Here is a 57,671-nt window from a genome sequence, read left to right on the forward strand (position 1 = left end):
GTCGTTATCCCGGAACCGAGGACACTTCCGGGCGACATGCATTAGGCGGCCCGGCACACCGGTTGGGGGCAGTGGGGCCGGGCCTAACCGGCGGGGCTTCGCGGGGCGGCCGCCGGCTTCGTCGTACAGGAAAACAAATCTGTCGATTGTTTGCCAAAACTCTTCAAATCATCATGTCAGGATAATTCAGCCGCTTTCTGTTTTTTGGACCTAAGCAGATATAACATTCCCAAACGGAATGCGCCCTCGTCCTTCGAAGACCTCCCCACCGCCAGAGCGCTAAGTGCTCGGCAACATCGGCAACGTTGCTGGAAGCATCGCTCCATTCGGACCTGAAATGCTTGCAGGCTCAAGCCCTCGTTGGATTTCGGCGTTGGCCGCGTGGCGGGTGCACTGGGGGTTTGTTCAGCGCCTCGAACAACGTGCCCAGCTTGCTCGCAATGGGAGTGCCGATACCGGTGCACGGGTCAGGACCGACGCGAGCCCGGAAATAGCCGTTGTCGCCGTGGATAATGTCGTTGAAGCATGTGTGGTTGAGCCAGAGCTGCGGCGTCACAAGCCCGAGCTTGCGGCCGAAGGCGGCAAACAGGCCGGCATAGAGCGGTGCCACGGCGCTGGTGCCGCCGATCGCTTCTTGTCGGCCGTGGACGAAGACATTGTAGCCCGTATATGGGTCCGCATTGGCCGAGACGTCAGGCACCATGCGGCCCGGTCCGTGCGGCGCCCCGGCCTGCCAGGCCGGCATCGGGTGGAACAGCTCTGAGAAACCACCGCCCGTCCCCGACCCATTCGGGTTACCGGGGTCGTCGTTCCAGACGGTCTCTTCGGCATTGCCGTCGTGAGGCTTCATGGTGCCGCCGCAGCCAACCACGAACGGACAGGAGGACGGCAGATCGACATTGGCCGGGTCTGTCCCGCCGTCAGAGGAATCATTGTCGCCCGAAGCCGCGAAGATGATTATGCCCGCCTTGGCGGCGGCCTCCGCCGCCGTGCTCAGCCTGCCGGGATAGTCGACGCCCGCCATCGCGGCCGCCGCCTTCCAGTTGGTCTCATCGGAGCCCCAGGAGATCGAACAGACGTCGCAGCCGTCGGCCGCGGCGGCGGTGATGGCGGTCGCCATCGCGCCCCAGTCGGTGGCGTCCGCCCAGTAGATCCGGATATTTGCAGCTTCGCCTGTGGCCACTGAATAGGCTGCGGCGGCGACTTCGATGTCGAGCGCAACCTCACGGTCGGGGTCGGCGGCAGGGTTGCCCTAGTGCTTGTTGGGATCGTTGCGGCCGGATCCGATCGGCACGTCGACAATGGTCGGCACTGGCAGGCCCGTCGAGCGGAAATAGGCGTCGATGTCCTTTAGCACCCACCCGCCGCTGAACTCGATGATGGCGATCACGCCGCCGCCGGCGAGGCCGGTCGGCCAGGAATAGGCCCGACACAGATCCGGCACGTTCCAGGGCTCCGCCCCTGCCGCAGCCGGGCGAAAGGCGACATTGCCGATGCCAGGCAGCTTGAAATAGGGCCGGACGATGTTGGGCACCAAATGCGACAGCTCTGCCCTGGCGCGCAGGCGCGCGCGGCGTGTGCCAACGGCACGGTCATACATGGCCGCGAGATCGGCTTTCATCGCCATTCGCGAAGCGCCGTCTAGATAGATCATATGCCCCGAGGGGTAGTTCCTGATCGTCAGATTACCGCGCGCCTGGGCGTTCTTGAGCGGCCGCACGCATCTTCATCGGGAGCTTCGGAACCGGGGCTTGAGCTGCCTGTCAAATATAACAATCTGGCAGGCCTGGAGGGACTCGAACCCCCAACCAAACGGTTGTGAGTTGACGGCTCAGGGTCCGACTATCGCCAAACCAAACATACCCCGGCCCCACAAGTTCACGGTCGACGCAAATGCAGTTGACGTCGGGCCCGGATCTGGGCACCAGTGGCGATGCCCAAACGCGAACTAGGACCGAAATCCGGTGCGACTTCAACGGCTTGTGAAAGCGCGAATTCATGCTGGCTGGGGATCCAGGTTCCCCAGCCAAGTTTCCACAGCGCTGGTCACTCCAACCCTCGGTATTATTCAATGGTCGCGGGTGCGTTTCACTGGCTAAGCTCTCTGTGAAGTTTCCTGCATTAGGCCGCCTGATGGTCACTGACACCGAGTTCATTGTCGAAAGCATCAAGCAGGGATGCGTGGTGCTTGCCGATGGCGAGTTCTTCATCGACAGACTGGTGAAGTATGTCGGCAACGGCAGGGTCCGATGGCATATCGAATTTCGTGGACATCGAATCGAACTGACGACCGGTCAGCTCAAGAAGGAGCCTACCTTCCGTAGGAAGATGCTCGAGCAGGCCGGCGTGCTGCCGCCCCAGCGTCCCGGGGCCAACTACAGGCGGTGGGCCATCGATCTGCGGAAGAACGCCATCGCGCTTCCCTGGCGGGACAGACCGGTCGATGCCGGTTTCGCCATCGACAGGCTTGTCAGTCATGGGGGCGACCGCTGGACCGTTGAATACCAAGGCAAGGCAATCAAGTTCACGACGACCAAACTGCGCAGGCAAACCAGCTTCCGCAAGAGGATGCTGCTCAAGGCCAAGGTGCTGCCGCCCCAGACGGACCCGGTTGCCTATCGGAAGTGGGTGGACTGGCTGATTCAAAATGCCACGGAGACCGCACCGCAGGCCAGCGATGCCTTGATCACCGAGAAAAGTTGGCTTGACGACCTGCCGGAGCTAGCCGGCTGGCAAAACGAAGTGGCACCTGATGCGACCGACTAGGATGGCGCGCCGCCGCACTTTACATCCACGCCAAAGCTCATCGCGTTTGCCATGCCTACAGATTTCGGCACCCCCTCCAAAACGCTTTTTTGTTGCACCATCGCAACACGCTTCGGGAAACTGTGCACTCCGACTACTCAATTGCATTCCGTTAGTGAATCCATCTGATACATAGGGCGTTGGTTGAGCACAGTTCAACGTGGCGGGAATACCCAATGAAGTACATTTTGGCTGCAGCAGTTCTGGGCGCCACTCTTACCTCTGCCATGGCGGCTGATGTTGTGAACGAGCTCCCGGTCGCTTCCACTTATGATTGGACAGGTGCCTATATCGGCGGCCAGATCGGTTACGCCTGGGGCAAAGATCATATCCAGGACGAAAACGTCCTCGGCGGCGGATAGCTTCAGGGTCCATGGAGTCACCGGCGGTGTTTTTGCCGGCTATAATATGCAATGGGGCAACATTGTCGCCGGCATCGAAGGCGATATCGAGGCCTCCGGAGCTGTCGGTCACAATCCAGACTGGCTGTTCGGCACTGATGACAATACCCATATCTACGCCCAAGGCTCATTGCGCGGGCGCTTGGGCTATGCCTTCGACAATTGGCTGCCCTATGTCACCGGTGGTCTGGCCCTCGGGGATATTCACACGAAGTTCGAAGATGGCGCGGCAACGGATTCCAAGTCGGAAGTGAAGGCTGGCTGGACGATCGGCGCTGGCCTCGCTTACGCCTTCAACAAAAATTGGGTTGGTCAGGCCGAATATCGTTATACAGATTTCGGCAAGGTTACGACTGTCACCGACAACACCGATCCGGGATGGGAAGAGCACGAACACATCAAGACCAACGAAGTCAGAATCGGGATCGCCTATAAATTCTGATTTGCAGATTTGCTTCCTAGGCTAATTGAGAAAGCGCCGCGAGAAGGCCCCTCAGGCCTCCATTTTTCAAAAGTCGCCCTTGCTTAGATGAGCCGGGCGGCTTTTCTTGTGAGAGGAACCCGCCTTGTCCTCTCAAAAGTGGCGATGGAACCCATGACGTTTGCCATGCCCGCAGATTTCGGCACACATTGATGGCAAAGGAATCCGGCTTGGCTCACGGCCGACCAGACTTTGAATGAGACCACATGGACCGCTTCAATCTCGGCGCCTACCGCCGCCCCATCTCCACCCGCTCGGCAGAAACCCAGCGCTGGTTCGATATCGGCCTGAACTGGTGCTACGGCTTCAACCACGAGGAAGGCATCAAGTGCTTCGAGAAGGCGCTGGAGACGGATTCCCGCTGCGCCATGGTGCATTGGGCATCGCCTATGCCGCCGGGCCTTTCTACAATCTGACCTGGAAGGAGCATGGCGAGGCCGAGGCAAACACCGCGACCAAGCGCTGTTTCGAGCATGTCCAGCTCGCGCGCGCCAATGCGGCATCAGCCAGCGAGGTCGAAAGGAAGTTGATCGAGGCGTTGGCCTGCCGTTTCCAGAAACCGCAGCGCGTGAGCCTCCAGGAATTCGAACAATGGAATGATGCCTATGCCGCCGCGATGCGGCGGGTCTACGAAACCTTTCCCGACGACCATGATGTGATGGCGCCGTTCGTCGAGGCCCTGATGATGCGCACGGTGCGGCGGCTTTGGAACCTCAAGACCGGTGCACCGGCGCCGAATTCTGATGTCGTCGAAGCGCTGGAGGTGTGCGAGCGGTCGATCCGGCTCGCGGACGAAGCCGGCATCGCCCAGCACCCGGCGATCGTCCATCTGCACATCCACCTCCTGGAAATGTCCACCATGCCGGAACGCGGCATGCGCTCGGCCGATCTGCTCGGCGAGATGTGCCCCGATGCCGGGCACATGAACCATATGCCGGGGCATATTTATGTGCTGTGCGGCGACTATGAAAAAGCGAAGCTCGCCAGCGAGAAGGCGGTTCGGGCCAACGACCTCTATCTCGCCTATGCGGATGAGCCGACCTACTATCTGCTCGGCTGCTGCCACGATCTGCACCTGATGATGTTCACCTGCATGTTCCTTGGCCAGTACCAGCCGGCGCTATGGGCCGCCGACAAGGTGCGCAGCCTGGTGACGCGTGACGTGGTCGCCATCCTGGATCGGCCAAAACTCACCCAGACGGTGGAGGGCTATCATGCGATGAAATCGCATGTGTCGGTGCGCTTCGGGCGCTGGCAGGAGATCATCGACGAACCGGTGACCGAGGAGCCCGGCCTCTATGTGCTGACGGCGGCCATGCAGCACTACGCCAAGGGCGTCGCGCATGCGACGTTGAGGCAATTCGCCGAAGCCGAGCGCGAGCGCGAGCTGTTTCGCCAGCACCTCGAAGGCATTGCGCCCGAGCGGCGGTTCCTCAGCAACCCCACCCGCGCCTCGCTTGCCGTCGGTGCCGCCTTGCTCGATGGCGAGCTTGCCTACCACCAGCGCCGGCACGAGGAGGCCTATAGCCATCTCAGGCACGCGGTCGAGCTGGACGACAATCTGTTCTACACCGAACCTTGGGCGTGGATGCACCCGCCGCGCCATGCGCTGGCGGCGCTGCTTCTCGATCAGGGACACGCCGAGGAAGCCGAGCAGGTCTATCGCGACGATCTCGGCCTGAGCGGCAAGGTGCAGCGTTGCGCCCAGCACCCGAACAATGTCTGGGCGCTGCACGGACTGGTGGAATGTTTGAGGCGGCGCGGCGAGAGCGAAGAGCTGCCGGGACTACAGGCCGCGCTCACCGCGGCCCTGGCCAGGACAGACGTGCCGATCAGCTCATCCTGCCTGTGCCGGACGAGCGTGCAATCGGCACTCAGCTGTTGTCATTGAGTCTATCGCGCTCTTCCCGGGCAGTTCATTCCCATCAGGGGATGCTGAAGGGCACCGAGTCCGCAACCGTTCCATCGATGGCCAAATCAACACGATAGGTACCCGCCGGCCATCCCGCCGTGGGTTTGCTGAGTTGTGAATCAGCCTCGGTGTTGGCTCCAACGTCGAGGTCGACCTTGTCGATGGTGTAGTTTGCCGGTGCGGCGCCGTGGGAATCAACCGAGACCCAGGAGAATGTGATTTTCGATGTGGGCGCGATATCCACCAACTCAGCCGACACGTAAATCACCGGTGTGTCGGCAGGGAAGTTGCTCTGAGGCGTTCCCCCGTCCTTTGTCGCGGAAAGGACAATGTTATCGAAACCGGCTGCCTGGGCCGGCATACCGAAGCTGAGGGCCGCCAAGGCGGCAATGGCTAGGACTAGAGCTGCTTTCAAGATTTTACTCCTTGTCGGACTTGGTTGCTGGCCCTGCAAATCAGGGAGCGGATCGGTGCTGAGGGCGGAATGCCCTCAGCCCAGCCATTTGTCGTAATCGGCCACCAAAAGGTGCAATGGCGGCGTGTCTTCCTCGATATCGGCGAAACGGCCGATCGGCTCACGGAAGACGTTGTCGGTGCGATCGTCATTGACGGTCGACACCTCGCCGATCAGCACATCCTTGCCCTCGGCCCAGAAGGCGTGCCACACGCCGGGCAGCAGCGTGACGCTCTGGCCGGGATCGAGCTTCAGCAGCCCGCCCGCCGGCAGCCGGTGGATGGTTCCATCGACCGGCACCGACACCTCGGCCTTGGGGTCGATACCGCCGTCGCGATCATGCATGAACAGTTCCAGCACCAGCTTGCCGCCGCCGCGGTTGATGATGTCCTCGGCCTTGATGTTGTGGCGGTGCATCGGCGACATCTGGTCCTTGCGCGAGATCATGATCTTCTCGGCATAGAGCATGCCCATGCCCTTCTTCATGTCTTCGTAGCGACCGTTGCGAACGGTGAACAGGAACAGGCCGAGATCGTCGAACTTGCCCTGGCCGTAGTCGGTGATGTCCCAGCCGAGCCGTGAGGTAAAGATGGCAGAGGAATCGACCTGGCGCGCCTTCATCTCCTCGGGCGACCAGTAGGCGAAGGGTGGCATGATGTAGCCGAACGAGCGGATGAAAGCGTCGGCTTCGCGGATGATTTCGTTGATGGCGGAGCGTTTCATGATCGCAACCCTTCGTGTCGAGTCTTCCGACAAATCGCATAGCCGAACGCCGGTGCGGTGTCGATCCATCTTGCCTGTTCGAGCCTTGCACGCTCCCGCTCATGGCCCACCGATCGGGCCCGCTGGCCGCGTGACATCACGCGCTTTCGGGCTCATAACCCCTGCGAATTGCACAGGATATAACCGATGCCGACCATCCATGACCTCGATACGCCGTCGATCCTCATCGATGCCGCGCGCGCCGAAGCCAATATCGCCCGCGCGCAGGCTCACGCCGACAAGAACGGGCTGAAGCTCAGGCCGCACATCAAGACGCACAAGCTGCCTTATTGGGCGAAGAAGCAGATGGCGGCGGGCGCCGTCGGCATCACTTGCCAGAAGATCGGCGAGGCCGAGGTAATGGCCGATGCCGGGCTGACGGATATCTTTCTCCCCTACAACATTCTTGGCCGCGCCAAGCTCGAACGGCTGAAGGCGCTGCATGGCCGCGTGACGCTGTCGGTGACGGCCGACAGCGCACAGACGCTGGAAGGGCTCGCCGCCACCTTCACCGATGCCGGGCATCCGCTATCGGTATTGGTCGAATGCGACACCGGCATGGGGCGCTGCGGCGTGCAGACGGCCAATGAAGCGGTTGCGCTGGCGCGGGTGATCGACAAGGCAGGCGGCGTTGCATTTGGCGGGCTGATGACCTATCCCGCCGCCGGCCGGGCAGTGGAGGCCGAAGCCTGGCTTGCCGACGCCAAACAGGCGCTGGCGGCTTCAGGGCTCGCCTGTGAGCGCATCTCCAGCGGCGGCACGCCTGACATGTGGCGTTCCGCCGATGCCTCCGTCGTCACCGAGTATCGGCCCGGGACCTATATCTATCTCGATCGCTACCAGGTCGCGAAAGGCGTCGGCAGCCTCGACGATTGCGCGCTGACGGTGCTGTCGACGGTGGTCAGCCACCCGACGGCGAGCCGCGCCATCCTCGATGCCGGCAGCAAGGCCTTGTCCAGCGACACGCTGGGACTAAAGGATTTCGGCGAGTTGATGGGCGTGACGGGAGCGCTGGTGACGGGCCTGAGCGAGGAGCACGGCACGGTCACGCTTTCCGGCGATGGCAAGCTGCGCATCGGCGAGCGCGTGCGCGTGGTGCCGGACCATTGCTGCGTCGTCACCAACCTGTTCAACGAGGTCAATCTGATCGATGGAGAGACGGTGCTGGAAACGCTGCCGGTGACGGCGCGCGGGCTGATGGGGTGAATTTCTAGGCCGGTCGCTCCGCCTGCCGCGCCGCCACCCGCCGCATGGCAATGACGCGGCGGCGCCGGATTTCGGTGCGCATCGCCATCAGGTGCAGCGTGAAGAACAGCACGGTGAAGCCGACGGCCATCACCAGCAGCGGCCAGAGCAGGCTGGGGTCGATGGTCGGACCACCGAGCCTGAACACGGAAGCCGGCTGGTGCAGCGTGTTCCACCAGTCGACCGAGAATTTGATGATCGGGATATTGATGAAGCCGACCAGCGTGATGATGGCGGCGGCCCAGGCGGCGCGGCTGGCATCGTCTAGCGCACGGGTCAGCGCGATGATGCCGAGATACATCAGGAACAGCACGAAGACCGAGGTCAGCCTTGCGTCCCAAACCCACCAGGTGCCCCACATCGGCTTGCCCCAGATCGAACCGGTGATCAGCGCCAGCGCGGTGAAGACCGCACCTATGGGGGCGGCCGATTTCAGGGCGACATCGGCCAGCGGATGGCGCCAGACCAGCGTGCCGAGGGCGGAGACCGCCATCAGCGTGTAGCACATCATGGCGAGCCAGGCGAAAGGCACATGGATGTACATGATGCGCACCGTGATGCCTTGCTGGAAATCCTCGGGCGCGGTGAAGCTCATATAGAGGCCAGCCACGAGGACGAGCGCGGCGAACGCCGCCAGCCACGGCACAACCCTGTCGGCCAGCCCGACGAACCGCGTCGGATTGGCAAGATCGGTCCAGCCGCTCAGGCGTGAGGTGGTGTCACTCATGCGACTTTACATAGACCGCCGACGCGTTTGGGGCAATCGAGCGGGGGTGTCGCAGTGCTTGCCTTCTCCCGTTCGCGAGAAGGAAGAACCATTGACTGCTCAGGCGGCTTCGCCCTGTACGGAGCGGCTGAGGCGGCGGACTTCCTCGTCGTTGAGCAGCCCGCCGGCGCGCAGCAGGCTGGCGAAACGGCCGTTGCGCAGCGACAGTTCGGCGAAGCCACCCATCTCGACCACCTTGCCCTTGTCCATGAACACTACCAGATCGGCGTCGCGAACGGTGGTCAGGCGGTGGGCGATGATGAAGGTGGTGCGGTCGCGGCGCAATTCGTCGATCGCTTCCTTGACGCGATCCTCGGTTTCGACGTCCAGCGCGCTGGTCGCCTCGTCGAGCACCAGGATCGGAGCATCCTTCAGCACGGCACGGGCAATGGCGATGCGCTGGCGCTCGCCGCCGGACAGCTGGCCGCCACGTTCACCGACCACCGTGTCGTAGCCATTGCTCTTGGCCAGGATGAAATCCTGCGCCGCGGCCGCGGCGGCGGCGGCATGGATCTCGTCGTTGGTCGCGTCGGCACGACCGACCCGGATGTTGTCCTCGATCGAGCGGTTGAGAAGCCCGGCATCCTGGAACACGGTGGCGATCGAATGGCGCAGCGACTTGCGGGTCACGGTGCGGGTATCGATGCCGTCGATCAGGATACGACCGCTGGACGGCGAGTAGACGCGCTGCAGCAAGTTGATGAGCGTGGTCTTGCCCGCACCCGTCGGCCCGACGATGGCGACGGTCTGGCCAGCCTGGACCTCGAAGGATACATCGCTGACGCCCTGCCCCGAATTGGCGAACTCGAAGCTGACATCCTCGAAACGGACATGACCGGTGACGTTGGCAAGGTCGCGCAGGCCGTCCGGCTCGGCAGTGTCGGCTGCCGAGTCTTCAAGGCGGTAGAAGTCCTCGAGCTTGGCGCGCGCCTCGGAAATCTGGGTGGTGAAGGCCGACATCTGGTCGAGACGGGCGATCAGCATTCCGGCAAAGCCGGTGAAGGCGACCACGTCGCCGACGCGGAGCTGGCCACGGGTGACGAGATAAGCGCCGATCGACAGCACGATCATCATCGAGATGGTCGACGACAGGCGGTTCAGCGCGTTGGCGATCGCCCACCAGTCGAGCACGGGATTCTGCGCGTCGAGCAGGCCCTTGACGTAACGCTTCAACGTCGCGGTCTCATGGCCGATGCGGTTGTAGCTTTGCAGCACGGCGACATTGCTGACGCTATCGGTCACATGGGCAAACACAGTATGGTAGTGACGCTCGACGGCGGTCTGCCCCGACTTGGTGCGGCGCATGACGATACGGCCGATGCCAACGTAAAGCACGCCGAGGCCAAGCAACACAATGGACATGCGGACGTCCATGGCAAGCGCGGTTGGCACCAGCAGTACCAGCGCGATGGCCGTCGAGAGATGCACGCGCATGAATTCGAGCCACAGGCTGAAAAGGGTTTCAACGGCGCGCAGCAGCGTGTGAAGCGAATTGGAAGTGCCGCGCTGGTGATGCCAGGCGAGTGGCATGGTGATTACGCGCTCGAAGGACTGGCACAACACTTCCGAACGGCGGGCGTGGGCGAAGCGGTCGGCGCCACGCGCCACCAGCACAAAGGCTATGACATTGAAGACACCGAGAGCTGCCCAGACCGCGAGCGTCGAAAACACCGGACCTTTTTCGGAAATAGCGCCGATCACCCGGCCTAAAAGGATGGGCTCAAGGATCGCGATGGCTGCAAGCGCGACGTTGGCCGCACAGATCAGCGCGACGCGCTTCTTGTCGGCAGCCAGATACCCCAGCGCTCTCCAATAGATCTGCAGAAGTGACACTTCAGCTACTCCGCCAACTTTCTATTGTGCCCAATACCAATATTGTGCACTGCACCATCTCCCGACACGTAACGGTTGATGCGTCGCAAAACAATGCCCGTCTATCGCTTCCGTTCCCATTTAGCGAACAAAAGATGACGACGATACGAAATCTGACGTGATCACCTAACGGTTTGAGATAAAAGGTGAAATGTCAGCCTTGCGGCAAAATCATGGCAGTAGCCGAGCAGTGCCACATTTTTAATCACCGCAGGCTTGCACGGTCGGCTTCGGGCGTGTTTGGCGGACACCCCACAGACAGCGCGCAAGTAAACGGGGCGCAGCGGCGCGCGTCCTGGAAGGCGCGCGCGCTTCTGACCTAAAGCTCTGATTTTACGCCGGTATCTTGACCACGACCTCGGTCTGGCCTCCAGCTTTGGGTTCAAAGGACGCCGATTTTGTCTTCGATCCGTTGACTTCGAGCGCGATCGTCTTGGTCTTTTTGTCGCGAACGACCTGGACCTTGATGTCAGCGCCCAGCATCTTGAGCGAGGCTTGGTAGCCATCCCAGTGGCTGGGTAGCTTCGGCCGGAACGTGATCTGCTTGCCGCGCCGCTCGATGCCCAGGATGCCTTCGACCGCAGCCCGGTAAAGCCAACCCGCCGAGCCAGTGTACCAAGTCCAGCCGCCGCGCCCACCCTTGTCGTCCTCGGCATAGATATCGGCCGCCACCACATAGGGTTCGACGCGGTAGTGCTCGGTCGAGGCCTCGTCGAACGCATGGTTGACCGGGTTCAGCATCGAAAAGCAGCGATAGGCCTCATCGGTTTGCCCCATCTCGGCGAGCGCAATGACGAACCAGGTGGCGGCGTGGGTATACTGACCGCCATTCTCGCGAACGCCAGGTGGATAGCTCTTGATGTAGCCGGGATCCTTCTGCGTCGTCGAGAAGGGTGGCGTGAACAGTTTTACGATCTTGAGACGGTCGTCGACGAGCAGCTTCGTCGCCTGCTGCATCGCCGTCGTCGATCGCGCCGGGTCGCCCTCACCTGAAAGCACGCTCCAGGACTGGGCGATGGAGTCGATCTTGCACTCCTCGGATGTACGCGACCCCAAAGGCGAGCCGTCATCGAAACTGCCGCGCCGGTACCATTCGCCGTCCCATGCCGTGCTTTCAAGCGCCCGCTTCAGCGCGTCGGCATGCTTTGCCCAGGCCTGTGCGCGCTTGGTGTCGCCCTCGGTCTTGGCGACCGCGGCGAAGTCGCCCAGCGTCTTCAGCAGGAACCAGCCCAGCCACACGCTCTCGCCCTTGCCGTGCTCGCCGACACGGTTCATGCCGTCGTTCCAGTCGCCGCCGAGGATCAACGGCAGGCCGGCTGGACTGCTGCGCTTGATGGCAAGGTCGAGCGCACGCGCGCAGTGGTCGTAGAGCGAAACTGTCTTCTTGGAGATTTCCGGGGTGAAGAAGGCGTCGTGCTCGCCTTCGCCCAGCGCCTGTCCGTCGAGGAAAGGCAGTTGCTCCTTCAGGATGGTGGCGTCGCCCGTCACCATGAGATAGCGGGCCGTGGCGTGGGCGAGCCACACCACGTCGTCCGAGATCAGGGTGCGCACGCCGGCCCCGGTGCGCGGCAGCCACCAATGCTGCACGTCGCCTTCCGGGAACTGCCGCCGCGCGGCGTTGAGGATCTGGTCGCGCGCCAGCGTCGGATCATGCGCCAGCAAGGCGAGCGTGTCCTGCAACTGGTCGCGGAAGCCGAAGGCGCCGCTTGCCTGATAGAAGGCCGAGCGGGCGCGGATGCGGCAGGCAAGGCTCTGATAGGGCAGCCAGTGATTGACCATGGCATCGAGTGCCTTGTCCGGCGTCTCGACCTGGATGGTGTCGAGGAAGGCGCGCCATTCGCGCTCGTTGTCGGCCAGGCGCTGGTCGAAATCCTTGCCGCGGTGCTGCTGCACCAGCGCGCTTGCTTGCGCAGCAGACTCGGCATCGCCGAGCAGCCAGATGAGCGTGACGTCGCCGCCAGCCTGAATCTCGATGTCGCGGGCGATCGCCGCGCAAGGATCATCGCCAGCCTCAACGCGACCCGACAGCGCCGCGCCACTCAGCACCGCCTGCGGCAACTCGCTGGATCCGTGCCGGCCGAGGAACTCGGCGCGGTCTGATGTCACCGAGTGGACGCCGGCGTCGGCGGCGAGGAAGGCCACCCGCTCGCTGAAATCGAGCCCGTAGGGATTTTGCGCCAGCAGCGCGCCGGTGGCACCGTCGCGAGACGGCACTATGGTTGCCGCGGTGCGCGACCGATGCCCGCCAAGTACCCATTCGGCATAGGCGTAGACGCGCAGCCGGGCCGGTACGGAGCCGGAATTCTGGATGCGCAGCCGCGTGATCTTCACCGGATCGATGGGATCGACGACGTGGGTCAGATCCATCGACAACGGTCCGCGCTTCGAGCGGAAGGTCGAGAAGCCCTGGCCATGCCAGGCTTCGTAGGTCATCGAGGGATCGCGCACCACCGCGGCGATCGGCGAGAACGCCTTGCCGCTGGCCTGGTCGTAAATATAGATGCCCTCGCCCGGCCGGTTCGAAACCGGGTCGTTCGACCATGGCGTCAACTGGTAGTCGCGGCTGTTGCGGCTCCAGGTGAAGGCAGCACCCTCGGCCGAGGTGTGGAAGCCGAACGAGGCATTGGAGACGACGTTGATCCAGGGCTGCGGCGTGGTGCGCCGGCCAGCCAGCCGTACCACATAGTGCCGCCCGTCGCCGTCGAAGCCGCCGAAGCCGTTCCACTGGCTGAGGCCGGTGCCATCGGCGCTGACATCGGCCTGCGAGGCAATTGCATGCATCTGCGGTGCGGGCGCCGGAATTTCGCGCGGGCCTGGCAATCCTGCCGGCTGCAAGCCATCGCGTGCCTGCAGTGCGGCCGCCTCGGCCCGTTCGATCTGGTCGAAGATGGTGCCATTGCGCGTATGCAGCACAACCCGGGCGACGGCGAGCAGCGTCTTGTAGGTGGTTTCCTCCATCAGGTCGCGGCGAACCGCGAAGATGTGCTGGCGGGGTCCTAGTTCCTTGCCGCGCAGACGGCTGTTTTCGCACAGCGTCTCGACCGCGCGCTGCAGATCCTGGACATAGGACGAAGCCTGCTCGTTGACGACGACGAAGTCGATCATCATGCCGCGGGTGCGCATATATTCCTGGAAACGCAATGCCTGGGCAACGATCTCCAGATCGGCGACGTCGCCGATCCTGACCAGGAAGATCGGGAAATCGCCCGAAATGCTGGTCGGCCACAGGCTCGACTGCTTGCCCAGCCCGGAAGCGATGGACTCGGCGGGCAACCGCAGGAACGGATCGGGATAGATCAGATAGCGCGCTAGTTTCTGCACATTGGCCGCATCGGTCAGGCTGAGGCCCATATGGCGGGTCTGCACCTGGCTGCGCGTCCAGGCAAGCATGGCCTGGCGGGCAAAGCTCTCCTGATGGTCGAGCCGGTTTATCGCGTCCTCCAGCTCGGCGCGATTGGCCCCGACGACGGTCCAGAAGGTCAGCGATATCTTCTTGTTGGCGGGCACGCGCACCTGTCGGCGCAGCGAGGCGATGGGATCGAGCGTGAAGCCGGAATGGCCACCAAGCCTGGCACCCGGATCGAAGGCCGCGGCATCGACGATGGTGCGGCCACGGCCGATGAAGGCGCGCCTGTCGGTCTCGGCCTCGGCATCACGCGCCGGTCCCGACGGATCGGTAACGAAATGCACCAGGGTGACATTGGGCTCGCTGGTCTCGCGCTTGCGGCGCGTGGCGAAGATCGCGCCATTGTTGGGAGCGATTTCCGTTTCCACGAACATCTTCGAGAAAGCCGGATGCGCGTTGTCGGAAGCCTCCGAACCCAGCACCAGTTCGGCAAAGGACGTCACTTCAATGTGACGGTCGGATGTGCTCTCATTGTAGAGCGTGATCCGGCGGCCCTCGCCATTGCCCTCGGAAATGACGATGCATTCCACCTCGGAGCGCAGCGTGCCGGCGGTTTTGACAAAGCTCGCCTTGTCGTCGGAAAACAGGGTCTGCGTCCTTTCCTCGGCCGCGCGCTTGGGCTCCGCCGTTGCCGACCACCAGTCTCCGGTGCTGACGTCGCGCAGGAAGATGTAGGAGCCAAGCCGGTCCTCGACCGGATCCGGCTGCCAGCGGGTGACGGAAAGATCGCCCCAGCGGCTGTAGCCGGAGCCCGTCGCGGTCACCATCACCGAATAGCGGCCATTCGACATCACATTGGTCGAACGCAACGCCCGCACGGGATCGAGCACGATGCGGGTGTCGGGGCTCTCGGTTTCGGTCTCGTCCTTGGAGCGCTCGTCGGCCTCGGTGCGGACGGTGGCGGTCGGAATGTCGCGCGGCGCCCTCTCCTGCAGCAGCAGTTCGGCCGACTCAATGACCGGATCGCTGTGGAAGCGATCGCGCAGGCGACCCTCGAAAATGGCGTCGGCGACGGCGGCGATCGACATGCCCGAATGGTGGGCATAGTAATTCAGCACGACCGCGTGGTTGGTGCCTTCCGGCACGCGCTGCGGCGTGAAGTCTACCGCATCATAATAACCGTGACGGCCAAGCGCGCCGATCTCGCGCAGCCGGGCCAGATTCTGCACCGCTTCGCGCGGGTTGAATTGTGCCGCCATGATAGTCGCGTAAGGCGCAATCACCGTGTTCTGGCCAAGGCCGCGCTTCAGCCCAAGGCCCGGCACGCCGAAATTGGTGTACTGATAGGTCAGTTCCCGGTCGCGGGCGTTGTAGGCGGCTTCCGAGATGCCCCACGGCACGTTCTTCTGGCGGCCGTACTGCATCTGGCGCTTGATGATCAGTTTGCTGGTCTGGTTTAGGATGGAGCCTTGCGGCTCCTTCATTACCAGCGGCGGCATCAGATACTCGAACATCGAGCCCGACCACGACATCAGCGCGCCCTGGAAGCCGATCTCGACGATCGGGCGGCCAAGCCTGAACCAGTGTTCGGTCGGCAAATCGCCCTTGGCGATGGCGAACAGGCTGGTCAGCCGCGCCTCGGAGGCGAGAAGGTCGTAGCAGCTTTCGTCGAGTTGATGTTCCTCGACCCGGTAGCCGATCGACAAAAGCTTGCGCTCCGGCCGCATCAGGAAGGCGAATTCCATCTCGAAGGCGAAACGACGGGTGCGCTCGCGCAAGGTGAGCAGCTTGGCACGCAGAGCCTCGACCGCGTTTTCGTCGCTGTGGGCGTCATGGACGTGCGCCTCACAGGTGGCTTCGAGCCTTGCCGCCCAGTCGACGATGACGTCACTCTGCGGCGATGCGGCCTCGGTGTGAATGGCGGTGGCGAGCTTGCGGATTTCGCCGGCCAGGACCGCCAGGTTGATGGTGCGGATCGAGGCCATTTCGGGTTGCGCCTTGATCGTCTCGACGGCGCGCCTCATGCCATCGAGGCGATCGACAAGGCGTTGGCGCAACGGACGCAACTGACGGCGGTCATCCGGCAGTTCATCGAGGCTTTCGCTCAGAATGGTCACCGTGTCGAGAATGCCTTCGAAATCGCCCTGGAGGTGAACGGAAGGCGCTTCCGCCCATTCGGCGCAGGCAGCCGCCACCGCCACTAGATGGCCGGCGAGATTGCCGCTGTCGACGGCTGAGATATAGAGCGGATAGAGCGGCTTCAACGTCGTGGTGTCGTACCAGTTGAAGAGATGGCCACGATGGCGCGGCATGCTCTCGATGGTTGTCATGGTGGCATCGATGCGGGTGATGGCATCGGAAAGGCTGATCCACCCGAAATCGCGCGCCGAAACGACAGAGAGCAGGTAGACGCCGATATTGGTCGGCGAGGTACGCGGCGCCACGACGGGCGCGGGGCTCTCCTGGAAATTGTCCGGCGGCAGATTGTGATGTTCCGCCGTCACGAAGCTTTCGAAATAGTGCCAGGTGCGCCGCGCCACGGTGCGCAAGGTGTGAATATCGGCCTGCGATATACGCAGCCGGTCCTCGGTTTCGGCGGAGCGGCTGATCCAACTGGCGATCGCCGGCGAGCCGATCCAGAACAAGGCGAAGAAGAAGGCGACGAAGGCACCGGTGGAATCGGCCAGCACCGGAATGGCGAGGCCGACAAAGCCGATGATCACGGCGCCATACATCATGCCATAATAGGAGCCGACATCGTTGTCGCCGGCCTTGTGCGCCTGCGAAGCGGTGCGCCATTCCAGTAGGTTCTGCCGGCTGACGAACAGCCGGTAGAGCGTGCGCACGATGGCGTCGCCCATCATCCAGGCGTTGTGTGCCATCAACACGATCTTCAACGCCACCATGGCCGTGCCGAAGGCGACGTCGCGCGCCAGCGCCGAGAAATGGCCGCGCGGCGTCTGGTCGCCGCTCTTGGGCAGGATGGCGTTGACCACGTCGAAGGTCGGCGCCATGAACAGGCTGAGGATCAGCAAGGCCTGCCACTGCGCGGCCTGCGTGAAGGGCAGCAAGGTCCAGCCGGCGATCGCCGCCATCACCCAGAAGATCGGCGTCAGCGAGCGGCGCAGATTGTCGACCATCTTCCAGCGCGACAAGGCTGGAACACCAGAGCGGGGGTTGAAGATGTATCCCAAAAGCTGCCAGTCGCCGCGCGCCCAGCGATGGTGCCGCGAGGCGTCGACCGAGTAGCGGGTCGGGTAATCCTCGACCAGTTCGACGTCGGTGACCAGTGCTGCGCGCGCCAGGGCGCCTTCGAGCAGATCGTGGCTGAGGATGGTGTTTTCCTCGATGCGGCCCTGCAAGGCAGCCTCGAAGGCATCGACATGATAGAGGCCCTTGCCGGTGAAGGATCCGTCGCTGAAGACGTCCTGATAGAGGTCCGAAACTGCGAAGACATAGGGATCAAGGCCACGGTTGGCCGAGAACACGCGCTGAAAGAACGAGGCTTCGTCGCCGCTGGTGAGTGAAGCGGTGATGCGCGGCTGCAGGATGGTGTAACCGGCGGTGACGACGCGCCTGGTGGCGTCGAAATGCGGTCGGTTGAGCGGATGGCAAAGCTTGCCGACAAGGCTCGATACAGCATCGCGGGTGGTGCGGGTATCGGCGTCGAGCGTCATCACATGGACGACCTTCTCCGGCAGCGGCACTTCGAGCGGCAAGAAGGTGGTATCGCTGTCGCCACGCAGCAAGAGGTCGAGCTCGTGCAGCTTGCCGCGCTTGCGCTCCCAGCCCATCCAGCATCCTTGAGCGGCATTGTAGAGCCGGCGGCGGTGCAGGATGTAGAAGCGGGGCGCGCCTTCGGAGGGATAGCGCGCGTTGAGGCGGGCGATTTCGGCGCGGGCGAAGTCGAGGATCTCGGTGTCCGCCGCATCGACCTCGATCTTGCTGTCGGGCCAATCCGAAAGCAGGGCGAAATGGATCTCGTCCGCCAGATTGGCAAGGTAATGCACTTCGATGTTGCGGATGTTTTCCTCGACATCGTCACGCGAGCCGATCAGCGACGGCACCACCACCAGAGTACGCGCCTCGGGCGGCACACCGTGCCTGTAGTCGTAACCGATCAGGCGTGTCGGCTTGAGGAACAGTGAGACCACGGTGTTGAAGAAAGCGAGCGCGCCTTCGCTGGCCGGCACGGCAAACAGAGCCAGCATCATCACGATCGACGGCACCGACAGGCCGAGATTGGAAAGGGCGTTGCCGGACAGAACGAGCAGCAGGACGGTCAGCGCGAAGACGGGCAGGACGATGCCGAGCCAGCCTGTCTTGGCGAAGGTCCGTTTGACCGTCTGGCTGATCGTGGGCCGGTAGCCGATCGCCTTTTCCAGCTCCAGCCGGCGCGGGCCAACGACATAGAAACCGACATCGGTGTGAGCGGATGCGGCCTGGGCATCGAGCCCTTCACCGCTTTCCGGGACGGTTTCACCGACGGCGTGGCCGGCCAGTTCGATGGCTTTTTCGGCGACACGGTACTCCGACAGGTTCGAGCGGCGTGCCAGTTCCTCGATCGCGGTGCGGTATTGATCGCGCGAGAAGAAGTCGAGCGCGGCGAAATCGGTGCGCTCGCGCAGCACAGTATCGATGCGGCTGACGCCTTCGAACCACACCGTCCAGTCGACGTCGTTGATGAGGCGCAGGCCGCGGACGATGTTGCCGGTGGTGACATTGCCGCTGGACAGCGTCTGGTGCTCGGAAATGATGATTTCCTCGGCATCCGAACCGGTCTTCTCGAGTTCGCCTTCCAGCCATTCCAGCGCCTTGCCGGCATTCTGCGATCCGTCGCGTAGGCGATAAAGCAGTTGCGTGGCAAAGGTGGTGTCCTGCGCGTGGGCGCTGAACTTGGCGAGGATTGCCTGCCGATCCGGATTGTCGTCGGTCGCCAGCACCTTGTCGGCCACGTCGTTGGCAATCTGGCGCATCTGGCGGGTGCGGTTGACCCTGACCGCCAGGCGGCGGAGGTTCTCGATCAGCACGAAGCGCAGCAGTGACGGCAGTGCCCAGAGTTCGCCGATCTTCAGCGGCTCTACCGACTGGAAGCCCTGGACGATGGCCTTGAACATGGTCGCAGAGACGGAACTGTCAGAATGCGCGACATAGGTCCAGGCCAGTGCCAATGCGCGTGGCTCGGTGCCGCCATCGGGCAGTTTCAGGGTCGGCAATTGTCGGTAGAAGCGGCGCGGCAGGTCGCGTTTGACCTGGAAAATGGTTTCTTCGATCAGATAGTTGTTGTCGAGCAGCCATTGCGCGGCCGGCGTGATGGTTTCGCCTCTCGCCTGCGCGGCATTGGTCGACCGGTAGACTTCGAGGATCTTCTTGGCGCTGTCACGGATACGGGCCTGAAAGTCGAACGGGATCAGGCCGAACAGATCCGTCAGATCGCCCTTGGCCAGGCTTTCGCCGAGCAGCCGGAGCCGTTCCTCCGGCAGGAATGTCGATCTTATCGGCTCTTCCGTGACAGCTGGAAAGCTCGCGCTTGTCTTCTCGATCTGGGCTGGGTTCGTCTGAATATTCATTGAAAATTCCGTAAGCGGGCACTCAGCGGCATCACCGCCACGGCAATGGCCCTAAAACCGGTTAAAATGCAATTGGTTGCATCAACCCCTATGCCGAAAGTTTGTTTCCGCACCACGACAGGGCGTCATCTTTCGACCAAACTCAAAGACGAGCGCCCCTCGCTCCCGTCAGGACCGATCGACGGGGAGGATTCGGGCTTTTTCGTGATGCCGCCGCCAGCCTACGCTATATTTCGCCGGCGTCGCGATCATGTTTGGAAACAGGCGGTAACCGTTGGCGCGAAACGCGTCAGGCGGCAGCGATCATCCGGATCACGAAAAGGGTCGCATCCGGTGCGGGCTGAACCCGCAAGGCAGAGGCATCCGGCCCGAGCAGCAGTGTGTCGAGCGGCCCAAGACGCATAGGCGCGGCGCCGGGAAAAATGGCATTGCCTCTGTGACAGAGGATCAGGGTGGGACCGGCCTCGGTCGGGATTTCCACAGGCATCGATATCGCCAGGCGCTCGACCTGATGCAGCATGCGGCCGCGGCGGGTCATGACGTTGAGATCGGTGATCGGGCCGTCGATCAGCGCGGCACTCGTCGGCTGGTCGGCTGGAAAGGAAAATGGCTTGGAAGCCGCTGTCATCCGCTCCGGCGGCTGGCCGGCGACATCAAGCACGATCCCCTCGCCTTCCAGCACCGACAGCGTGCGGTCGATGCCGGCAAAGCTGGAGAACGGCCCGCTGCTTTGGACCCGGGCCATCGAGACGCGCCAGTCGAAATCGTCGAGCCCGGCGCAATCGGGCGAGACGGCGATCTCGGTCGTCGTACCGCCGCCGTTCTTCCACGGCATGACGCGGTAATCGGTGGCACGAAGGATGCGCATGACGCCAGCCGCTATCCGAGAATGCCCGGCAGGTTTAGCTGATGCTCCTTGGCGCATTCGATCGCGATGTCATAGCCGGCATCGGCGTGGCGCATGACGCCGGTCGCCGGGTCGTTCCACAACACCCGCTCCAAGCGCCTTGCGGCATCCGGCGTGCCGTCGGCGACGATGACCATGCCGGCGTGCTGGGAGAAGCCCATGCCGACACCGCCACCATGGTGCAGCGACACCCAGGTGGCGCCGGACGCGGTGTTGAGCAGTGCATTGAGCAGCGGCCAGTCGGATACGGCGTCCGAGCCGTCCTTCATCGATTCCGTCTCGCGGTTGGGCGAAGCGACCGAACCCGAATCGAGGTGATCGCGGCCGATGACGACCGGCGCCTTGAGCTCGCCCTTGGCCACCATCTCGTTGAAGGCGAGGCCCAGCCTGTGCCGATCGCCGAGACCGACCCAGCAGATGCGCGCCGGCAGGCCCTGGAAGGAAATGCGCTCGCGCGCCATGTCGAGCCAATTGTGCAGATGGGTGTTGCCGGGGGTGAGCTCACGCACCTTGGCGTCGGTCTTGTAGATATCCTCGGGATCGCCGGAAAGTGCGGCCCAACGGAACGGACCGATGCCGCGGCAAAACAGCGGGCGGATATAGGCAGGCACAAAACCGGGAAAGGCGAAGGCGTTCTCAAACCCTTCATCCAGCGCGACCTGGCGGATGTTGTTGCCATAGTCGAGTGTCGGCACCCCGGCGTTCCAGAACGCCACCATCGCCTCGACATGCTCGCGCATCGAAGCTCGGGCCGCCTTCTCGACCGCCTTCGGGTCGCTGACACGCTTCTCGCGCCACTCGGCCATCGTCCAGCCCTTCGGCAGATAGCCGTTGATGGGATCGTGGGCCGAGGTCTGGTCGGTGACCATATCGGGGCGGATGCCGCGCCGGAACATTTCGGGCACGATCTCGGCCGCATTGCCGAGCAGGCCGACGGACTTCGCCTCGCCGGCCTTGGTCCAGCGCTCGATCATTTCCATGGCCTCGTCCAGCGTCTCGGCCTTTTCGTCGACGTAGCGTGTGCGGAGGCGGAAATCGATGGAGTCCGGGTTGCATTCGATGGCGAGGCAGCAGGCGCCGGCCATGACGGCGGCCAATGGCTGGGCGCCGCCCATGCCGCCGAGGCCGCCGGTGAGGATCCATTTTCCCTTGAGATCACCGCCATAATGCTGGCGGCCGGCTTCGACGAAGGTCTCGTAGGTGCCCTGCACGATGCCTTGCGTGCCGATGTAGATCCATGAGCCGGCCGTCATTTGGCCGTACATCATCAGGCCCTTTTTATCGAGCTCGTTGAATTTCTCCCAGGTCGCCCAGTGTGGCACCAGGTTGGAGTTGGCGATCAGTACACGCGGCGCATCCGGGTGGGTGCGGAACACGCCGGCCGGCTTGCCGGACTGCACCAGCAGCGTCTCGTCCTCGCCAAGCGTCTTCAGCGAGGCAACGATCTGGTCGAAATCGTTCCAGGTACGCGCCGCCCGACCAATGCCGCCATAGACGACCAGTTCATTGGGGTTCTCGGCAACATCAGGGTCGAGATTGTTCATCAGCATGCGCAGCGGCGCTTCGGTCGTCCAATACCGGGCGTTGAGCTTGTCGCCGCGGGGGCTGCGCACTTCGCGGATGTTGTGGCGAGGGTCGGTCATCATTGTCCCTTTCGGATGAGGCGGCGCATCAGCGCCCGGCCCAGTCAATGGCGGTTTGGAGAATCTGCGTCAGCGTGGCGCGGATCGGCGCGGCGAACGCGGCATCGTAGGGTACCGGCCAATTGTCCGGCGTGCCCTTCCCTTCGGGCTCGCGCATATAGCCGCGGTTGGAGAGTTCCATTTGCAGCGCGTGCACGCCCTGATGCGGCTGGCCGAAATGGCGCGTGATCCAGCCACCCTTGAAGCGTCCGTCGACGACAAAGGTCTCGCCGGTTTCGGCCATGATCTGGTTGATCATGGTCTGCAGCGCCGGATCGGCACTCTTGCCGTCATTGGTGCCGAGGTTGAACACCGGCAGCGTGCCTTCGAACAGGCGCGGCAGCACCGAGCGGATCGAATGGCAGTCGTAGAGGACAATCTTCTCGTGCAGGCCGCGCAAGCGGTCGATCTCTGCCTGTAAGGCTGCATGGTAAGGCACGAAATATTTCTCGCGCCGCTCGTCGATCTCCGACGGCCCTGGCTCTTCACCTTCACTGTAGAGCGGATCGCCATCGAAGGTTTCGGTCGGACACAAACCTGTCGTTGCCTGTCCGGGATAGAGCGAGGCGCCGGACGGATCGCGGTTGACGTCGATAACGGTGCGCGAGATCGCGGTGTGCACGACGGTGGCGCCGAGGCTGTCGGCGAAGCCATAGAGATTGTCGATCCACCAGTCGCAATCGCGACGGCCGAGCCATGGCGACACCAGCCGGTTTTCGAGACCGGCGAGGTCGATGCCGGTGTGCGGGATCGACACCAGCAGCGGCGCCGTACCTTGCCTGACGGTGAGCCAGGGGGTCGCAGTCATCACGCCGCTCCCGAGATCGAAGGCAGCGCCACAGCGCTCGCTGCCTTCACGGTCGCACCGCTGCGCACCATGGCGATCGCCTTTTCCATGTCGGGGTGGAAATGCCGGTCATTGTCGAGATGCGGCACCTCGGCGCGAACCAGCTTGCGCACGGCTTCCAGCGCATCGCTCGAGGCCAGGGGCGCATGGAAATCACACCCTTGCGCGGCAGCCAAAAGTTCGATGCCGATCACGGCCGTTGCATTCTCGACCATGCCGATCAACCGCCGGGCTCCATGCGCGGCCATCGAGACGTGGTCTTCCTGGTTGGCCGAGGTCGGGATGGAATCGACGCTGGCCGGATAGGCCTTCTGCTTGTTTTCGGAAACGAGTGCCGCCGCCGTCACCTGCGGGATCATGAAGCCGGAGTTCAGGCCGGGCTTGGGCGTCAGGAAAGCAGGCATGCCCGACAGCGCAGGGTCGACCAGCATGGCGATGCGGCGTTCCGACAGCGAGCCGATCTCGCAGACGGCAAGCGCGATCATGTCGGCGGCGAAGGCCACCGGCTCGGCGTGGAAGTTACCGCCGGAGAGCGCCATGTCGTCCTCGGCGAAGATCAGCGGATTGTCGGTGACGCCATTGGCTTCGGTTTCCAATGTATCGGCGGCCTTGCGCAGGACATCGAGCGCGGCACCCATGACTTGCGGCTGGCAACGCAGGCAGTAGGGATCCTGCACGCGCTCGTCGCCGACCCGGTGCGACTCGCGGATGGCGCTGCCGGCCATCAGATTGCGCAGCGCATCCGCCGTCTCGATCTGGCCACGGTGCTTTCTCAACAGATGAATGCGCGGGTCGAATGGGGCGTCGGAACCCTTGGCCGCGTCGGTCGACAGCGCGCCGGCGACCAGCGCCGACTGGTAGAGCACCTCGGCATCGAACAAGGCGGCCAGCGCATAAGCGGTCGAAAACTGCGTGCCGTTGAGCAGTGCCAGACCTTCCTTGGCGCCCAATGTCACAGGCTCCAGCCCATGCGAGACGAACGCGACCTTGGCCGGGAAGCGGCCATGCGGGGTAAAGCATTCGCCGACGCCGATCATCACCGCCGTCATGTGCGACAGCGGGGCAAGGTCGCCGGAGGCGCCGACGGAACCTTGCGCCGGCACCACCGGGATGACGTCGTTGGCCAGCATCGCTTCGAGCAACCGAATGGTCTCGGGCCGGACGCCGGAGGCGCCCTGCGCCAGGCTTGCAAGCTTCAGCGCCATCATCAGGCGGGCGACGGCAACCGGCATCGGCTCGCCGACGCCAGCGGCGTGCGACAGCACGATGTTGCGTTGCAAGGTCTCGAGATCGCTAGCGGGAATGCGCACGCTGGCCAGTTTGCCGAAGCCGGTGTTGATGCCATAGACCGGCTCGCCCTTGGCGACGATCCTGGCGACGGCCTCGGCGCTTGCTTTGATCTTCGGGCGGCACGCATCATCGAGTTTCGGCACGGCGCCACGGTAGATGGCGCGCCAGTCGGCCAGCGTCGCATTGCCGGGCTTCAGGGTCAGTTCGGTCATTGTCCTCTCCAGATGCGGGCATGCAGCGGGTTGAAGCCCATGCGGTAGACGAGTTCGGCGGGGCGCTCGATGTCCCAGATCGCCAGATCGGCGGATTTGCCAGCTTCCAGCGTGCCGGTTTCCGCCTGCAGGCCAAGCGCGCGCGCGGCCTCGCGGGTGACCCCGGCAAGACATTCGACGACCGTCATGCCGAACAGGGTCGCCGCCATGTTCATGGTCAAAAGCAGCGAGGTCAGGGGCGAGGTGCCGGGATTGTTGTCGGTGGCCACAGCCATTCTGACGCCATGCTGGCGGAACAGGCCGATCGGCGGCTTCTTGGTCTCGCGGATGAAGTAGTAGGCGCCCGGCAGGATCGTCGCCACGGTCCCCGCCTTGGCCAAAGCCATGGCGCCGGCCTCGTCGGTATATTCGAGATGGTCGGCCGACAGGGCACCATAGCGGGCGGCGAGTTCAGCGCCGTGCAGGTTGGACAGTTGGTCGGCGTGGAGTTTTACGGGCAGGCCGAGCGCCCTGGCCTCGTCGAACACGCGAGACATCTGCTCGGGCGAAAAGGCGATGCCTTCGCAGAACCCGTCGACGGCATCGGCCAAGCCTCCGGCGGCGACGCCAGGAAGGATCGTTTTGGCGACGAGATCGATGAAAGCATCCTTGTCGCCCTTGGCTTCGGGCGGCAGCGCGTGGGCCGCGAGGCATGTGGTGCGGACGGTCACCGGGCGTTCATTGCCCAACCGTCGCGCGGCGCGCAGCGACTTCTTCTCATTGTCGAGGTCGAGACCATAGCCCGACTTTATTTCAACGGTGGTGACGCCTTCCGCCATCAGCGCGTCAAGGCGCGGCAGCGTCTGGGCCACCAGCTCGTCCTCGCTGGCGGCACGCAAGGATTTGACCGACGAGACGATACCGCCGCCGGCCCTGGCGACTTCCTCATAGGTGGCGCCGGCCAGCCGCATCTCGAACTCGTTGGCGCGGTTGCCGGCATGGACGAGATGGGTGTGGCAGTCGATCAGGCCAGGCGTGATCCAGCGCCCCTCGCAATCGACGGTCTCGGCGCGCTGCCCAACGGAAGCCGGCATGTCCGCTTCGGCACCGGCATAGACGATAAGCCCGTCGCGGGCAGCAATGGCGCCTTTCTCGACGACGCCGAAGCCAGCCGCGCCATCGGCCATGGTCGCCAGCCGCGCATTGCGCCACAGACGAAGACCGCTCTTCTCGTTTGCTCCAACCATCACCTTTTCCATTTGAAAGGATGGCGATTATGTATATACATATTGAAACGCACTGCAAGTGGTATTGTCATCCCTGGGCAGGATTCGGAGACGGACGTGACGGCAATCTTCGCGGAACAGGCGCTTCTACCCAATGGCTGGCACAGCAATGTGCGGATCATTTTCGCAAATGGGCGCATCACCGCCGTGGAGCCTGGGAGCACCACGACGGCTGGCGACGAGCGCCATGCCATTCTCCTGCCCGGCATGCCCAACCTGCACAGCCATGCGTTCCAGCGCGGCATGGCCGGGCTTGCCGAGTTGCGCGGCCCCTCCGCCGACAGTTTCTGGAGCTGGCGCGAGGTGATGTACCGCTTCGCGCTATCGATGACGCCGGACCAGGTCGAGGCGGTGGCGGCGCAACTCTACGTCGAAATGCTGGAGGCCGGTTTTTCGCGCGTCGGCGAATTTCACTATCTACACCATGACCGCGACGGACAACCCTACGCCAACCCAGCCGAAATGGCCGAGCGCATCGCTGCCGCGGCCGGCGAAACGGGTATCGGCCTGACGCTGCTGCCGGTGTTTTACGCGCACTCCTCTTTCGGTGGTGCTGCCCCAAACGAAGGTCAGCGCCGATTCATCAACGATGTGAATCGGTTCGCCCGGCTTGTTGAGAAGAGCCACGAATCTGTTCGCTCTTTGAATCAAGCAATTGTCGGCGTTGCCCCGCACAGTCTGCGGGCCGCGACGCCGGAGGAACTCACGGCGGTTGCAGCGATGGCGCCAAACGGGCCGATCCACATCCATGTCGCCGAACAGGTCAGGGAAGTCGAGGATTGCCTTGCCTGGTCCGGCGCGCGCCCGGTCGAATTTCTGCTTGGGGCCGCCGCTGTCGACCAGCGCTGGTGCCTGATCCACGCCACCCACATGACGGAAGCCGAAACCATCGCCATGGCCAAAAGCGGCGCCATCGCCGGCCTTTGCCCGATCACGGAGGCCAATCTCGGCGACGGCACGTTTGCCGCACCATTGTTCGGAGAGCATGGCGGCCGCTTCGGTGTCGGCTCCGATTCCAACGTGCTGATCGGCCTGCCCGACGAATTGCGCCAGCTCGAATATTCGCAGCGCCTCGCGCACCGCGCCCGCAATGTGCTGGCCGTTGCCGGCGGTTCGACCGGGCGAGCCCTGTTCGACGCCGCGCTCGATGGCGGCAGCGTCGCGCTCGGTGCCGGCCCCTCGCTGATCGTCGCCGGCGTATCCGCCGATCTCGTCTCGCTGGACGCCGGCAATCCCTCGCTGGCGGGCAAGACCGGCGATGCGATCCTCGACGCCTGGATCTTCGCCAATGGCAGCAAGGTCGACTGCGTCTGGGTGCATGGCAAGAAACAGGTCAGCGGCGGCAGGCATGCCAAGCGCGAGGCTATCGCCGAACGGTTTCGCAGCGTGATGACGGCGCTTTCCGAGGGCTGACCGAGATGAGCATGGCCGAACCGACTGACATAGACGACAGCGAGACCGTCTCGCTGCATCAGCGCATCCTTTCCGATATCCGCGAAAAAATCCTGTCCGGCACCTGGGCGCCCGGGCACCGTATCCCGTTCGAACATGAGCTGACCGCCGAATACAAATGCTCGCGCATGACGGTGAACAAGGCACTGTCGCAGCTCGCCAAAGCCGGGTTGATCGAACGCCGTCGCCGCTCGGGCAGTTTCGTCCGCCAACCGCAATCGCAGGCAGCCGTGCTGGAACTTCACGACATCAGGATCGAGGTCGAGGCGCTCGGCCTGCCCTACCGCTACGAGCGACTGGATCGCCTGAAGCGGCGCAGCAACGTGGAGGACAGGGGGTTGCTCGGACTGGCCGCTGCAGGTTCGGTGCTATGGCTCGAGGGCCTGCATTTTGCCGGCGAACGGCCATTCGCACTCGAGCAACGTCTGATCAATCTTTCGGCGGTTTCGGAAGCCGCGAACGAAGAGTTTCTGGAGATCGCCGCCGGGCCTTGGCTGATCGGCCGCGTGCCGTGGAGCGAGGCCGAGCACCGGATACGAGCGGTCGCGGCCGATGAGACTGTCGCCGACGCGCTCGACATCGATCCCGGCGCACCCTGCCTGGTGGTCGAGCGCCGCACCTGGAGCGCCGAGCACCCGGTCACCCATGTGCGCTTCATCTATCCGGCGGGAAGCCACACGCTGGTGGCAAGGTTCACGCCGTCGCAGGGGTGAGTAATCTCCCCCACGAGGGGGGAGATCGATAGCTTCACCGCCGGCTCAAACCGCTGCGGTGATAATAATCTCGACCAGGTATTCCGGGCCGGCGAGCTTTGCTTCGCCGGTGGCGCGGGCGGGCGTGTGGCCCTGCGGCACCCACTTGTCCCACTCGGAATTCATTTCGGCGAAGGTGCCCATATCGGCCAGCCAGATGATCGCCTGGACGATCTTGGTCTTGTCGGTGCCGGCCTTGGCCAGCAATTCGTCGATGGTGGCCAGGATATCACGGGTCTGCGAGGCGACGTTGCCGCCGGGTTCGCCGACCTGGCCGGCCAGATAGACGGTGTTGCCGTGGATGACGATCTGGCTCATGCGCGGGCCAACATCGATGCGACGAATGCTCATTACGAGGTTCCTTCCGTTGTGGTCGCGCCTCTTTAGAGTCGGCATCCGCCTCGGGCAAGGCCGCCTGAACCGAAACCGGTTGAGCCAATTGCTCAATCCAGGACCCGGGGTCTATACGGCGAGTTGACCACTGCGCCGCAATTCGGCCGGATGAGCTTGTTGACTAATGTAATAACATCACATATCCAAGCCGCCGCACCCTAGCCGATTGGCTTCCCACGGAACGATATGACCCAGACCTGCCTGACATTCCGTGACCTGACATTGGGCTATAACAGCCATCCCGCGATCCATCACCTCGACGGCGCGATCCGCAAGGGTTCGCTGACGGCCGTGGTCGGCGCCAATGGTTCGGGCAAGTCGACGCTGATGAAGGGTATTGTCGGGGTGCTGAAGCCGATGGCCGGCGGGATCATCCGCGCGCCGGCCTTGCGGGCGGCTTACCTGCCGCAGCAATCGGAACTTGATCGCTCTTTTCCCGCCCGCGTCGTCGATCTGGTCTCGCTCGGCCTGTGGCCGAAGCGCGGCATGCTTGGCCGCTACACCAAGGACGATCGCGACGCCGTCAGCCAGGCTTTGATGGCCGTCGGCCTCGGTGGATTCGAGAAGCGGCCGATCGACACGCTGTCGGGCGGCCAGTTACAGCGCACGCTGTTTGCCCGCGTGCTGTTGCAGGATGCCGACCTCATCCTGCTCGACGAACCGTTCAACGCCGTCGACGCCAAGACGGTCGGTGACCTCATTGCCCTGATCAAGCATTGGCACGGGGAAGAGCGCACCATCATGGTGGTCGTCCATGATCTGGATCTGGTGCGCCAGAATTTTCCCGAAACACTGCTGCTTGCCCGCCAGCCTGTTGCCTGGGGCGAAACCCGGGAGACGCTGAAGCCGGAGAACCTGCTGCGCGCGCGCCGCTTCCACGAAGCCTGGGAAGAGAACGCGCCCTGGTGCGAGCCTGACGAGCACGCTCGTGGCCATGACCATAATCATCATGGCCACGATCACGACCATCACCATGGCGCCGGACCGAGGGCTGCCTGATGGATTTCCTCTACGGTCTTTTCATCGCCCCCTTCGCCGATTTCGGCTTCATGCAGCGGGCGCTGTTCGGCTCGCTGATGCTGTCGCTCGGCGCCTGCCCGATAGGCGTCTTCCTGATGCTGCGGCGCATGAGCCTGTCGGGCGACGCGATGGCCCATGCCATCCTGCCGGGGGCTGCCGCCGGTTTCCTGTTCTATGGTCTTGAAATCCTGCCGATGACCATTGGCGGGCTGATCGCCGGTGTCATCGTGGCGCTCGGCGCCGGTGCCGTCTCGCGCTTCACCATCCAGCGCGAAGACGCCTCGATGGCGGCCTTCTACCTGATTTCGCTCGCCATCGGCGTGCTTATGGTGTCGATCCGCGGCTCCAGCGTCGATCTCATGCATGTGCTGTTCGGCACGGTGCTGGCACTCAACGACGAGGCATTGACGCTGATTGGCGGTATCGTCGCGGTGACGCTGGTCAGCCTCGCCATCTTCTGGCGGGCGCTCGTCGCGGAATGCCTCGACCCGCTGTTCCTGCGTTCGGTCAGCCGCATGGGCAGCCCGGTGCACTTCATCTTCCTCGGCCTAGTCGTGCTCAACCTCGTCGGCGGCTTCCAGGCGCTCGGCACTTTGCTTTCCGTCGGACTGATGATGCTGCCGGCGGCAGCCGCGCGGTTCTGGACGGCGCGTGTCGAGCCGATGTGCGTGCTGGCGGTGCTGATCGGCTCTGCCTCGTGCATTGCCGGACTGCTCTTGTCCTATCATGCGTCGTTGCCATCCGGCCCGGCCATCATCCTGTCGGCCGGCGTCGTCTATTTCGCCTCGATCCTGTTCGGCACGCGCGGCATCCTGCGCGCTCGCATCATCCATCACCGTCACAGAACGGCCTGATCCCACCCCTAAAAGGAGACCCCGCTTATGCTGAAATCGATCCGTGCCGCCCTGGCGGTGAGCGTTATAACATTAACCGCCTTTGGGGCATCATCGGCTTTGGCCGCGCCGCTGAAAGTGGTTGCCAGCTTCACGGTCATCGCGGATTTCGCCAAAAACGTCGGCGGCGATCGTGTTGCGATCACCAGCATCGTCGGTCCGGATGGCGACGCCCATGTCTACGAACCGAGCCCGGCCGACGCGGTGACCATGGCCAAGGCCGACATCGTGCTGGTCAACGGCCTGCATTTCGAAGGTTTCCTGCAGCGGCTGGTCGATGCCAGCGCCACCAAGGCCTCGATCATCACGCTGACCAAGGGCGTGACGCCGATCGATTTCAAGCCTGAATTCGCCGACGCCGACGCGGCCGAGGGTGCCGGCATCGGCGGCGGCAAGACGGTCACCGATCCGCACGCCTTCCAGTCGATCGCCAACGCCAGGATCTATGTGAAGAACATCGCCGAAGCTTTCTGCGCGGCGGACAGCGACGGCTGTGTCAGCTACCAGACCAATGCGGCCGCCTACACCAAGAAGCTCGATGCGCTGGAAGGCGAAGTGAAGGCGGCAATCCAGTCGATCCCCGAGGCAAAGCGCGTCGTCATCACCTCGCATGACGCCTTCGGCTATTTCGAACACGAATACGGCCTGACCTTCCTCGCTCCGCAAGGCATCTCGACCGATTCCGAACCGTCGGCCGCCGATGTCGCCAAGCTGGTCGAGCAGGTGAAGCAGGACAAGGCCGCCGCCATCTTCGTCGAGAACATTACCAACCCGCGCCTGATCGAACAGATTGCCAGCGAAACCGGCATCAAGATCGGCGGCACGCTCTACTCGGACGCGCTGTCGCAGCCCGATGGCCCGGGACCGACCTATATCGACATGATGCACAACAACATCCGCCAGATCAAAGGCGCCATTCTAGGCAGCTGACGAAACCTCTTTCGCCGAAGAAGGCGGAGCCAGGTCTCCGCCTTTTTTCGGCATTGCGTTGTTATAAAATAACGTTACACATTTGGACCAGACTTCGGGAAACAGATCATGAATCAGACGTCAGACTTCAAACGCCTTCCCGTCACCGTACTCTCCGGCTTCCTCGGCGCCGGCAAGACCACACTGCTCAACCACATCTTGTCGAATCGCGAAGGCCGCCGCGTGGCCGTCATCGTCAACGACATGAGCGAGATCAACATCGACGCCGAACTGGTGCGCGACGGCGCCGATCTGTCGCGCACCGACGAAAAGCTGGTGGAAATGTCGAATGGCTGCATCTGCTGCACGCTGCGTGACGACCTGTTGAAGGAGGTTCGTGCGCTGGCCGAACAGGGCCGCTTCGACTATCTGTTGATCGAATCGACCGGCATTTCCGAACCGTTGCCCGTCGCCGCGACCTTCGATTTTCGCGACGAGAATGGCGACAGCCTGTCGGACGTCGCCCGACTGGACACAATGGTGACCGTGGTCGATGCTCTCAACCTGCTCAAGGACTATTCGTCCGCTGATTTCCTCAAGCAGCGTGGCCAGTCGCTTGGCGAGCAGGACGGTCGCGCGCTTGTTGACCTTCTGGTCGAGCAGATCGAATTCGCCGACACCGTGGTGCTGAACAAGATCGGCGTGGCGAGTCCGCACCAGCTAGACATGGCGCGGTTGATCGTGCGGGCGCTCAATCCAGGCGCCGAGATCGTCGAAGCCGATTTCGGCAAGGTGCCGCTCGGCAAGGTGCTTGCCACCGGTCGTTTCGATTTCGACAAGGCCCAGCAGAACCTTCTTTGGTTCAAGGAGCTCAACGGTTTTCGCGACCATGTTCCCGAGACCGAGGAATATGGCATCCGTTCCTTCGTCTACCGGGCGCGAAGACCGTTCGAGCCGGCGAAGTTCCAGGCCTTCATCGACCGCGCCTGGCCCGGCGTGGTGCGGGCCAAAGGCTTCTTCTGGCTAGCGACACGGCCGCGCCACGTCGGCGAAATGAGTCATGCCGGTGCGTTGGTCAGGACCGAGAAGCGCGGCTTGTGGTGGGCGGCCGTGCCGCAAAGTCGATGGCCAGACCATGCCGGCTGGCGCCAAAGCATGGCTCCCTATCTCGATCCGGTCTGGGGCGATCGTCGCCAGGAACTGGTCTTTATCGGCTGCGACCCGATGGACGAGGCGCAGCTTAGCGCTGAACTGGACAATTGCCTGGTCGAGGCCGAACACTTCCAGCCGGAATTGTGGAGCGGGCTGCCTGATCCCTTCCCGACATGGGCAGCATGAGTTGGATTCTTCGGCGGAAACCTCTATCTCAGCATGATGATTTCTGTCGGCGCGGATTGCCGGCACGGATGGGGAGTGGCAAGACTTTCCACCAAACCAGATTGCGAGGATGCGAGCCATGGAATATCGCCAGATCAGCGAAGACTATTCGGTCTCGGGCCAGATCCAGCCCGAAGATGTCGCCGCCATCAAGGCCGCCGGCTTCAAGAGCGTGATCTGCAACCGGCCGGACGACGAGCAGCCGGGACAGCCTTCGGCGGACACGCTCAAGGCCACGGTCGAGGCCGCCGGCCTCGCCTTCCGCTATATCCCGGTGATCAGCGGCCAGATCACGCAAGAGAATGTCGACGACCAGGCCGAGGCGCTCCACGAGCTCGACGGCCCGGTATTCGCCTATTGCCGCTCCGGCGCGCGCTGCACGAATTTGTATGGGTTGATCCAGCAGTCCAAGGGCTAGATCGGCAGCGCCCCGGTTTCCTTCAGTGTTTCGAGCACGATCGCGGTCTTCACATGCTGTACCGATTCGTGCGGCAGGAGCACGCCGTTGACGAACTCGGACAATGATTTGAGATCGGGCGTCACCACCTTCAGGATATAATCCATCTCGCCGGTCAGTGCGTGCGCTTCCTGCACTTCCGGCAACCGCGCCACCAACTCGCCGAAGCGCCGCGCATTGTCTCGGTTGTGGGTGGCCAGCGTCACCGAGATGACGTTGACCAGCGAGAAGCCGAGCCTGTCGCGGTCAAGCACGGCGCGATAGCCCTTGATGTAACCGTCTTCCTCCAGCCGCTGGCGTCGGCGCGAACATTGCGATGCCGACAGGTTCACCCGCTCCGAAAGATCGTTGTTGGTGAGCCGCGCGTCGCTCTGCAAGAGCGCCATTATCTTGCGGTCAAACTGATCGATGCGCGCGCTATCCATGGTTTTTTCTCACTTCATGCATGCTTCACGCATGACATCATCATTTCAAGCGTTTGAATGCAAGCACCATGCACGGGCTTCGCGTTATCATAGTTTCAGATGGCCTTTTCAGGCCAAAAGACATCTTCGGAGGATATCATGGGTCCCTTCCCGCACGACGCCCCGCCCGCCAAGATCAGCAAGGACAACCCAGCCGGCACCGATGGTTTCGAGTTCGTCGAATTCGCCCACCCGGAGCCGCAGAAGCTGGCCGAGCTGTTCACCCGCATGGGTTATGTGACGGTGGCCAAGCATCGCACGAAGGACATCACGGTCTGGCGCCAGGGCGACATCAACTATGTCGTCAATGCCGAGCCCGGCTCGCACGCGATGAAGTTCGTCGACAAGCACGGCCCTTGCGCCGCCTCGATGGCCTGGCGGGTGGTCGATGCCAAAACTGCCTTCGAGCATGCGGTGTCGAAAGGCGCCACGCCTTACGAAGGCGATGACAAGGCACTCGACGTGCCGGCCATATCAGGCATCGGCGGTTCGCTGCTCTATTTCATCGAGGCCTACGGCAAGAAGGGCTCGGCCTATGACGCCGAGTTCGATTGGCTTGGCGCGCGCGACCCGCGGCCGCAGGGCGTCGGCTTCTATTACCTCGACCACCTGACCCACAATGTCTATCGCGGCCAGATGGACAAATGGTGGGATTTCTATCGCAATCTGTTCGGCTTCAAGCAGATCCATTTCTTCGACATCGACGGCAAGATCACCGGCCTGGTCAGCCGCGCCATCACCTCGCCCTGTGGCAAGATCCGCATTCCGCTCAACGAATCCAAAGACGAGACCAGCCAGATCGCCGAATACCTGAAGAAGTACAATGGCGAAGGCATCCAGCACATCGCGGTAGGCACCGACGAGATCTACGCCGCCACCGACAAGCTCGCGGAGAATGGGCTGAAATTCATGCCAGGCCCGCCCGACACCTATTACGACATGTCCTATGACAGGGTGAACGGCCATAACGAGCCGATCGAGCGCATGAAGAAGCACGGCATCCTGATAGACGGCGAAGGCGTGGTCGATGGCGGCATGACCAAGATCCTGCTGCAGATCTTTTCGAAGACCGTGATCGGGCCGATCTTCTTCGAGTTCATCCAGCGCAAGGGTGACGAAGGCTTTGGCGAAGGCAATTTCCGCGCGCTGTTCGAATCGATCGAGCAGGACCAGATCAAGCGCGGCGTGATCAAGGTTCAGGCTGCGGAATAGACGGGAGTTCTTGCGGCTCGACCGATTATGACCTAAATTCTAGTCATAAAGGGTCGAGCACATGAATGTTTCCATCGCCGAAGCCAAGGCCAAATTGTCCGAACTCGTCAGCCGCGCGGAAGCGGGCGAGGAGATCGTACTCACCCGCCACGGCAAGGTCGCAGCGCGCATTGTACCTCCGGCAACGACCGAACTTTTGCCCCGTATCGGCGCATTGAAGGGCAAAATCTGGATTGCGGACGATTTTGACGAACTCGGTCCCGAATGGGACGAGTACGTGAAATGACTGTCGGCCCCTTTCTCGCCGACACACATATCATCCTCTGGTCGATTTCGGACGATCGACGTCTCAGCGAGCACCACCGCGCCATCTTGGCTTCGGAAGCGGTGGTGTTTGCGAGCGCGGCAAGCGTTTGGGAAATTGCCATCAAACGATCGATCGGAAAACTCAATGCGCCGGACGATCTGCCGACGTTGCTTCCAAAGATGCGATTTCAGCCGCTCGTTGTGACGTTACAGCATGCGAATGCCATCAGCGGTCTACCTCACCACCATGGCGATCCGTTCGACAGATTGCTGATCGCGCAGGCGCAAGTGGAAAACTTGACCATCATTACTTCCGACCCGCATTTCGCCCGTTACGATGTCGCTGTAGCGTGATTTAGCTAGGCGGTTGGTCTCATAACCGAAGCCTCTCAACCTCCTCCTGCCTAACCTTGACGTCATCATCGAGCAGGAACTCGTCCAACTGCGGCGGCGCGACCGAAGTGCCGGACAGCATCGCATGCACCTGGCCGCGATGGTGGATGTCGTGCAGAAAGACGTGCGCCAGGATATCGCCGATCTTTTCCGGGATCATGCCGTCCTCGCGCCGGTCGGTGATGACGCGGCGATCGAGATCGGTCTGCGACAGGCCATCGCAGAAGGCGATCAGCCGTCGGTCGGCCGCAAGCTGGGCGACGTACAGCTCTCGCGGAGCATCGAAAGGCACGAAGTCATCGTAGGCAGCGGCACCGACCCCGCCTTCTTCGAGAAAATCGAGATAGAGATGATCGACCGCGAGGACATGGTTGAGCGTTGCCTTGATCGACGGGAAAAAGCTGGTGCGCTCGGCCTCGAACTCACCAGGCTTGAGCGAAAGCACAGCGCGATAGAGCCGGTCGTTCGACCAGAGATTGTTCCCCGCCATGCGGCGCAGATGGTCAAGCAGGTCCATCGCTCAAATTTCTCGTTATGCCTACCGCTCGTATTTCTCGACCTTCTGCTCGATGGCGCCGAAGATGGAATGTCCGGCCTTGTCCTTCATCTCGATGCGTACCGTGTCGCCGAAACGCAGGAACGGCGTCTTTGGTTCGCCTGACACAATCGTCTCGATCATGCGCAGTTCCGCGATGCAGGAATAGCCGGCACCGCCTGCCGAGACCGGCTCGCCCGGGCCGCCGTCGAGTTTGTTGGATACCGTACCCGAGCCGATGATGGTGCCTGATATAAGCGGCCTTGTGCGGGCGGCGTGAGCGATCAGGGCCGGGAAATCGAAGGTCATGTCGACACCGGCATTGGCGCGGCCGAAGGGCTTGCCGTTGATGTCGGCGAGCAGCGGCAGGCTGACCTTGCCGCCGTCCCAGGCGTCGCCCAGCTCATCCGGCGTCACCGCGACCGGAGAGAAGGCCGACGACGGTTTCGACTGGAAGAAGCCGAACCCCTTGGCCAGTTCCGGCCCGGTGAGCCCGCGCAGCGTCACATCGTTGACCAGCATGACCAGCCGAATCGCGGCGCGCGTCTCATCGAGGCTGGCGCCCATCGGCACATCGTCGACGATAACGGCTACTTCCGCCTCCATGTCGATGCCGTAAGCTTCGTCAGCCATGCGGATCGGATCACGGGGTGCCACGAAGGAATCCGAGCCGCCCTGGTAGATCAGCGGGTCGGTCCAGAAGCTCGCCGGCATCTCGACGCCACGCGCTTTCCGCACCAGTTCGACATGGTTCACATAGGCCGATCCGTCGGCCCATTGAAAGGCGCGCGGCAGCGGTGAATGCGCGTCGTGCTCGTGAAAACGGGCCGCCGGCATCGCATTGCTCTCCAGCGATTCCGCGATTGTCGCCAGATGCGGCGAGATCCTGCGCCAGTCGTCGAGTGCCGCTTGCAGCGTGCGCGCCAGGAACGAGGCGTCGGTGTATTGCGTCAGGTCGCGCGAAACGACGACGAGTTTCCCATCGCGCGTTCCGTCCTTCAGCGTGGCAAGCTTCATGCGGTTCCCTCTCCTTGTGCGGCTTTCCCGCCGCTTAGCCCCACAACAAGGCCGTCGCGGGCGATCGTCAAGTCGCCGGCCCATGTTTTCCTGACGGCGGCGATCCAGTCCGCCTCACCGATCTCGGCATCGTCGGCTGGAATGAGGTGGTTGAGCACCAGTCTTTTGACGCCGGCATCGCTGGCGATGCGTCCGGCTTCTTCGGCAAGGCTGTGGCTGGCGAGCAGATGTTCACTGAGCCGCGCACCATTGCCGGTTCTGGCAACCAGCCGCTCGATGCCTTCTTCAAGCATAGCTTCATGGACGAGGATATCGGCACCTTCGGCGAAATCGGCCAGCGGTGGGAAGAAGGCAGTATCGGCCGAGAACACCACGCTTTTGCCGCCATGCTCGAAGCGCAGGGCAAAGCAGTCGGTCACCGGCGGATGGTCGACGCGCAGCGCCGTCACCTTCAGGCCGCGTTGCTTGACCACATGGCCCTCGCCGAATTCGTCGACAGAAACCAACTCGCGAATATCGGGACGGCCCTCGTCGACGATACGGATCTCGATGTCGAATTCCATCGCCTGACAAAAGCGCCGCCAGTAGTGGCCGACCCCGGGCGGGCCGAACACGGTGACCGGCGTCGCCAGTCCCGCCGTCCAGCCGGTGTGGATCAGCGGACCCAGTTCCAGCACATGGTCGGAATGCAAATGCGTGATGAAGATCAGGTCGAGCGCCCTCAGGTTGACGCCGGCATCGACCAGACCGCGCGTCACGCCGAGCCCGCAATCGATGACGATCGCTCGCCCACCGATCTCGAGCAGCGACGAACTCGGCCACGGCCCGCCCGGGCGCAGCGCAGGACCGCCTTTCGAGCCCAGCAACACCAGCCGGTCCGGAAGCGACCTGCCGCTCAAGACCAGTCGCCCTCGGGCGTGCCGTTGAAGCGTTTCTTCAGGTCTGCCCAGCAATCGATGTAATTGTCCTGCCGGGTTTCCAGTTCGGCACCGTAGCGGGTCAGCATCTGCGGGAAACGGGTCTCGAACATGAAGGCCATGGTGTTGTCGAGCTTGACCGGTTTCAGGTCTGCGTGCGAGGCCTTTTCGAAGCCAGGCGCATCCGGGCCATGGGCCAGCATCAGATTGTGCAGGCTGATGCCGCCGGGGACGAAGCCTTCCTCCTTGGCATCGTACTGCCCGTGGATAAGGCCCATGAACTCGCTCATGATGTTGCGGTGATACCAGGGCGGCCGGAACGTATCTTCGGCCACCAGCCAGCGCGGCGGGAAGATGACAAAGTCGATATTGGCGGTGCCCTCCTCGCCGCTCGGTGCCGTCAGCACGGTGAAGATCGACGGGTCGGGATGGTCGAACAGCAGCGCGCCGACCGGCGAAAAGGTTGCCAGATCATATTTGTACGGCGCGTAGTTGCCGTGCCAAGCGACGACGTCGAGCGGCGAGTGGCCGATCTCGGTGACGTGGAAATTGCCGCACCATTTGACGATCAGCCGGCACGGCGTTTCCTTCTCCTCGAACCAGGCGCAAGGTGTCTTGAAGTCGCGCGGGTTGGCCAGGCAATTGGCGCCGATCGGGCCGCGGTCGGGTAAGGTCAGCTTGGCGCCGTAATTCTCGCAGACATAGCCGCGCACCTCGGCGTCGACCAGTTCGACCTTGAAGACGAGGCCGCGCGGCAGCACGGCGATTTCACCGGGCCGAAGCTCGATGACGCCCATCTCGGTGACGAAGCGCAAGCTGCCCACCTGCGGCACAACAAGCAATTCGCCGTCGGCATTGAAAAAATGGTCGTCGACCATCGATGCGTTGGCGACATAGACATGGGCTGCCATGCCGGTCTGTCCAAGCACGTCGCCGGCTGTGGTAATCGAGCGCATGCCATGGATGAAATCGGTCGGCTCCTTCGGCATCGGCACCGGATTCCAGCGGTACTGGCCGAGCGCGAGCTCATGATCACCGATATTGGGGGCGGTCTTCCACAAGGGATAGCTCGCCGCCTTGAACCGGCCCGTGTGCTTGACGCTCGGCCGGATGCGATAAAGCCAGGAGCGCTCATTGGTACCGCGCGGCGCGGTGAAGGGCGATCCGGAAAGCTGCTCGGCATAGAGGCCGTAGGCCGGCCGCTGCGGTGAGTTGCGTCCCTGCGGCAAGGAACCCGGCAGCGTCTCGGTTTCAAAATCGTTGCCGAAGCCCGGCATGTAGGAAAAGGCCATCGCTTCCTCCCGGATTGACCGAATTGGTTTCATTTGTAACCATCGAAAATGTAACTATCAATCTTCCGTTTTTCCCGGATGCGGACAATGGACATTCTCGAACTCGAAAGCTTCCTGCCGTACCGGCTGTATCGCCTTGCCGATGCAGTCAGCCGCGAATTCTCTAAGGTTTACAAGGACCGCCATGGCCTGACCCGGCCCGAATGGCGCACGTTATCGGGATTGGGGCAGCGCGGCACCATGACCGCGACTGCGCTCGGCGAACAATCGGCCATGCACAAGACCAAGGTTTCGCGGGCGGTGGCCGAGTTGGAACGGCGGCGCTGGCTGGTGCGAACGGCTGACCAGAACGACCGCCGCGTCGAGCATCTGACGCTGACCAATGCCGGGCTTGCGGCCTATCGCGAGATGGTGCCGCTGGCGAAGGCGTTTGAAAGGGAGTTGCTGGCGAGGCTGAGTCCGGGGGAGCGAGCGGCAGCGACAAGCGGATTGGCTGCGCTGGAGGCCAGTCTGGCGTCGGACAGAAAATAGATGTTGGCGCGAGGCGCCCCCTCTGTACTGCCGGACATCCCCCCTCAAGTGGGGAGATTGGCAGCTTGGCCGCAGGGGCCATTCTTCAACGTTGAAGGTTAGCGAAGGCCGGGAGATGGCCGGCAGGCCAGAGGGGTGCTGTCCCTCCAGCGTTCAAAGGACGACTACCAATCCATCACCACCTTGCCCGAACTACCGCTGCGCATCGCATCGAAGCCCGTCTGGAAATCGTCGATGCCGATGCGATGCGTGATCAGGCCGGTCACATCGAGTGGGCCCTGTACCAGGGCGATCATCTTGTACCAGGTCTCGAACATCTCGCGGCCGTAGATGCCCTTCAAGTGCAGCATCTTGAAGATGACCTTGTTCCAGTCGATCTCGAAACCGGTCGGAGCAATGCCCAGAATGGCGATCTTGCCGCCATTGTTCATGGTGTCGATCATGTCGCGGAAGGCGGGCGCGGCGCCCGACATTTCGAGACCGACGTCAAACCCCTCGGTCATGCCGAGCGCCGGCATGACGTCGCGCAGCTTTTCCTGCGAGGCGTCGACGACATGCTGGACGCCGAGCTTTTTCGCCAGCGCCAGCCGCACCGGATTGATGTCGGTGATGACAACCTTGCGGGCGCCGACGCACTGCGCCACCAGAGCGCCCATGATGCCGATCGGTCCGGCGCCGGTGACCAGCACGTCCTCGCCGACCAGATCGAAGGACAGCGCCGTGTGAACGGCATTGCCCAGGGGATCGAAGATGGCGGCGATCTCATCGGGCACATCGTCGGGGATCGGCACGACATTGTGCTGCGGGATCGCCAGATATTCGCCGAAGGCGCCGGGACGGTTGACGCCGACGCCGAGCGTGTTGCGGCACAGATGTCCCCTGCCCGCACGGCAGTTGCGGCAATGGCCGCAGACGATGTGCCCCTCGCCCGACACGCGCTGGCCAACCTTGTATTCGGTGACCGCGGCACCAAAGTCGGCGACGGTGCCGACGAACTCATGGCCGGTGACCATCGGCACCGGCACCGTCTTTTGCGCCCACTGGTCCCAATTGTAGATATGCACGTCGGTGCCGCAAATCGCGGTCTTCTTGACCTTGATCAGCACGTCGTTGGGGCCGATCTCCGGCACCGGCACCTCTTCCATCCAGATGCCCGGCTCGGCCTTGGCCTTCACCAGCGCCTTCATCATGTTCGACATTCTTTTGTCCCTTGAATCTCTTGATCCGGAATCGCTTTTCGGCCCCGGCCGTTCAGGAAATCACGCCCAATTCCTTGCCGACCGCGCCGAACGCCTCCACCGCGCGGTCGATATCGGCGCTGGAATGCGCCGCCGACATCTGGGTGCGGATGCGCGCCTGGCCTTTCGGCACGACCGGGAATGAAAAGCCGATGACATAGATGCCGCGCTTTAGCATGCGTGCGGCCATCTCCTGCGCCAGCGTCGCATCACCGAGCATCACCGGTATGATCGGATGATCCGCACCCGCCAGCGTGAAGCCGAGCTTGCCCATCTGGGACCGGAACCGCGCCGCATTGGCATATAGGCGCTCGCGCAAGGCATCGCCATTGCGGATCAGTTCGAACACCTTGATCGAGGCGCCGGCGATCGCCGGCATCAGCGTGTTGGAGAAGAGATAGGGCCGCGAGCGCTGGCGGAGCCAGTCGACCACCTGCCTCTTGCCCGAAGTGTAGCCGCCGGAAGCGCCGCCGAGCGCCTTGCCGAGCGTGCCCGTAATGATGTCCACCCTGCCCTCGACGCCGCAATGCTCGGCCGAACCACGGCCTTGTCTGCCGACGAAGCCGACCGCGTGGCTGTCGTCGACCATCACCATCGCATCGTACTTCTCGGCGAGATCGCAGACACCCCCGAGATTGGCAATGATGCCGTCCATGGAAAACACGCCGTCGGTGGCGACCAGCCGGAAACGGCAATCCTTCGCTTCCTTCAATCGCGCCTCGAGATCGGCCATGTCGTTGTTGGCGTAACGGAAGCGTTTGGCCTTCGACAGCCGGACACCGTCGATGATCGAGGCGTGGTTCAGCGCATCCGAGATGATTGCGTCTTCCTCGCCAAGCAGCGTCTCGAAGAGACCGCCATTGGCATCGAAGCAGGAGCCGTAGAGGATGGTGTCCTCCAGGCCGAGGAAAGAGGAGATCGTCGCCTCGAGCTGCTTGTGCTCTTCCTGCGTGCCGCAGATGAAGCGCACCGAGGCCATGCCGTAGCCGTAGCGGTCGAGTGCCTGCGTGGCCGCGGCGCGCAGGTCCGCGCTGTCGGCAAGGCCGAGATAGTTGTTGGCGCAGAAATTCAACACCTTCTCGCCGCCGACCTCGATTTCAGCCGACTGCGTCGAGGAAATCACCCGCTCGGACTTGTAGAGGCCGGCGGATTTCAGCCCGGCAAGCTCGCTGTCGATATGGGAGAGAAATGCTGCGGTCATGATCGGGCCTCGTTTGACGTGGGCAGACTGTCGTCCCGCCCGCGCAAAAAATCCATCGCAAAAGCGACCGGATCAGGTGGCCGGGCAGCATCGCGGAGATGCCATGGATATTGCCGAAGTGACAGCCGGGAACTGCATCGACTGACGAATGCTCAAATGCAGGCCGGCGGCGAAAGAACCCGATAACCATTTCGTGATCTTCCCGCGCCTGCTCCTTGTAGGCCGGCGGTCGACTTCCAGTCCTGTTAACGTTTGCTGTTCAATAGTGCCCATACAGAAATCCGTTGGCGAGAGGCCGCCCCCGAACATGTCGCAGCAGCCGGTGCAAACCGTTTCAGGCAAGCTCATATTGCTGATCAAGGCCGGCTACTGGCTGGCGCTGCTGATCATTGCCGCCATGGTGGCGGCTTCCTTCGTCCTGCTGCAGCAGACCATGGCTACGCAGCAGCACAACAACACGCTGCTCGACATCGTCGGCACGCAGAAGACGTTGTCGCAGCGTATCGTCTTCCTTGCCAGCGCAACGGGCGCCGCTTCGCGGGACCAACAACCGGCGCTGGTCAGCGCGCTGAAGCAGGCAACGGCGGAGTTCGAGACGAACTACGATCTGCTGATCAAGCAGACAGGGGCGGATCCGCAATCACCGGCCAAGCTCGATCCGAAGTCGATCGAGAGCGTGCTTTTCGCCAAACCCTTCCATCTCGACTATTTCTCGGTTGGCCTGATAGCCAATGGCGACCGGCTGGTCTCGGCCTTTGAATCGCAACTCAACCAACTCGACAATGGCGGCTACAAAGGCGGCGCCGAACGCGTCAACCTCGATGCCTCGGTCGCCAATGCCACGCTGTCGGGCTATGCCGCGCTCGGCCAGCGCATCAGCGCGGATGCGGACGCGCGCTCCGAAAAGCTGCTCACCCTCCACCGCACGCTGTTCTACGCCACCCTCGGCGTCATCCTGCTGGTGGCGCTGTTCATCTTCAGGCCGATGTCCAACGCGATCCTGCGCAAGACCCGTGAACTGGTCGACGCGCGCAATTCGATGGCCTTCATCGCGGTGCATGACGGCCTGACCGGCCTGCACAACCGCACCTTCCTGACCGACCATTTCGAGACGCTGATCAAGGGCGCGCATCGCCGGCGCGAGCGCCTGGCCGTGGTCCAGCTCGACCTCGACCGCTTCAAGCAGATCAACGATACGCTCGGCCACGCCGCCGGAGACTATGTCCTGGTCGTGACCGCACAGCGCATGCGCGATTCCTGCCGGGCGTCGGATCTGTGCGCGCGGCTTGGTGGCGACGAATTCGTGATGATCCTCAACGGAGCCGGCAGCACCGAGGACATCAACATGCTGGCACGGCGCATCCTGGTGCACATCAATGAGCCCATCGTGTTCCAGGGCACTACCATCCTTCCCGGCGCCAGCGGTGGCATCGCCGTCTATCCGATCGACGCCGACAATGCGCAAGACCTGCTCGTCCATGCCGATCTGGCGCTTTACTCCGCCAAGAAGATGGGCGGCGGCAACTTCTCGTTCTTCTCCGAGGAACTGCGCCGCGAACTCGACTACCGCAAGCAGCTCGAACACGACATCAAGGTCGCCATTTCCGAAAAGGCGTTCCAGGCTTATTTCCAGCCGCAGGTCTCGCTGACCGACGGCACCATCAGCGGCATCGAAGCGCTGGTGCGATGGAACCACCCCGAGCGCGGCATGATCTCGCCAGGCGAGTTCATCCCGGTCGCCGAGAAATGCGGCTTCATGCCTGAGATCGGCCGCATCGTGATCAGCAAGGCGATCAACGAGGCCGCCGAATGGAACCGTGCCGGGATTGCCTTCGGGCGGCTTGCCGTCAATGTCTCGGGCACCGAGCTGCGCGAGCATGATTTCGATGCGTTTCTGTTCGGGACGCTTGAGAAGGCCGGGCTGCCGCCGCAGAAACTGTCATTGGAAATCGTCGAATCCGTCATTCTTGACGACGAGAAAACGGGCATCGCGGCCAAGTTACGCCATATCAGGGCGGCCGGCGTCCATCTGGAACTCGATGATTTCGGCACCGGCTATGCTTCGCTCAGCCACGTCAATCCCAACGAGATCGACCGGCTCAAGATCGACCGCCGCTTCGTCCAGAACATCCACGAGAATGGCGACAACTCCAAGATCGTGCGCGCCATCACGGAGCTTGCCCGGGGGCTGGGCATCTCCATCGTTGCCGAGGGCGCCGAGACCGAGGCGGAACTCGACTCGCTGATGGCGATCGGCTGCGACCAGGTACAGGGTTACTCGATCGCCTTCCCGATGCCGCATGACAAGGCACTGGAATGGCTGACCGCCCGCATGCCGAAGAGGGCCAAGCTGACGGTATTGCAGGGAAGCCTGGCGTAGGTAGTGCCCGGCCTGGCTCGGCGCTCCTAGCTCCCCACATTCTCCCGCAACGCCGCGAGCACCTGTGCAAACTCCGCCAGACGCTCGTCGGACAGTCCGGTGCGAAGCCGCTTGTCGAAGACAAACGCCGCTTGCCGCAACGTCTCGAACAGCGCTTCTCCCGCCTGCGTCAATTCGACCAGGTGAACCCGTCGGTTGACGGGATCGCGCCGCCGCGTCAGCAGGCCCTGCGCCTCCATCGCATTGAGATGATGGGTCAGCGTCGCGCCCTGGATGCCGATCATGCCGGCGAGTTCGCGCTGATTGGCAAGCTCGCTCGACTTGACCGACAGCAGCGTGAGCCAGACCGGCAATGTGCCACCCGCTTCAACCAAGGCGGCGTCGAAAGCCTGGGCGACAAGCTTGGCGGTGCGGCCGAGATTCATGCCGACGGGCGGGCGTTCAAACGGTGTCATGACCTGACAGTAGGACAAGCAGTGGGAAACGTGAAACTCGACTTCATGATTGACATCTAACCGTTAGATATCTAACTTTGTCTTATTGATGGCATCGCGACATGGTTGCGGCGCGCAGGCGGCGGGCGAATGAGAGGAATGCGATCATGCAATATGTTTATATCGTCGTTATCGGCCTGCACGTCATGGCCGGCGTCTTCTGGGCCGGCACGACCATAGCGGTTGCCCGCGATCCGGACATCCGGGCAGAGCGGTTCTTCCGGCCGCAAATGGGCGCGGCCGGTTTAGCTTTCCTGACCGGTTTGCTGCTCTGGTATTTCTTTCATGAGGGTGCGTTCGGCTCGATGGAGAAAGTGCTGGCGTTCGGCATTTTGACGGCGCTGATCGCCGCCGGCGTGCAAGGCGCGCTTGTGGGCTCCGCCAGCAGGCAACTCGCCGGCGCCGATCCAGCGACCCAAACGGTGCTGCGCGCGAAAATGACCAGGGGCGAGCGCATCGCCGGCGGGCTGCTGGTCATCACCGTGCTTTGCATGGCGACCGCCAAGATGTTTTAGAATCGCACGGCCGGTGAAAGCCGATCATGCGCGGCGCGCAACGGACCAGAGCGGCAGGTGGCTCTCCTTGCAAAGGCCGTTGCGCGCCACCTGATCGTGATCAAATCCTGATCCCGAACCGTATGCCGTCATAGATAGCGGCGTGGATGTTGCGCGAGGCGACCGCATCGCCGATGCGGAACAGGACGAAGCCACCTTCCGAATTGCGCGATGGGAAGATATCGCCGCCGCTCACCAGCCGCTCATAGTCGATCGCACCACCGTTCTTCGACAGCGGTTTCAGCGAAAGATACAGATCGTCGAGCGGCAGCGTGCCGTGCTCGACCACCACCTGGTCGACCCTGCGCTCCCCGCGCCAACCATCGGCAAAGTCCGAAGCGAGTTCCGCGATCAGTTGATTGCCCTCGCGCCGCACCGAGCGCAGGCGCGTGTTGATGGTGACGGTGACGCCCTTTTCCTGGAAGGCGCGCATGTACGGCACGTGGTTCATGCCGCCCATTTCGGGAGCGAAGAAACGCTCCGGCGAAACCAGTTCCAGTCTTGCGCCACTGTTGGCGATCAACTCGGCCGCGCCCATGCCCTGATGGCCGCCATTGTCGTCATAGAGCAGCACGTTTTCGGCCGGCTTGACGCTGCCGGCCATGATGTCCCAGCTCGACGTGACCAGATTGTCGCCGGAGGCCAGCGGCGGGTTCTGCGGCAGGCCGCCGGTGGCGACGACCACCACGTCAGGCGCCAGCGCCAGGACGTCGTCCTTCTCGGCCCAAGTGTCGTAGCGGATCTCGACGCCGAGCCGGTCGAGTTCGGTCAGTCGCCAGTCGATGATGCCGATCAACTCCTTGCGGCGCGGGTTCTGCGTCGCCAGACGCACCTGGCCACCCGCTTGTGATGATGCTTCCAGGATCGTCACCTGATGGCCGCGCTCGGCCGCGACTCGCGCCGCCTCCAGTCCGCCGGCGCCGGCGCCGACGACCACGACTTTCCGCTTAGGCCCTTCCGTCTTGACGATGACGTGCGGAATATCGGCCTCGCGGCCGGTTGCCGCGTTGTGAACGCACAGCGCCTCGCCGCCCTCGTAAATGCGGTCGAGACAATAGGTTGCGCCGACACATGGGCGGATCTCGTGCTCGCGGCCTTCCATCACCTTCTTGATGATGTGCGGATCGGCGATGTGGGCGCGGGTCATGCCGACCATGTCGAGCTTGCCGGTGGCGATCGCATGGCGCGCGGTGGCGACGTCGGAAATGCGCGCAGCGTGGAAGGTCGGGAATTTTGTCGCCGCCCTCACCTCGCCGGCGAAATCGAGATGCGGCGAAGACCGCATGCCGGTCACCGGTATGACCTTGGTGAGCGCCGCATCGGTCTCGATCGAACCGCGGATGATGTTTAGGAAATCGACCTTGCCGGAGCCGGCCAGCCGCTTGGCGATCTCGACGCCCTCCTCCTTCGACAGGCCTTTGTCGAAATCCTCGTCGGCGACCATGCGGATGCCGACGACGAATTTCTCGCCGACCGCCGCCCGCACCGCATCGAGCACCATATTGGTAAAGCGCAGGCGATTGTCGAGCGAACCGCCATACTCGTCCTCGCGATGATTGGTGGCAGGCGACCAGAAGCCGTCCATCAGATGGCCGTAGGATTCGAACTCGATGCCATCGAGCCCGGCCGCCTGGCAGCGCTGCGCGGCCGACGCATAGTCGGCGACAATGCGCTCGATGTCCCATTCCTCTATGGTCTTGGGGAAAGCACGATGCGCCGGCTCGCGCACCGGCGAGGCTGACAGCACCGGCAGCCAGTCGGCCTTGTTCCAGCCGGTGCGGCGGCCGAGATGGGTGATCTGGATCATCACCTTGCAGTCATGCTCGTGGCAGGCGTCAGCGAGTTCGGCCAGCCACGGCACGATGCGGTCGTCATAGACATGCAAATTGCCGAAGGCGGCCGGGCTGTCGCGCGAGACGATGGCCGAACCGGCGGTCATGGTCAGCGCCATGCCGCCCTTGGCTTTTTCGGCATGATAGAGCCGATAGCGTTCCTTCGGCATGCCGTCTTCCGAGTAAGCCGGCTCGTGGCTGGTCGACATCACCCGATTCTTCAGTGTCAAATGCTTGAGCTGGTAGGGTTGAAGGAGCGGGTCGTTGCTGGTCATCGTCTTCCTGCCGTTTTAATTTGTGCTAATGAGCGGCAATCCAAGGAAAACCGCTTATGATCGATACTAAAAATCTCACCCAGCTCGGCACGCACGTCGAGACGCCACAGAGCCCCGAAGCTGCGGTCCTGGAAACCGTGCCGTTTTCGCGCGGCGACGGACCGCCGGCAATCGTGCGCTTTACCTGCCCGGAATTCACCTCGCTCTGTCCGGTGACCGGACAGCCGGATTTCGCCCATATCGTCATTGATTACGCACCCGATGCGGCTCTGGTGGAATCGAAGTCGCTCAAGCTGTTCATGACCTCGTTTCGCAACCATGGCGCTTTCCATGAAGACTGCACGGTGATGATCGGCCGTCGCATCGTGGCCGCGACCAAGCCGCTCTGGCTGCGCATAGGCGGCTATTGGTATCCGCGCGGCGGCATTCCGATCGACGTGTTCTGGCAAACCGGAGCTCCGCCGGAAGGCGCCTGGCTGCCGGATACCGGCGTTGCGCCCTATCGCGGACGCGGCTAGTTCGGCGATCATTCGCACTGATACTGGCTGAGCGCCCATTCGCCGGTCACCGACAGAAGGTCCGATATCTTCCATTCGCCGCCGACCTTCTTGAACTTCCATTCGAGGCGGTGCGGGTTGCCGGCGACGACGAAGGCGACGATCACCTTGGCCTGGTCGCCGTTGATCGCTTCGAGCGTCTTCAGGCTCTTGTCGATCTCGGCCTTGTCGTAGTCCGCATTGTCGAGCGCCATGTTGGGATCGAGACACTCGCCCTGCCCGGATTTGCGCAAGGCATCACTCTTGTCGAGCACGGTTTTGGCCGGGTCTGTGAAATGGCTGCGCTGAGCCGGATCGACCTCCAGGCCGACCTGATCGTAGAACGGCCGCACCACCGCTGTCGGCGAACCCGGCAGGATGGGGGTCGCAGGTCCGCTGGGCGGCAAGGCGGCCGGTGGCGTTGGCGGCTCCGCGGCTCCGCCAGGCGCGGTTGCCGGCGGCGTCCCGCTCTCATCAGGCGCAGCTCCGGCCGGAGCATTTGCCGGCGGCGCGCCCAACAGGCCCTGAGCGGCTGCGCCGTTCAAGCCCGCCGCCAGCAGGCACATGGCCGAAAATAGCAGGAACGCGCGGCCGGCCATCGCATCACTCCAGATCTTGGCCCGCAATGCATTCGAGCTGGCTCAGCGTCCAGTCGCTGGTCTTCGATGCGATGTCCGATATCTTCCACTTGCCGTCGACCTTCTTCAGCGACCAGTGCATTTCGCGTTGCGAATCGTCTCCTTCCGGAAACAGACTGAAGCTCGCCACCACTTGCGCCGTATCGCCATCCACCGTCTCGGACAGTTTCAAGGTCTTGGAGATGGTCTTCTGGTCGAAATCCTGCGCGTCCAGCCCGGGGTCGAAGTCGATACAGGCGACCTGATCCGGGTTCTTCTTGGTCGCCTGGTCGTTGAGGTCGAACAGTTTCGTCACCGGCTCGGTGAAGCGATCGCGATATTGCGCATCTGCCTCGAACTTGACCTGCGGAACGTAGAAGAACCTCACGGCGTCGGACGCCGGACCGGCCAGGGCGGCGGCTGGTGCGGCAATCGACAGGATGGCAGCGAGCAGCAGTTTCATGGATTTCCCCGAATGTTTGGCTGCGGAAAGCAATCAATACCACGCATCGTGCATATCGGCTTTTTTGCGGCTCATGAAGCCTTCGGGTGGCTCGTCTACTTGCATAGATCACATCCAACGATCCTTAGTCTCCGAAAGTGGCAATCGGCACGTTGAGTTGGGAGCGTTCAGGCTTGACGCCGAGCCCCGGGACTTGCGGGACGCGTATATGCCCGTTCTCGATCACGATCGGGTTTACGGGATCCGTGTGCCCTTCGATATATTCCTGCGCGATCCAGGCTCCCTCAAAACGTCTCGGCTCGACGGTGGCGGCGAGGTGCACGCAAGCGGCGGCGATGACGTCTCCGCCCCAGGCGTCGTCGCAGCTGTGCGGAAGAGATCGTATCGCACACAGGTCGCGGACCGTCGCCATCTTGGTGAGGCCGCCAAGGCGGGTGACCTTCAATGCGAATCCGTCCGCGATACCTGACGAAACGGCCCGCAACACGGCATTCAAATCCTCGGTATTTTCATCGAGATAGATCGGATGGGTAACGCGTCCCTTGAGACCCGCGACTTCCTCCATGGTGTTGCAAGGCTGTTCGAACACGAATGGGATTGCCTGGCAAAGCCGATCGATGTGCAGCGCCGCGGCAGCGGTCAGGCCGCGATTGGCGTCGACGGCTATCCGGGCCTTGAAGCCAACCGCCTCCCATACTTTGTGCACAGTGGCGACGTCCTGTTCGAGATCTCGCCCGCCGATCTTGATCTGAAGCCGTGGATATCCGGCATTGACCTTGTCGGCGGCAATACGCGCGGTCTCGTCGGGAGCACCGACGATCGTCGAGTAGTATGACGGCACGCGATCGGTGAGCGCACCGCCGAGAAGTGTTGATACAGGGACGCCCAGTCGCTGGCCGGCGAGGTCGAGGAGAGCTATGTCCAAGGCTGCCTTGGCATAGTTGTGACCGTTGAGCCGCTCGTCCGTTTTTTTGGCAAGGCGGCGCATGGACGCCGTGTCCTCGCCGACGAGTCCAGGCGCTATTTCAGCAATTGCCGCTCGCGCGCCAAGAGCATGCTGGGGCTGATAAACAGGGCCGATCGGGCAAGTCTCGCCCCAGCCTGACAGTCCATCCTCGGTGGTCACTTCAACCAGCGTGCTGTCCAAGTTCTGCACGGTATCGCTGGCCATCCGGTAGGCACCGCCTTTGACAGGCAAAAGCACCTGATAGACTTTGATTGACTGGATACGCATTCAGACATTAGCCCCGTTCATGCCTTGCCTGGTCCGGCGCCTTTCGCGATCGTCAAAGTCCAAGCGCCACCTTGCGCCCGTCATGAATGGCAAATGCCGCCTGTCTGGAGGCGGTACAATCGCCGATGGAAGTATGCGCAATTCCGCGCCTTTCGAGTTCGATGGACAGGCTGTCCTGCGCCATGCTGGTGGCGGCGAAGACCAAAGCGTCGGCTTCGGCCTCTTGCTCGGTCCCGTCGAGCAGCGAAGCGATCCTGGCCGTCTTGCCATCCCAATGCACGATGGCGCTTTCGGTCACAAACCGAACGTTCAGCTTGGCGAGTGCCCGACGCAGCGGCGCGTCGACGGCCATTCGCTGAAGCTCTTTGCCAACCAGGGCGTCCGGTGTCACAAGCGTCACATTGTGACCGTCCTCGGCGAGTTTCCAGGCGGTGCCGCACCCTTTCCAATTGCCGCCATCGTCCAGCAAGAGAATATTTTTCCCCGGCCGCGCCTCACGGGCCATCACCGCTTCGGCCGAGAGCACCGGCCCGCCGCCTGGAATGCTTTCCCAGTGCGGCAAGGCCCGCTGGAAAGCGCCGTCCGGCGGCATCGAGCCGGTGGCGACGATGACATGATCCGCGCCTTCGCGCTCGACATCGTCGGCTTCGACATACTGCCCGTAGCGGATGTCGACCTGAAGCTGGCCGAGCTGGCGCTCGTACCAGTCGATCAGGTCCAGAATCTGGGCGCGACGCGGCTGCAATCCGGCAAGACGGAACTGCCCGCCGAGGCGGTCGGATGCCTCGGCCAGTGTGACGCGGTGACCGCGCTCGGCAGCTGCGCGCGCCGCTTCCAGACCGGCTGGGCCACCGCCGACGACCAGCACGCGCTTCGGCTGGCCGGCCGGAGCGAAGCGATCTCCGCCCCACTCCCATTCGCGGCCCGCGGAGGGATTGATGACGCAGCTGATCCAGTAGTCGCGGCTGCGCCGGCCCCAGCACATCTGGTTGCAGGACAGGCAGCCGCGAATGTCCTGCGGCCGTCCGGCGGCGGCCTTTGCGGCCAGATGCGGATCGGCAATCTGCCCGCGCACGATGGAAACGAGATCGGCGCGGCCTTCGCTCAACACGCTCTCGGCGTTCTCGGGTGTGCGGATATGGCTCTCGGCGGTGATCAACGCGTGACGCACGGTGGATTTGAGCACGGACGCCAGGTCGGCACCGAGCTTCTCCGGGTAAACAAAGGTCGGCATGATCTTGTAGAAATCGAAGTAGGAACCCGTTCCGCAAGTCACATAGTCCATCAAGGTATCGCGGTCGTGGAGGTCGATTATCTCGGCCAGCGCTTCGCGCTTCAGTGCCACCTCGACCTCGGGCTCATCGTTGACCGCAAGACCGATGATGAAATCATCCCCGCATTCCCGGCGAATCCTGGTCGTCACCTCACGGCTCATCCGGGTGCGGTTTTCGAGGCTGCCGCCCCATCGGTCGTCCCGGCGGTTCGACCAGGGGGTCCAGAACTGGTCCAGCATCGAATGGTACGCCGCCCAGACCTCGACGCCGTCGAAGCCGGCCTCGCGGCAACGGCGCGCCGCCTGGACAAAGCCGTCGATCGTTTCTTCAATCTGGGCTTCGGACATCCGATGCGAACCGTCGGAGTCGTGGTAGCTCGGCAGGCCGGAAGGCGACCAACCGGCATGGAATGAGTTGTCCGCGTCCGCGTGCTGACCAACATGGTAGAGCTGCTGGATGGCGACGGCGCCGTTGCCGCGGATTGCGTCAGTTACTTTGCGAAAATACGGTACCACGCTGTCGTCACAGGGGCGAAAATTACCGCGTGTCAGCACCGCAGCCTGATGCACAGGCATCGGCTCAACCACGATCATGCCAGCTCCGCCGATCGCGCGTTCGGCGTAATAGCCGACATGGCGTTCGGTTGGCAGCCCACCCTCGGCCATGTTCGCGGTATGGGCTCCAAACACGATCCTGTTGCGCAATGTCTTGCCACGCAACATTGCCGGCTCGAACAGACGCTTGAAGACCCGCTCAGACATACGCCCTCTCTCCCTTAACGCGCGACCGGCACCTAGAGAGGTGCCGGCGCATTTTTTTGCCAAGTCCTGGGGAGTTACGCGTCGAGCCAGACGTTCTGGAGATCTATTTCGTAGGTCTGGTGCATGCCGTAGTTCTTCACCTTCTTGCTCATGTGGCAGTAGAGCTTCTGCCAGAATGGCTGGATGATGACGCCGGAGTCCTGCAGGATCTGCTCGACATCCTTCATGACCTCCTTGCGCTTGGCGACATCACTCAGGGCCAGCGCTTGCTTGAGCTTGGCATCGAATTCCGGATTGGAATAGGCCGTCTCATTCCAGGCCTCGCCCGTGCGGTAGCCGAGCGCCAGCACCTGCACGCCGAGCGGGCGCATGTACCAGATCGTCATGGAATAGGGATATTTCGTCCAGTCGTTCCAGAAGGTCGAGCCAGGCAGAACGGTACGCTTCACCTTAATACCGGCTTCACGCAACTGGCCGGCGATCGCGTCGCCGGTGTTCTTCTGCCATTCGTCCTCGACGGTGATCAGTTCATGCTCGAAGTTGGCCTGTCCAGCGTCGGCCATCAGCTTCTTGGCGCCCGCCATGTCCCGCGTCTTCTTGGGCAGGGGATAGTATTCCGGATGGATCGGGCTGACATGGTGGTTTTCGCCGACCGTGCCGCGGCCATTATAGCCCAGTTGCAGGACGGCGTTGTTGTCGACAGCCATTTGCAGCGCGTTACGGACCCGCTGATCGTCGTAGGGCTTGTGCGTGATGTTGGTGCGGGCCACCAGCGTGGTCGCCGTCGCGACTTCCGATTTCACGAGGTTCATCTTGTCGAGGATGTCGATGAAATCGGCCGGCGTCTCGAAATCGACGTCGATCTCGCCTGAGTCGAAGGCGCTCACCGTGGCGTTGAAATCGGTGCCGTAGTCGATGAATTCGGCACCGTCGAGCGGCGCCTCGCCACCCCACCACTTGCCGTTCTCGCGGCGCTTGACGACCGCCTTTGTCCCGACAGCGTAGGACACCAGTTCGAAAGCTCCGGTACCGACCGGCTTCTTGATCGGGTCGGCGCCGTCCTTGTCGAAGTCGCGATGCACGACGAGCGCCGGATAGTCGGTGAAATTGGGGATGATCGAGATGTCGGGTTCGGAAAGTTTCAGCTTCACTGTGTGGTCGTCGACCTTGGTAATGGCGCCGTCCTTCGCCTTACCGGTCTTGGCGTCGATCAGCCCGCCGACGCGTGCCGCCATGGAATTGCCGGAGGCGCCCTTCTCGCACCAGCGGTTCAGATTGACGATCACATCGTCGGCGTTGAAGGCATCGCCATTGTTCCAGGTGACGCCCTTGCGCAGGTGCAGCGTATATTCGGTGGCGTCGTCGTTGATGTCCCAGCTTTCCAGCAGCACCGGCTCGAAAGTGAACTGGCGGGTATAGCGAACGAGCGGCTCCAGCCAAGTGCGAGTGACGTTCGCCATCTCCGTCCAGTCATAGGTGCGCGGATCCTTCTGCGCCTTGACCGACATCGCGACATGCAGCGTTCCGCCCTTCTTCGGCTCATCGGCAAGAGCCTTTGTCGGAACCGCGAGCCCGATCATGCCATAGGCAACAGCCGTTGAAGCGCCGAAGGCGCTCGCCAGCGCCAGGAACTCGCGCCGGTCCATGCGGCCAGCGCGGGCCTCTTCGGCCATCGCCTCGATGGCGGCCGGGACGCGATCGCCGTTGCTTCTAAAAATCGCCATTTTCTTTCTCCCATTGGTTCCGTCGGGTCTTCGCCCGTTTTCTTTCAACTAACGCTATCCGGCAGTTTTTCCTCGCGCCGCGCGATCAACTCCTTGAGACCGTCGGCAATGCCCTCGTCGAGTTTCGGCTCCTCATAATCCGCGAGCATGTTGCGCGCCTTCTCGCGGCCGCGCGTGTCGTGGTCCTTCGCCCCTTCCGCCTTCCATTGTTCGTAGGAGTTGAAGTCCATGATACTCGGCATGAAGAAAGCCTTCTCGAAATGCTCGAGCGTGTGCTGGGTGCCGAGGAAATGGCCCTGCGGGCCGACCTCGCGGATCGCCGCCATCGCGTCCTTGAAATCGTCGAAAGGCAACCCGCCCGCGTATTTGTACCAGCCGACGAGCTGTTCGCAGTCGGTGGCGAATTTCGAGTAGCCGCAGGTGAGACCCGCTTCCAGCCATCCGGCCGAATGCCAGATGTAGTTGGCGCCAGCGAGGATGGCGGCATGCATCAGCATGTTCGCCTCATAGCCGGCCTGGGCATCGTTGAGCTTCGAACCGACGTGGAAGCCTGACGTGCGCCACGGCAGTTTGTATTTCCGCGCCAGCGCGCCCATCAGATACATCATCTGGGCGGCCTCCGGCGTGCCACCCATGGGCGCGCCGGTCTTCATGTCGACCGTGACCATGAACTGACCGTAGATCTGGGGTGAACCAGGACGAATGAGCTGGGTGAAGGCCACACCGGCAAGCGCCTCGGCATTGACCTGCGCCACCGCGCCGACGGCCGACGCCGAGGTCGAGGCGCCGCAGAGAGCGAAGGGCGCCAGGATCAGCGGCTGGTTGTGGCGCGCATACACCCTCATGGCGTCCAGCATGGTCGCGTCCCAGACCAGCGGCGAATTGCAGTTGGTGATTGCCACCAGCACCGGATTGTCGCGGACGAACTCCTCGCCGAACACGATTGCAGCCATCGCCATCGTGTCTTCCGCCCGCTCCTTGGACGTCACGATGCCCATGAACGGTTTGTCGGAATATTTCAGCGCCGAATGGATGATGTGCAGGTGCCGCTTGGGCACTGCAATTTCCATCGGCTCGCAGATGATCGAACTCGACGAGTGCAGCGCCGGGGCCATGTAGGCGAGCTTGTGGAAATTGTTGAGGTCGGCAAGCGTGCCGTAGCGCCTGTTGTTGTCGAGGTCGCGCACATAGGGCGCGCCATACATCGGCACGAAGATCGAGTTCTTGCCGCCGACCCGTACCGTGCGCTCGGGATTGCGTGCGTTGAGCGTGAACTCGGCGGGAACCTTTGAGACGAGTTCCATCAGCAGCGCGCGATCGATGCGCACCCGCGTTTCCCTGACATCGGCACCGGCGGCCTTCCACAAGGCGATGGCCTCGTCGTCGCGGAACTCGCAGCCAACCTCTTCCAGGATCGACAGCGACTCTTCGTGGATCAACTCCACCGCCTCGTCGGGAACCATCTGGTACACCGGGATCTGACGAACCAGGGTTGGGAACGACGCGATCGGTGCCCCACGAAGCGCCTTGCGCCCGAGACGGCCACCGCCACGGCGATGGGTTTGCTCGGTCAATTCAGCGGCCGGTGCGTTCATGGAGCCTCCATCCCTTCGATCCCGGTCAGCTTAGCGAGGCGAAATACGGCTGTGACGTTGGAAAATCCTGATCTCTTGTATAAGCTGTGCTTATGCGAAACCTGCGCCATCTCTTGCCCTCCGCCGGCAGCCTGATCGTCTTCGAGGCGGCGGGCCGGTTGTCGAGTTTCACCGCCGCCGGGCGCGAGCTCGGCATGACCCAGGCTGCCGTTTCCTATGCGGTGCGGGGCCTGGAGGAGCAGCTCGGCGCCCAGCTGTTCCAGCGCCGCCACCGCCAGGTCAGCCTGACCGAGGCCGGCGAGCGCTTCCATGCCGACGTCTCGCTCGGTCTTTCCCACATCCGCAAGTCGGCGGAGGACCTACGCCTGCAGGCGACCGGCGGCCATGTGACGCTCGCCGCCTCGACGGCCTTCGGTTCGTTCTGGATGATGCCGCGCCTGCAGCGGTTCCGCGACGAACTGCCGGGCATCGATCTTCGCATCCAGACCGGCGACCGCGATCTCGACATTATCGCCGAAGGCATTCCGCTGGCCGTGCGCGGAGGCGTGCCACGCGACTGGCCGGACTACCACTCGCTATCACTCTCCGATGAAGAGATTTTCCCGGTCGCGGGTCCCAGCTATCTGACGAAATTCGGCCGACCTGAAACCGTGGAGCAACTGGCGACACACCGCCTCATTCATCTGGAGGAGCCCTATCGCGAGGCCCCGAACTGGGACGAATGGTTCCAGTCGGCCGGCGCCAGCCTCCGCAATGCGGAGCGTGGCTTGCGCATCAATGACTATGCGATCGTGATCCAGGCGGTCATGGAAGGGCAAGGCATTGCGCTCGGCTGGCGCCACCTTGTCGAGCGACTGCTGTCGACCGGGCTGCTGGTGCCGGTAACGGACCACGTGATGAAGACGGGCACCGCATTCTACGTCATCTGGCCGAAGAACCGCGAGCTCTCTGACAATGCCCGCAAGGTGCGCGACTGGCTGGCCGCGCAGGCTTGAGGATATCAGAGTGGCAATGCCGGATCGCGCGTGATGTAATATGGATCAGACCGAGCCATCATTCTTGAGGCCGAGCACATCGATCTTGTCGATAGTGGGCGGGCCGGCAAACAGCGTTGCGGCATTGGCCATCAGCGCCTTTGCGATTTCGCCGGTGAGATGCGCCTGGCGCCCGGCCTCATCGTGGAAAGCGTCGAACACACCAAAGACGCTTGGAGAAAGCTGCAGGGCGAACCAGATCGGCGTCCCCGCTTCCTGGTTGGCGAGTTGCAGACCGGTCTGCAGGAAAGCGGCGACATCGTTCTCCTTGCCGGGCTTGGCCTCGAAGCGTGCGAACAGGGCAAGCTTGATCATTGTCTCATCTCCTTCGTTGCGCGGCCAGATCGGCCATCGAGGATGAGAATCGCAGCATCGATGGGAAAACCGTATTGGCAGAAACGACTTCTTTGATATCATTCTTGCCATGAACATTTCCGTGCTTGTTCTTGACGGCGCTTTCGATACCGGGCTCGCCACGGTGCTCGATGTGTTCGGCACCGCCAATGAGCTCGCCGCCATGCTTCCTGCTGCGCCCAGCCGCTTCGTCACAACCATGGTCGGGGTCTCGGACAGCGTGCACACCGCACAGGGATTAGAGGTGCCTGTAACGCCGATCGGCAACGAACCGGCGCCCGACTGGCTGCTGATCCCTGCTCTCGGCCAGAAGATGCCGGAGCCGCTCGGAGCGGCGCTGCAACGCGATGATGTGGCGGCAGGGGTCG

The 57,671-nt window shown here is 62.8% G+C and carries 49 protein-coding genes and 1 pseudogene (1 of these 50 running past the window's edge); 21 read left to right on the plus strand and 29 right to left on the minus strand.

Annotation, left to right across the window (positions count from 1 at the left end):
• Nucleotides 1-349: 349 nt before the first annotated feature.
• Nucleotides 350-1,183, minus strand: a complete 834-nt coding sequence (locus tag C7I87_RS26530; protein ID WP_149906998.1) for a S8 family serine peptidase — start codon at nt 1,181-1,183, stop codon at nt 350-352.
• A 69-nt stretch (nt 1,184-1,252) separates the two neighbouring features.
• Nucleotides 1,253-1,720, minus strand: coding sequence for a hypothetical protein (locus tag C7I87_RS26535; protein ID WP_149906999.1), 468 nt, complete (start codon nt 1,718-1,720; stop codon nt 1,253-1,255).
• A gap of 413 nt (nt 1,721-2,133) precedes the next feature.
• Between C7I87_RS26535 and C7I87_RS26540 the strand changes: the two genes are divergently transcribed.
• The 4 genes and pseudogenes from C7I87_RS26540 (at nt 2,134) to C7I87_RS26550 (ending at nt 5,578) form a co-directional block, all read left to right on the plus strand.
• Nucleotides 2,134-2,766, plus strand: a complete 633-nt coding sequence (locus C7I87_RS26540; protein WP_149907000.1) for a hypothetical protein — start codon at nt 2,134-2,136, stop codon at nt 2,764-2,766.
• A 215-nt stretch (nt 2,767-2,981) separates the two neighbouring features.
• Nucleotides 2,982-3,167: a hypothetical protein gene (locus C7I87_RS35385; protein ID WP_188394012.1), complete on the plus strand. Its 186-nt coding sequence runs from the start codon at nt 2,982-2,984 to the stop codon at nt 3,165-3,167.
• A complete protein-coding gene (locus C7I87_RS26545) occupies nt 3,088-3,648 on the plus strand; it encodes an outer membrane protein (RefSeq protein WP_188394005.1) in 561 nt (186 codons plus the stop codon). The genes C7I87_RS35385 and C7I87_RS26545 overlap by 80 nt, the downstream gene beginning before the upstream one ends.
• Before the next feature lie 245 nt (nt 3,649-3,893).
• Nucleotides 3,894-5,578 (plus strand): annotated as a pseudogene (locus C7I87_RS26550) (hypothetical protein).
• A 34-nt stretch (nt 5,579-5,612) separates the two neighbouring features.
• Here C7I87_RS26550 and C7I87_RS26555 read toward each other — a convergent pair.
• Nucleotides 5,613-6,014, minus strand: a complete 402-nt coding sequence (locus C7I87_RS26555; protein ID WP_149907002.1) for a hypothetical protein — start codon at nt 6,012-6,014, stop codon at nt 5,613-5,615.
• Between the two features lie 75 nt (nt 6,015-6,089).
• A complete protein-coding gene (locus tag C7I87_RS26560; protein ID WP_149907003.1) occupies nt 6,090-6,776 on the minus strand; it encodes a D-lyxose/D-mannose family sugar isomerase in 687 nt (228 codons plus the stop codon).
• Between the two features lie 186 nt (nt 6,777-6,962).
• Here C7I87_RS26560 and C7I87_RS26565 point away from each other — a divergent pair, with 186 nt between their 5' ends.
• Nucleotides 6,963-8,021 carry a D-TA family PLP-dependent enzyme gene (locus C7I87_RS26565; RefSeq protein WP_149907004.1) on the plus strand — a complete coding sequence of 353 codons (1,059 nt, stop codon included), beginning with the start codon at nt 6,963-6,965 and terminating at the stop codon, nt 8,019-8,021.
• Between the two features lie 4 nt (nt 8,022-8,025).
• Here the strand turns inward: C7I87_RS26565 and C7I87_RS26570 are convergent, their stop codons facing one another.
• The 8 genes from C7I87_RS26570 to hutI all read right to left on the minus strand — a co-directional run bounded on the left by C7I87_RS26570 (nt 8,026) and on the right by hutI (nt 25,778).
• Complete coding sequence (locus C7I87_RS26570) at nt 8,026-8,787, minus strand: heme ABC transporter permease (RefSeq protein ID WP_149907005.1); 762 nt, start codon at nt 8,785-8,787, stop codon at nt 8,026-8,028.
• Between the two features lie 99 nt (nt 8,788-8,886).
• Nucleotides 8,887-10,659 carry a glucan ABC transporter ATP-binding protein/ permease gene (locus C7I87_RS26575; protein WP_149907006.1) on the minus strand — a complete coding sequence of 591 codons (1,773 nt, stop codon included), beginning with the start codon at nt 10,657-10,659 and terminating at the stop codon, nt 8,887-8,889.
• A 372-nt stretch (nt 10,660-11,031) separates the two neighbouring features.
• Nucleotides 11,032-19,614 carry a glycoside hydrolase family 94 protein gene (locus C7I87_RS26580; RefSeq protein WP_149907007.1) on the minus strand — a complete coding sequence of 2,861 codons (8,583 nt, stop codon included), beginning with the start codon at nt 19,612-19,614 and terminating at the stop codon, nt 11,032-11,034.
• Nucleotides 19,615-19,903: 289 nt separating this feature from the next.
• Nucleotides 19,904-20,482 carry a HutD/Ves family protein gene (locus C7I87_RS26585; protein WP_149907008.1) on the minus strand — a complete coding sequence of 193 codons (579 nt, stop codon included), beginning with the start codon at nt 20,480-20,482 and terminating at the stop codon, nt 19,904-19,906.
• Nucleotides 20,483-20,493: 11 nt separating this feature from the next.
• Nucleotides 20,494-22,167 (minus strand): urocanate hydratase, encoded by a 1,674-nt coding sequence (gene hutU, locus C7I87_RS26590; RefSeq protein WP_188394006.1) that lies wholly within the window; start codon nt 22,165-22,167, stop codon nt 20,494-20,496.
• Nucleotides 22,168-22,192: 25 nt separating this feature from the next.
• Nucleotides 22,193-23,011 carry an N-formylglutamate deformylase gene (gene hutG / locus C7I87_RS26595; RefSeq protein ID WP_149907010.1) on the minus strand — a complete coding sequence of 273 codons (819 nt, stop codon included), beginning with the start codon at nt 23,009-23,011 and terminating at the stop codon, nt 22,193-22,195.
• A complete protein-coding gene (hutH, locus tag C7I87_RS26600) occupies nt 23,011-24,552 on the minus strand; it encodes a histidine ammonia-lyase (RefSeq protein ID WP_149907011.1) in 1,542 nt (513 codons plus the stop codon). Before hutH ends, hutG begins: the two co-directional genes overlap by 1 nt.
• A complete protein-coding gene (hutI, locus tag C7I87_RS26605; protein WP_149907012.1) occupies nt 24,549-25,778 on the minus strand; it encodes an imidazolonepropionase in 1,230 nt (409 codons plus the stop codon). Before hutI ends, hutH begins: the two co-directional genes overlap by 4 nt.
• Before the next feature lie 96 nt (nt 25,779-25,874).
• Between hutI and C7I87_RS26610 the strand changes: the two genes are divergently transcribed.
• Together C7I87_RS26610 and hutC are read left to right on the plus strand one after the other, a co-directional pair.
• A complete protein-coding gene (locus tag C7I87_RS26610) occupies nt 25,875-27,230 on the plus strand; it encodes a formimidoylglutamate deiminase (protein ID WP_149907013.1) in 1,356 nt (451 codons plus the stop codon).
• A gap of 11 nt (nt 27,231-27,241) precedes the next feature.
• On the plus strand, nt 27,242-27,982 hold the full coding sequence (gene hutC, locus C7I87_RS26615) for a histidine utilization repressor (RefSeq protein WP_149907014.1): 741 nt from the start codon (nt 27,242-27,244) through the stop codon (nt 27,980-27,982).
• A gap of 45 nt (nt 27,983-28,027) precedes the next feature.
• Here hutC and C7I87_RS26620 read toward each other — a convergent pair whose 3' ends face one another.
• Nucleotides 28,028-28,372, minus strand: a complete 345-nt coding sequence (locus tag C7I87_RS26620) for a RidA family protein (protein WP_149907015.1) — start codon at nt 28,370-28,372, stop codon at nt 28,028-28,030.
• Nucleotides 28,373-28,600: 228 nt separating this feature from the next.
• On the opposite strand from C7I87_RS26620, the gene aztA reads away from it, so the two are divergent.
• The 5 genes from aztA (at nt 28,601) to C7I87_RS26645 (ending at nt 33,031) form a co-directional block, all read left to right on the plus strand.
• Nucleotides 28,601-29,413 carry a zinc ABC transporter ATP-binding protein AztA gene (aztA, locus tag C7I87_RS26625; protein ID WP_149907016.1) on the plus strand — a complete coding sequence of 271 codons (813 nt, stop codon included), beginning with the start codon at nt 28,601-28,603 and terminating at the stop codon, nt 29,411-29,413.
• Nucleotides 29,413-30,288 (plus strand): zinc ABC transporter permease AztB, encoded by an 876-nt coding sequence (aztB, locus tag C7I87_RS26630; RefSeq protein WP_149907017.1) that lies wholly within the window; start codon nt 29,413-29,415, stop codon nt 30,286-30,288. Before aztA ends, aztB begins: the two co-directional genes overlap by 1 nt.
• Nucleotides 30,289-30,315: 27 nt before the next feature.
• Nucleotides 30,316-31,257, plus strand: coding sequence for a zinc ABC transporter substrate-binding protein AztC (aztC, locus tag C7I87_RS26635; RefSeq protein WP_149907018.1), 942 nt, complete (start codon nt 30,316-30,318; stop codon nt 31,255-31,257).
• Nucleotides 31,258-31,365: 108 nt separating this feature from the next.
• Nucleotides 31,366-32,574 (plus strand): zinc metallochaperone GTPase ZigA, encoded by a 1,209-nt coding sequence (gene zigA, locus C7I87_RS26640; protein WP_149907019.1) that lies wholly within the window; start codon nt 31,366-31,368, stop codon nt 32,572-32,574.
• Between the two features lie 118 nt (nt 32,575-32,692).
• Nucleotides 32,693-33,031 carry a protein tyrosine phosphatase family protein gene (locus C7I87_RS26645; RefSeq protein WP_149907020.1) on the plus strand — a complete coding sequence of 113 codons (339 nt, stop codon included), beginning with the start codon at nt 32,693-32,695 and terminating at the stop codon, nt 33,029-33,031.
• Here the strand turns inward: C7I87_RS26645 and C7I87_RS26650 are convergent.
• The gene (locus C7I87_RS26650; RefSeq protein ID WP_149907021.1) at nt 33,028-33,495 is read right to left on the minus strand and encodes an Lrp/AsnC family transcriptional regulator; all 468 of its coding nucleotides are present in this window, start codon (nt 33,493-33,495) and stop codon (nt 33,028-33,030) included. The genes C7I87_RS26645 and C7I87_RS26650 overlap by 4 nt on opposite strands.
• A gap of 138 nt (nt 33,496-33,633) precedes the next feature.
• Between C7I87_RS26650 and hppD the strand changes: the two genes are divergently transcribed.
• The 3 genes from hppD (at nt 33,634) to C7I87_RS26665 (ending at nt 35,406) form a co-directional block, all read left to right on the plus strand.
• Entirely contained in the window at nt 33,634-34,746 is a 1,113-nt protein-coding gene (hppD, locus tag C7I87_RS26655) for a 4-hydroxyphenylpyruvate dioxygenase (protein ID WP_149907022.1), read from the plus strand.
• Nucleotides 34,747-34,807: 61 nt separating this feature from the next.
• A complete protein-coding gene (locus C7I87_RS26660; RefSeq protein ID WP_149907023.1) occupies nt 34,808-35,032 on the plus strand; it encodes a type II toxin-antitoxin system Phd/YefM family antitoxin in 225 nt (74 codons plus the stop codon).
• On the plus strand, nt 35,029-35,406 hold the full coding sequence (locus tag C7I87_RS26665) for a type II toxin-antitoxin system VapC family toxin (RefSeq protein ID WP_149907024.1): 378 nt from the start codon (nt 35,029-35,031) through the stop codon (nt 35,404-35,406). Before C7I87_RS26660 ends, C7I87_RS26665 begins: the two co-directional genes overlap by 4 nt.
• 19 nt (nt 35,407-35,425) lie before the next feature.
• Here C7I87_RS26665 and C7I87_RS26670 read toward each other — a convergent pair whose 3' ends face one another.
• The 4 genes from C7I87_RS26670 to hmgA are packed head-to-tail and all read right to left on the minus strand — an operon-like array spanning nt 35,426 to nt 39,206.
• Complete coding sequence (locus C7I87_RS26670; RefSeq protein ID WP_149907025.1) at nt 35,426-35,962, minus strand: DinB family protein; 537 nt, start codon at nt 35,960-35,962, stop codon at nt 35,426-35,428.
• A 21-nt stretch (nt 35,963-35,983) separates the two neighbouring features.
• Entirely contained in the window at nt 35,984-36,997 is a 1,014-nt protein-coding gene (locus tag C7I87_RS26675) for a fumarylacetoacetate hydrolase family protein (RefSeq protein WP_149907026.1), read from the minus strand.
• Entirely contained in the window at nt 36,994-37,896 is a 903-nt protein-coding gene (locus tag C7I87_RS26680; protein ID WP_149907027.1) for an MBL fold metallo-hydrolase, read from the minus strand. The genes C7I87_RS26675 and C7I87_RS26680 overlap by 4 nt, the downstream gene beginning before the upstream one ends.
• The gene (hmgA, locus tag C7I87_RS26685) at nt 37,893-39,206 is read right to left on the minus strand and encodes a homogentisate 1,2-dioxygenase (RefSeq protein WP_149907028.1); all 1,314 of its coding nucleotides are present in this window, start codon (nt 39,204-39,206) and stop codon (nt 37,893-37,895) included. Before hmgA ends, C7I87_RS26680 begins: the two co-directional genes overlap by 4 nt.
• An 87-nt stretch (nt 39,207-39,293) precedes the next feature.
• Here hmgA and C7I87_RS26690 point away from each other — a divergent pair, with 87 nt between their 5' ends.
• Nucleotides 39,294-39,737 (plus strand): MarR family winged helix-turn-helix transcriptional regulator, encoded by a 444-nt coding sequence (locus C7I87_RS26690; RefSeq protein ID WP_149907029.1) that lies wholly within the window; start codon nt 39,294-39,296, stop codon nt 39,735-39,737.
• Nucleotides 39,738-39,901: 164 nt separating this feature from the next.
• Here C7I87_RS26690 and tdh read toward each other — a convergent pair whose 3' ends face one another.
• Nucleotides 39,902-40,936, minus strand: coding sequence for an L-threonine 3-dehydrogenase (gene tdh, locus C7I87_RS26695; protein WP_149907030.1), 1,035 nt, complete (start codon nt 40,934-40,936; stop codon nt 39,902-39,904).
• A 52-nt stretch (nt 40,937-40,988) separates the two neighbouring features.
• The gene (locus C7I87_RS26700) at nt 40,989-42,176 is read right to left on the minus strand and encodes a glycine C-acetyltransferase (RefSeq protein WP_149907031.1); all 1,188 of its coding nucleotides are present in this window, start codon (nt 42,174-42,176) and stop codon (nt 40,989-40,991) included.
• A 307-nt stretch (nt 42,177-42,483) separates the two neighbouring features.
• Between C7I87_RS26700 and C7I87_RS26705 the strand changes: the two genes are divergently transcribed.
• The gene (locus tag C7I87_RS26705; protein ID WP_149907032.1) at nt 42,484-44,556 is read left to right on the plus strand and encodes a putative bifunctional diguanylate cyclase/phosphodiesterase; all 2,073 of its coding nucleotides are present in this window, start codon (nt 42,484-42,486) and stop codon (nt 44,554-44,556) included.
• Nucleotides 44,557-44,582: 26 nt separating this feature from the next.
• Here the strand turns inward: C7I87_RS26705 and C7I87_RS26710 are convergent, their stop codons facing one another.
• Nucleotides 44,583-45,011 carry a MarR family winged helix-turn-helix transcriptional regulator gene (locus tag C7I87_RS26710; protein WP_149907033.1) on the minus strand — a complete coding sequence of 143 codons (429 nt, stop codon included), beginning with the start codon at nt 45,009-45,011 and terminating at the stop codon, nt 44,583-44,585.
• 146 nt (nt 45,012-45,157) lie between these two features.
• Between C7I87_RS26710 and C7I87_RS26715 the strand changes: the two genes are divergently transcribed.
• On the plus strand, nt 45,158-45,565 hold the full coding sequence (locus C7I87_RS26715) for a hypothetical protein (RefSeq protein WP_149907034.1): 408 nt from the start codon (nt 45,158-45,160) through the stop codon (nt 45,563-45,565).
• Between the two features lie 100 nt (nt 45,566-45,665).
• Here C7I87_RS26715 and C7I87_RS26720 read toward each other — a convergent pair whose 3' ends face one another.
• Nucleotides 45,666-47,711, minus strand: a complete 2,046-nt coding sequence (locus tag C7I87_RS26720; RefSeq protein WP_149907035.1) for an oxidoreductase — start codon at nt 47,709-47,711, stop codon at nt 45,666-45,668.
• Between the two features lie 56 nt (nt 47,712-47,767).
• On the opposite strand from C7I87_RS26720, the gene queF reads away from it, so the two are divergent.
• Complete coding sequence (gene queF, locus C7I87_RS26725) at nt 47,768-48,229, plus strand: preQ(1) synthase (protein WP_140717669.1); 462 nt, start codon at nt 47,768-47,770, stop codon at nt 48,227-48,229.
• 8 nt (nt 48,230-48,237) lie between these two features.
• Here queF and C7I87_RS26730 read toward each other — a convergent pair whose 3' ends face one another.
• From C7I87_RS26730 to C7I87_RS26755, 6 genes are all read right to left on the minus strand, one after another.
• Nucleotides 48,238-48,846 (minus strand): hypothetical protein, encoded by a 609-nt coding sequence (locus tag C7I87_RS26730; RefSeq protein WP_149907036.1) that lies wholly within the window; start codon nt 48,844-48,846, stop codon nt 48,238-48,240.
• Nucleotides 48,847-48,850: 4 nt separating this feature from the next.
• Complete coding sequence (locus C7I87_RS26735; RefSeq protein WP_149907037.1) at nt 48,851-49,327, minus strand: DUF3828 domain-containing protein; 477 nt, start codon at nt 49,325-49,327, stop codon at nt 48,851-48,853.
• Between the two features lie 124 nt (nt 49,328-49,451).
• Nucleotides 49,452-50,561: a mandelate racemase/muconate lactonizing enzyme family protein gene (locus tag C7I87_RS26740; protein WP_149907038.1), complete on the minus strand. Its 1,110-nt coding sequence runs from the start codon at nt 50,559-50,561 to the stop codon at nt 49,452-49,454.
• A 52-nt stretch (nt 50,562-50,613) separates the two neighbouring features.
• The gene (locus tag C7I87_RS26745) at nt 50,614-52,596 is read right to left on the minus strand and encodes an oxidoreductase (protein WP_149907039.1); all 1,983 of its coding nucleotides are present in this window, start codon (nt 52,594-52,596) and stop codon (nt 50,614-50,616) included.
• Between the two features lie 74 nt (nt 52,597-52,670).
• The gene (locus tag C7I87_RS26750) at nt 52,671-54,320 is read right to left on the minus strand and encodes an ABC transporter substrate-binding protein (RefSeq protein ID WP_149907040.1); all 1,650 of its coding nucleotides are present in this window, start codon (nt 54,318-54,320) and stop codon (nt 52,671-52,673) included.
• 44 nt (nt 54,321-54,364) lie between these two features.
• On the minus strand, nt 54,365-55,915 hold the full coding sequence (locus C7I87_RS26755) for a trimethylamine methyltransferase family protein (RefSeq protein WP_149907041.1): 1,551 nt from the start codon (nt 55,913-55,915) through the stop codon (nt 54,365-54,367).
• A gap of 92 nt (nt 55,916-56,007) precedes the next feature.
• Here C7I87_RS26755 and C7I87_RS26760 point away from each other — a divergent pair, with 92 nt between their 5' ends.
• Nucleotides 56,008-56,910, plus strand: a complete 903-nt coding sequence (locus tag C7I87_RS26760; protein ID WP_149907042.1) for a LysR substrate-binding domain-containing protein — start codon at nt 56,008-56,010, stop codon at nt 56,908-56,910.
• A gap of 45 nt (nt 56,911-56,955) precedes the next feature.
• Here the strand turns inward: C7I87_RS26760 and C7I87_RS26765 are convergent, their stop codons facing one another.
• Nucleotides 56,956-57,264 (minus strand): putative quinol monooxygenase, encoded by a 309-nt coding sequence (locus C7I87_RS26765; RefSeq protein WP_149907043.1) that lies wholly within the window; start codon nt 57,262-57,264, stop codon nt 56,956-56,958.
• Nucleotides 57,265-57,385: 121 nt separating this feature from the next.
• Here C7I87_RS26765 and C7I87_RS26770 point away from each other — a divergent pair, with 121 nt between their 5' ends.
• Nucleotides 57,386-57,671, plus strand: partial view of a GlxA family transcriptional regulator gene (locus C7I87_RS26770; RefSeq protein WP_306440518.1) — the 5' end (the start) only. 665 nt of this gene lie beyond the right edge of the window; the window shows 286 of its 951 coding nt (coding positions 1-286); it begins with the start codon at nt 57,386-57,388; its stop codon lies off the right edge, out of view.

Source organism: Mesorhizobium sp. SARCC-RB16n, from assembly GCF_008520305.1.
Taxonomy (GTDB): domain Bacteria; phylum Pseudomonadota; class Alphaproteobacteria; order Rhizobiales; family Rhizobiaceae; genus Mesorhizobium.

Excerpts from the sequence above, each read along its gene's own strand:
- C7I87_RS26540 (WP_149907000.1), top strand. The coding sequence starts at position 2,134 with ATGGTCACTGACACCGAGTTCATTGTCGAAAGCATCAAGCAGGGATGC.
- C7I87_RS35385 (WP_188394012.1), top strand. The coding sequence starts at position 2,982 with ATGAAGTACATTTTGGCTGCAGCAGTTCTGGGCGCCACTCTTACCTCT.
- C7I87_RS26560 (WP_149907003.1), bottom strand. The coding sequence starts at position 6,776 with ATGAAACGCTCCGCCATCAACGAAATCATCCGCGAAGCCGACGCTTTC.
- C7I87_RS26565 (WP_149907004.1), top strand. The coding sequence starts at position 6,963 with ATGCCGACCATCCATGACCTCGATACGCCGTCGATCCTCATCGATGCC.
- C7I87_RS26570 (WP_149907005.1), bottom strand. The coding sequence starts at position 8,787 with ATGAGTGACACCACCTCACGCCTGAGCGGCTGGACCGATCTTGCCAAT.
- C7I87_RS26580 (WP_149907007.1), bottom strand. The coding sequence starts at position 19,614 with ATGAATATTCAGACGAACCCAGCCCAGATCGAGAAGACAAGCGCGAGC.
- C7I87_RS26585 (WP_149907008.1), bottom strand. The coding sequence starts at position 20,482 with ATGCGCATCCTTCGTGCCACCGATTACCGCGTCATGCCGTGGAAGAAC.
- hutU (WP_188394006.1), bottom strand. The coding sequence starts at position 22,167 with ATGATGACCGACCCTCGCCACAACATCCGCGAAGTGCGCAGCCCCCGC.
- hutG (WP_149907010.1), bottom strand. The coding sequence starts at position 23,011 with ATGACTGCGACCCCCTGGCTCACCGTCAGGCAAGGTACGGCGCCGCTG.
- hutH (WP_149907011.1), bottom strand. The coding sequence starts at position 24,552 with ATGACCGAACTGACCCTGAAGCCCGGCAATGCGACGCTGGCCGACTGG.
- hutI (WP_149907012.1), bottom strand. The coding sequence starts at position 25,778 with ATGGTTGGAGCAAACGAGAAGAGCGGTCTTCGTCTGTGGCGCAATGCG.
- hutC (WP_149907014.1), top strand. The coding sequence starts at position 27,242 with ATGGCCGAACCGACTGACATAGACGACAGCGAGACCGTCTCGCTGCAT.
- C7I87_RS26620 (WP_149907015.1), bottom strand. The coding sequence starts at position 28,372 with ATGAGCATTCGTCGCATCGATGTTGGCCCGCGCATGAGCCAGATCGTC.
- aztA (WP_149907016.1), top strand. The coding sequence starts at position 28,601 with ATGACCCAGACCTGCCTGACATTCCGTGACCTGACATTGGGCTATAAC.
- aztB (WP_149907017.1), top strand. The coding sequence starts at position 29,413 with ATGGATTTCCTCTACGGTCTTTTCATCGCCCCCTTCGCCGATTTCGGC.
- aztC (WP_149907018.1), top strand. The coding sequence starts at position 30,316 with ATGCTGAAATCGATCCGTGCCGCCCTGGCGGTGAGCGTTATAACATTA.
- zigA (WP_149907019.1), top strand. The coding sequence starts at position 31,366 with ATGAATCAGACGTCAGACTTCAAACGCCTTCCCGTCACCGTACTCTCC.
- C7I87_RS26645 (WP_149907020.1), top strand. The coding sequence starts at position 32,693 with ATGGAATATCGCCAGATCAGCGAAGACTATTCGGTCTCGGGCCAGATC.
- C7I87_RS26650 (WP_149907021.1), bottom strand. The coding sequence starts at position 33,495 with ATGGATAGCGCGCGCATCGATCAGTTTGACCGCAAGATAATGGCGCTC.
- hppD (WP_149907022.1), top strand. The coding sequence starts at position 33,634 with ATGGGTCCCTTCCCGCACGACGCCCCGCCCGCCAAGATCAGCAAGGAC.
- C7I87_RS26660 (WP_149907023.1), top strand. The coding sequence starts at position 34,808 with ATGAATGTTTCCATCGCCGAAGCCAAGGCCAAATTGTCCGAACTCGTC.
- C7I87_RS26665 (WP_149907024.1), top strand. The coding sequence starts at position 35,029 with ATGACTGTCGGCCCCTTTCTCGCCGACACACATATCATCCTCTGGTCG.
- C7I87_RS26670 (WP_149907025.1), bottom strand. The coding sequence starts at position 35,962 with ATGGACCTGCTTGACCATCTGCGCCGCATGGCGGGGAACAATCTCTGG.
- C7I87_RS26675 (WP_149907026.1), bottom strand. The coding sequence starts at position 36,997 with ATGAAGCTTGCCACGCTGAAGGACGGAACGCGCGATGGGAAACTCGTC.
- hmgA (WP_149907028.1), bottom strand. The coding sequence starts at position 39,206 with ATGGCCTTTTCCTACATGCCGGGCTTCGGCAACGATTTTGAAACCGAG.
- C7I87_RS26690 (WP_149907029.1), top strand. The coding sequence starts at position 39,294 with ATGGACATTCTCGAACTCGAAAGCTTCCTGCCGTACCGGCTGTATCGC.
- tdh (WP_149907030.1), bottom strand. The coding sequence starts at position 40,936 with ATGTCGAACATGATGAAGGCGCTGGTGAAGGCCAAGGCCGAGCCGGGC.
- C7I87_RS26700 (WP_149907031.1), bottom strand. The coding sequence starts at position 42,176 with ATGACCGCAGCATTTCTCTCCCATATCGACAGCGAGCTTGCCGGGCTG.
- C7I87_RS26705 (WP_149907032.1), top strand. The coding sequence starts at position 42,484 with ATGTCGCAGCAGCCGGTGCAAACCGTTTCAGGCAAGCTCATATTGCTG.
- C7I87_RS26710 (WP_149907033.1), bottom strand. The coding sequence starts at position 45,011 with ATGACACCGTTTGAACGCCCGCCCGTCGGCATGAATCTCGGCCGCACC.
- C7I87_RS26715 (WP_149907034.1), top strand. The coding sequence starts at position 45,158 with ATGCAATATGTTTATATCGTCGTTATCGGCCTGCACGTCATGGCCGGC.
- C7I87_RS26720 (WP_149907035.1), bottom strand. The coding sequence starts at position 47,711 with ATGACCAGCAACGACCCGCTCCTTCAACCCTACCAGCTCAAGCATTTG.
- queF (WP_140717669.1), top strand. The coding sequence starts at position 47,768 with ATGATCGATACTAAAAATCTCACCCAGCTCGGCACGCACGTCGAGACG.
- C7I87_RS26730 (WP_149907036.1), bottom strand. The coding sequence starts at position 48,846 with ATGGCCGGCCGCGCGTTCCTGCTATTTTCGGCCATGTGCCTGCTGGCG.
- C7I87_RS26735 (WP_149907037.1), bottom strand. The coding sequence starts at position 49,327 with ATGAAACTGCTGCTCGCTGCCATCCTGTCGATTGCCGCACCAGCCGCC.
- C7I87_RS26740 (WP_149907038.1), bottom strand. The coding sequence starts at position 50,561 with ATGCGTATCCAGTCAATCAAAGTCTATCAGGTGCTTTTGCCTGTCAAA.
- C7I87_RS26745 (WP_149907039.1), bottom strand. The coding sequence starts at position 52,596 with ATGTCTGAGCGGGTCTTCAAGCGTCTGTTCGAGCCGGCAATGTTGCGT.
- C7I87_RS26750 (WP_149907040.1), bottom strand. The coding sequence starts at position 54,320 with ATGGCGATTTTTAGAAGCAACGGCGATCGCGTCCCGGCCGCCATCGAG.
- C7I87_RS26755 (WP_149907041.1), bottom strand. The coding sequence starts at position 55,915 with ATGAACGCACCGGCCGCTGAATTGACCGAGCAAACCCATCGCCGTGGC.
- C7I87_RS26760 (WP_149907042.1), top strand. The coding sequence starts at position 56,008 with ATGCGAAACCTGCGCCATCTCTTGCCCTCCGCCGGCAGCCTGATCGTC.
- C7I87_RS26765 (WP_149907043.1), bottom strand. The coding sequence starts at position 57,264 with ATGATCAAGCTTGCCCTGTTCGCACGCTTCGAGGCCAAGCCCGGCAAG.